At 31.0% G+C, this 57,671-nt stretch carries 56 protein-coding genes and 3 tRNA genes (2 of these 59 running past the window's edge); 46 read left to right on the plus strand and 13 right to left on the minus strand.

The features are described from left to right. Window positions 1-260, plus strand: partial view of a nicotinate phosphoribosyltransferase gene (locus MSU_RS04740; protein WP_237696905.1) — the 3' portion only. Its footprint begins 214 nt before the window's first position; 260 of the gene's 474 nt are visible here — the last part of the coding sequence; its start codon lies beyond the left edge, outside the window; its stop codon occupies window positions 258-260. A gap of 6 nt (window positions 261-266) precedes the next feature. On the opposite strand, the gene MSU_RS01710 is transcribed toward MSU_RS04740, so the two are convergent. Beyond that, window positions 267-1,250: a CPBP family intramembrane glutamic endopeptidase gene (locus MSU_RS01710; protein WP_013609797.1), complete on the minus strand. Its 984-nt coding sequence runs from the start codon at window positions 1,248-1,250 to the stop codon at window positions 267-269. 391 nt (window positions 1,251-1,641) lie between these two features. On the opposite strand from MSU_RS01710, the gene MSU_RS01715 reads away from it, so the two are divergent. Then, window positions 1,642-3,042 (plus strand): MFS transporter, encoded by a 1,401-nt coding sequence (locus MSU_RS01715; RefSeq protein ID WP_043885151.1) that lies wholly within the window; start codon window positions 1,642-1,644, stop codon window positions 3,040-3,042. Here the strand turns inward: MSU_RS01715 and nadD are convergent. Both nadD and MSU_RS01725 read right to left on the minus strand, forming a co-directional pair. After that, window positions 3,017-3,616, minus strand: a complete 600-nt coding sequence (nadD, locus tag MSU_RS01720) for a nicotinate (nicotinamide) nucleotide adenylyltransferase (RefSeq protein ID WP_013609799.1) — start codon at window positions 3,614-3,616, stop codon at window positions 3,017-3,019. The genes MSU_RS01715 and nadD overlap by 26 nt on opposite strands. A 6-nt stretch (window positions 3,617-3,622) precedes the next feature. Beyond that, the gene (locus MSU_RS01725; protein ID WP_013609800.1) at window positions 3,623-5,140 is read right to left on the minus strand and encodes a hypothetical protein; all 1,518 of its coding nucleotides are present in this window, start codon (window positions 5,138-5,140) and stop codon (window positions 3,623-3,625) included. A 184-nt stretch (window positions 5,141-5,324) separates the two neighbouring features. On the opposite strand from MSU_RS01725, the gene rpsB reads away from it, so the two are divergent. The 18 genes from rpsB (at window position 5,325) to MSU_RS01810 (ending at window position 22,960) form a co-directional block, all read left to right on the plus strand. Next, window positions 5,325-6,113 carry a 30S ribosomal protein S2 gene (gene rpsB / locus MSU_RS01730; protein WP_013609801.1) on the plus strand — a complete coding sequence of 263 codons (789 nt, stop codon included), beginning with the start codon at window positions 5,325-5,327 and terminating at the stop codon, window positions 6,111-6,113. A 5-nt stretch (window positions 6,114-6,118) separates the two neighbouring features. Then, complete coding sequence (locus tag MSU_RS01735) at window positions 6,119-6,556, plus strand: transcription antitermination factor NusB (RefSeq protein WP_013609002.1); 438 nt, start codon at window positions 6,119-6,121, stop codon at window positions 6,554-6,556. Between the two features lie 74 nt (window positions 6,557-6,630). Then, a complete protein-coding gene (locus MSU_RS01740; RefSeq protein ID WP_013609802.1) occupies window positions 6,631-7,092 on the plus strand; it encodes a hypothetical protein in 462 nt (153 codons plus the stop codon). 13 nt (window positions 7,093-7,105) lie between these two features. Continuing rightward, the gene (locus MSU_RS01745; RefSeq protein WP_013609004.1) at window positions 7,106-8,371 is read left to right on the plus strand and encodes a NusA N-terminal domain-containing protein; all 1,266 of its coding nucleotides are present in this window, start codon (window positions 7,106-7,108) and stop codon (window positions 8,369-8,371) included. Between the two features lie 61 nt (window positions 8,372-8,432). Continuing rightward, window positions 8,433-10,157, plus strand: a complete 1,725-nt coding sequence (gene infB / locus MSU_RS01750) for a translation initiation factor IF-2 (protein WP_013609803.1) — start codon at window positions 8,433-8,435, stop codon at window positions 10,155-10,157. A 4-nt stretch (window positions 10,158-10,161) separates the two neighbouring features. After that, window positions 10,162-10,506 carry a ribosome-binding factor A gene (locus MSU_RS01755; protein WP_013609006.1) on the plus strand — a complete coding sequence of 115 codons (345 nt, stop codon included), beginning with the start codon at window positions 10,162-10,164 and terminating at the stop codon, window positions 10,504-10,506. Window positions 10,507-10,519: 13 nt separating this feature from the next. Next, entirely contained in the window at window positions 10,520-10,798 is a 279-nt protein-coding gene (locus tag MSU_RS04745) for a hypothetical protein (RefSeq protein WP_013609804.1), read from the plus strand. 38 nt (window positions 10,799-10,836) lie between these two features. Continuing rightward, a complete protein-coding gene (locus MSU_RS04750) occupies window positions 10,837-11,394 on the plus strand; it encodes a hypothetical protein (protein WP_013609805.1) in 558 nt (185 codons plus the stop codon). An 18-nt stretch (window positions 11,395-11,412) separates the two neighbouring features. Then, on the plus strand, window positions 11,413-12,585 hold the full coding sequence (gene cgtA, locus MSU_RS01765) for an Obg family GTPase CgtA (protein WP_013609806.1): 1,173 nt from the start codon (window positions 11,413-11,415) through the stop codon (window positions 12,583-12,585). A gap of 19 nt (window positions 12,586-12,604) precedes the next feature. Further along, on the plus strand, window positions 12,605-14,191 hold the full coding sequence (locus tag MSU_RS01770) for a CTP synthase (protein ID WP_013609807.1): 1,587 nt from the start codon (window positions 12,605-12,607) through the stop codon (window positions 14,189-14,191). Window positions 14,192-14,255: 64 nt separating this feature from the next. Continuing rightward, entirely contained in the window at window positions 14,256-15,533 is a 1,278-nt protein-coding gene (gene hisS, locus MSU_RS01775) for a histidine--tRNA ligase (RefSeq protein ID WP_013609010.1), read from the plus strand. A gap of 10 nt (window positions 15,534-15,543) precedes the next feature. Beyond that, window positions 15,544-17,175 carry an aspartate--tRNA ligase gene (gene aspS / locus MSU_RS01780; protein WP_013609808.1) on the plus strand — a complete coding sequence of 544 codons (1,632 nt, stop codon included), beginning with the start codon at window positions 15,544-15,546 and terminating at the stop codon, window positions 17,173-17,175. After that, complete coding sequence (locus MSU_RS01785) at window positions 17,176-19,407, plus strand: class I tRNA ligase family protein (protein ID WP_013609809.1); 2,232 nt, start codon at window positions 17,176-17,178, stop codon at window positions 19,405-19,407. Window positions 19,408-19,410: 3 nt separating this feature from the next. Continuing rightward, window positions 19,411-20,274, plus strand: a complete 864-nt coding sequence (locus tag MSU_RS01790) for an MPN551 family DNA-binding protein (RefSeq protein ID WP_013609810.1) — start codon at window positions 19,411-19,413, stop codon at window positions 20,272-20,274. Between the two features lie 6 nt (window positions 20,275-20,280). Continuing rightward, window positions 20,281-21,429: a DHH family phosphoesterase gene (locus tag MSU_RS01795; protein ID WP_013609811.1), complete on the plus strand. Its 1,149-nt coding sequence runs from the start codon at window positions 20,281-20,283 to the stop codon at window positions 21,427-21,429. 36 nt (window positions 21,430-21,465) lie between these two features. Further along, window positions 21,466-21,558 (plus strand) — tRNA-Ser (locus MSU_RS01800). 28 nt (window positions 21,559-21,586) lie between these two features. Further along, a tRNA-Trp gene (locus MSU_RS01805) sits at window positions 21,587-21,662 on the plus strand. Between the two features lie 131 nt (window positions 21,663-21,793). Next, entirely contained in the window at window positions 21,794-22,960 is a 1,167-nt protein-coding gene (locus MSU_RS01810; RefSeq protein WP_013609812.1) for a sodium/hydrogen exchanger, read from the plus strand. Here the strand turns inward: MSU_RS01810 and ileS are convergent. Beyond that, window positions 22,934-25,672 (minus strand): isoleucine--tRNA ligase, encoded by a 2,739-nt coding sequence (gene ileS / locus MSU_RS01815; protein ID WP_013609813.1) that lies wholly within the window; start codon window positions 25,670-25,672, stop codon window positions 22,934-22,936. The genes MSU_RS01810 and ileS overlap by 27 nt on opposite strands. Before the next feature lie 154 nt (window positions 25,673-25,826). On the opposite strand from ileS, the gene gmk reads away from it, so the two are divergent. The 10 genes from gmk to MSU_RS04545 all read left to right on the plus strand — a co-directional run bounded on the left by gmk (window position 25,827) and on the right by MSU_RS04545 (window position 35,163). Further along, window positions 25,827-26,381, plus strand: coding sequence for a guanylate kinase (gmk, locus tag MSU_RS01820; protein WP_272941040.1), 555 nt, complete (start codon window positions 25,827-25,829; stop codon window positions 26,379-26,381). Window positions 26,382-26,393: 12 nt separating this feature from the next. Next, window positions 26,394-27,278, plus strand: a complete 885-nt coding sequence (locus MSU_RS01825) for an HAD-IIB family hydrolase (protein ID WP_148221866.1) — start codon at window positions 26,394-26,396, stop codon at window positions 27,276-27,278. A 17-nt stretch (window positions 27,279-27,295) separates the two neighbouring features. Continuing rightward, complete coding sequence (locus MSU_RS01830) at window positions 27,296-27,775, plus strand: NAD(P)H-dependent oxidoreductase (protein ID WP_013609019.1); 480 nt, start codon at window positions 27,296-27,298, stop codon at window positions 27,773-27,775. Then, window positions 27,768-28,898 carry an iron chelate uptake ABC transporter family permease subunit gene (locus MSU_RS01835; protein WP_013609816.1) on the plus strand — a complete coding sequence of 377 codons (1,131 nt, stop codon included), beginning with the start codon at window positions 27,768-27,770 and terminating at the stop codon, window positions 28,896-28,898. The genes MSU_RS01830 and MSU_RS01835 overlap by 8 nt, the downstream gene beginning before the upstream one ends. Before the next feature lie 5 nt (window positions 28,899-28,903). Continuing rightward, window positions 28,904-29,944, plus strand: coding sequence for an iron ABC transporter permease (locus MSU_RS01840; protein ID WP_013609817.1), 1,041 nt, complete (start codon window positions 28,904-28,906; stop codon window positions 29,942-29,944). 28 nt (window positions 29,945-29,972) lie between these two features. Further along, window positions 29,973-30,809, plus strand: coding sequence for a hypothetical protein (locus MSU_RS01845; RefSeq protein ID WP_013609818.1), 837 nt, complete (start codon window positions 29,973-29,975; stop codon window positions 30,807-30,809). Window positions 30,810-30,853: 44 nt separating this feature from the next. Further along, window positions 30,854-31,561 (plus strand): ABC transporter ATP-binding protein, encoded by a 708-nt coding sequence (locus MSU_RS01850; RefSeq protein WP_272941041.1) that lies wholly within the window; start codon window positions 30,854-30,856, stop codon window positions 31,559-31,561. Between the two features lie 118 nt (window positions 31,562-31,679). Continuing rightward, window positions 31,680-32,783 (plus strand): ABC transporter ATP-binding protein, encoded by a 1,104-nt coding sequence (locus MSU_RS01855; protein ID WP_013609820.1) that lies wholly within the window; start codon window positions 31,680-31,682, stop codon window positions 32,781-32,783. A gap of 31 nt (window positions 32,784-32,814) precedes the next feature. Beyond that, a complete protein-coding gene (locus tag MSU_RS01860) occupies window positions 32,815-34,011 on the plus strand; it encodes a type 2 periplasmic-binding domain-containing protein (RefSeq protein WP_013609821.1) in 1,197 nt (398 codons plus the stop codon). Window positions 34,012-34,488: 477 nt separating this feature from the next. Then, a complete protein-coding gene (locus MSU_RS04545) occupies window positions 34,489-35,163 on the plus strand; it encodes a hypothetical protein (RefSeq protein ID WP_148221838.1) in 675 nt (224 codons plus the stop codon). 123 nt (window positions 35,164-35,286) lie between these two features. Here the strand turns inward: MSU_RS04545 and MSU_RS04755 are convergent, their stop codons facing one another. Genes MSU_RS04755 through MSU_RS01885 form a run of 4 tightly spaced genes read right to left on the minus strand, consistent with a single transcriptional unit; the run spans window position 35,287 to window position 36,666 of the window. Then, entirely contained in the window at window positions 35,287-35,469 is a 183-nt protein-coding gene (locus MSU_RS04755; protein ID WP_013609824.1) for an elongation factor Ts, read from the minus strand. Between the two features lie 11 nt (window positions 35,470-35,480). Further along, a complete protein-coding gene (locus MSU_RS01875; RefSeq protein WP_013609825.1) occupies window positions 35,481-36,161 on the minus strand; it encodes a translation elongation factor Ts in 681 nt (226 codons plus the stop codon). Window positions 36,162-36,196: 35 nt separating this feature from the next. Then, window positions 36,197-36,487 (minus strand): translation initiation factor IF-3, encoded by a 291-nt coding sequence (locus MSU_RS01880; protein ID WP_237696906.1) that lies wholly within the window; start codon window positions 36,485-36,487, stop codon window positions 36,197-36,199. Further along, on the minus strand, window positions 36,463-36,666 hold the full coding sequence (locus MSU_RS01885; RefSeq protein WP_043885156.1) for a translation initiation factor IF-3: 204 nt from the start codon (window positions 36,664-36,666) through the stop codon (window positions 36,463-36,465). The genes MSU_RS01880 and MSU_RS01885 overlap by 25 nt, the downstream gene beginning before the upstream one ends. Before the next feature lie 212 nt (window positions 36,667-36,878). Here MSU_RS01885 and MSU_RS01890 point away from each other — a divergent pair. Next, window positions 36,879-36,966, plus strand: a tRNA-Leu gene (locus MSU_RS01890). A gap of 31 nt (window positions 36,967-36,997) precedes the next feature. Here MSU_RS01890 and rpoE read toward each other — a convergent pair. The 4 genes from rpoE to gltX all read right to left on the minus strand — a co-directional run bounded on the left by rpoE (window position 36,998) and on the right by gltX (window position 40,348). Next, entirely contained in the window at window positions 36,998-37,501 is a 504-nt protein-coding gene (gene rpoE / locus MSU_RS01895) for a DNA-directed RNA polymerase subunit delta (RefSeq protein WP_013609827.1), read from the minus strand. 28 nt (window positions 37,502-37,529) lie between these two features. Next, on the minus strand, window positions 37,530-37,799 hold the full coding sequence (locus tag MSU_RS04760) for a hypothetical protein (protein WP_013609828.1): 270 nt from the start codon (window positions 37,797-37,799) through the stop codon (window positions 37,530-37,532). 5 nt (window positions 37,800-37,804) lie between these two features. Then, entirely contained in the window at window positions 37,805-38,707 is a 903-nt protein-coding gene (locus MSU_RS01900; protein WP_013609829.1) for an HD domain-containing protein, read from the minus strand. Window positions 38,708-38,896: 189 nt separating this feature from the next. Continuing rightward, on the minus strand, window positions 38,897-40,348 hold the full coding sequence (gltX, locus tag MSU_RS01905; protein ID WP_013609830.1) for a glutamate--tRNA ligase: 1,452 nt from the start codon (window positions 40,346-40,348) through the stop codon (window positions 38,897-38,899). Window positions 40,349-40,541: 193 nt separating this feature from the next. On the opposite strand from gltX, the gene MSU_RS01910 reads away from it, so the two are divergent. The 5 genes from MSU_RS01910 to MSU_RS04765 all read left to right on the plus strand — a co-directional run bounded on the left by MSU_RS01910 (window position 40,542) and on the right by MSU_RS04765 (window position 43,697). Next, complete coding sequence (locus MSU_RS01910) at window positions 40,542-41,024, plus strand: restriction endonuclease subunit S (RefSeq protein WP_013609831.1); 483 nt, start codon at window positions 40,542-40,544, stop codon at window positions 41,022-41,024. 441 nt (window positions 41,025-41,465) lie between these two features. Continuing rightward, window positions 41,466-41,729 carry a restriction endonuclease subunit S gene (locus MSU_RS01915; RefSeq protein WP_013609833.1) on the plus strand — a complete coding sequence of 88 codons (264 nt, stop codon included), beginning with the start codon at window positions 41,466-41,468 and terminating at the stop codon, window positions 41,727-41,729. 102 nt (window positions 41,730-41,831) lie between these two features. Continuing rightward, window positions 41,832-42,428 carry a hypothetical protein gene (locus MSU_RS01920; RefSeq protein WP_013609834.1) on the plus strand — a complete coding sequence of 199 codons (597 nt, stop codon included), beginning with the start codon at window positions 41,832-41,834 and terminating at the stop codon, window positions 42,426-42,428. A 92-nt stretch (window positions 42,429-42,520) separates the two neighbouring features. Beyond that, window positions 42,521-43,204: a restriction endonuclease subunit S gene (locus MSU_RS01925; protein ID WP_013609835.1), complete on the plus strand. Its 684-nt coding sequence runs from the start codon at window positions 42,521-42,523 to the stop codon at window positions 43,202-43,204. Further along, a complete protein-coding gene (locus MSU_RS04765; protein WP_013609836.1) occupies window positions 43,125-43,697 on the plus strand; it encodes a restriction endonuclease subunit S in 573 nt (190 codons plus the stop codon). The genes MSU_RS01925 and MSU_RS04765 overlap by 80 nt, the downstream gene beginning before the upstream one ends. Before the next feature lie 47 nt (window positions 43,698-43,744). On the opposite strand, the gene MSU_RS01940 is transcribed toward MSU_RS04765, so the two are convergent. Continuing rightward, window positions 43,745-44,725: a DNA cytosine methyltransferase gene (locus tag MSU_RS01940; protein ID WP_013609837.1), complete on the minus strand. Its 981-nt coding sequence runs from the start codon at window positions 44,723-44,725 to the stop codon at window positions 43,745-43,747. 280 nt (window positions 44,726-45,005) lie between these two features. On the opposite strand from MSU_RS01940, the gene MSU_RS01945 reads away from it, so the two are divergent. The 10 genes from MSU_RS01945 to MSU_RS01990 form a co-directional block, all read left to right on the plus strand. Next, on the plus strand, window positions 45,006-45,926 hold the full coding sequence (locus MSU_RS01945) for an energy-coupling factor ABC transporter ATP-binding protein (RefSeq protein ID WP_013609838.1): 921 nt from the start codon (window positions 45,006-45,008) through the stop codon (window positions 45,924-45,926). Beyond that, window positions 45,904-47,172 carry an energy-coupling factor transporter transmembrane component T family protein gene (locus MSU_RS01950; RefSeq protein WP_013609035.1) on the plus strand — a complete coding sequence of 423 codons (1,269 nt, stop codon included), beginning with the start codon at window positions 45,904-45,906 and terminating at the stop codon, window positions 47,170-47,172. Before MSU_RS01945 ends, MSU_RS01950 begins: the two co-directional genes overlap by 23 nt. Before the next feature lie 29 nt (window positions 47,173-47,201). Next, a complete protein-coding gene (locus MSU_RS01955) occupies window positions 47,202-47,480 on the plus strand; it encodes a hypothetical protein (protein WP_013609036.1) in 279 nt (92 codons plus the stop codon). A 3-nt stretch (window positions 47,481-47,483) separates the two neighbouring features. Continuing rightward, a complete protein-coding gene (locus tag MSU_RS01960; RefSeq protein WP_013609037.1) occupies window positions 47,484-48,368 on the plus strand; it encodes an ATP-binding cassette domain-containing protein in 885 nt (294 codons plus the stop codon). A 57-nt stretch (window positions 48,369-48,425) separates the two neighbouring features. After that, the gene (locus MSU_RS01965; RefSeq protein ID WP_013609038.1) at window positions 48,426-48,902 is read left to right on the plus strand and encodes a hypothetical protein; all 477 of its coding nucleotides are present in this window, start codon (window positions 48,426-48,428) and stop codon (window positions 48,900-48,902) included. Between the two features lie 78 nt (window positions 48,903-48,980). After that, entirely contained in the window at window positions 48,981-52,304 is a 3,324-nt protein-coding gene (locus MSU_RS01970) for a hypothetical protein (RefSeq protein ID WP_013609039.1), read from the plus strand. 6 nt (window positions 52,305-52,310) lie between these two features. Further along, window positions 52,311-52,514, plus strand: a complete 204-nt coding sequence (locus MSU_RS01975) for a large ribosomal subunit protein bL28 (protein WP_013609040.1) — start codon at window positions 52,311-52,313, stop codon at window positions 52,512-52,514. A gap of 2 nt (window positions 52,515-52,516) precedes the next feature. Beyond that, window positions 52,517-53,125, plus strand: a complete 609-nt coding sequence (gene rpsD / locus MSU_RS01980) for a 30S ribosomal protein S4 (protein WP_013609041.1) — start codon at window positions 52,517-52,519, stop codon at window positions 53,123-53,125. Between the two features lie 60 nt (window positions 53,126-53,185). Beyond that, window positions 53,186-53,866: a tRNA (adenine(22)-N(1))-methyltransferase TrmK gene (locus MSU_RS01985; RefSeq protein WP_202795045.1), complete on the plus strand. Its 681-nt coding sequence runs from the start codon at window positions 53,186-53,188 to the stop codon at window positions 53,864-53,866. 77 nt (window positions 53,867-53,943) lie between these two features. Further along, on the plus strand, window positions 53,944-57,671 hold the 5' portion of the coding sequence (locus tag MSU_RS01990; RefSeq protein ID WP_013609840.1) for a PolC-type DNA polymerase III. 589 nt of this gene lie beyond the right edge of the window; only the first 3,728 of its 4,317 coding nucleotides appear in the window; the start codon lies at window positions 53,944-53,946; the stop codon falls past the right edge of the window.

Below are 57,671 nucleotides of genomic sequence, written 5' to 3' on the forward strand. Positions count from 1 at the left end.
CTCTAGTTAATAGACTTAGATCAGCTTTAGATGCTTCCGGAGGGAAGCATGTAAAGATTTATATTTCTTCAGGATTAACTCCTGAAAGAATAAAGAAATTTATTAGAGAGAGAATAGAAGTTGATGGATTTGGAGTTGGACAATTCTTAACAAGTGTTAATGTATTCTTTACTGGCGACCTAGTTAAGTTAGGAGATAAAAAAATATCTAAATTTGGTAGAACTTGAAGAGAAAATAAGAGACTAATAGAAGCTCGCTAAAGAGAGCTAAATAATTAAGTGGGACTTTGCGGCGGCCCCTTTAGCACTAATTTTCACTAGAAAAATAATTAGTGTACATAAATTGTGGAGCGAATGCAATGTTATGCTAGTTCAAATATTTCTGAAATATTTATAAGTTAGAGCAAAAAACATTCCCCCAACAAAGTAAACAGTTAAGTGAAATATAGTTTCTTGAGTCACACTCATGTGTGATATAGCGAAAAGAAGAGAGCTTGTAACAACAGCTATATTTGAGAATTTAGCTGTTTTTAGAAGAGCTCTTCTATAAATTAATTCCTCCACAACTGGAGCAATCATAACAGTGTTAAAAGCTGCAAACAAAATGTTTTCAGTTTTTGACATTTTATTTTCTATTTCTTCTTGATTTCTAGTTCCCTCAACACTAGGAAAAATTAATTTCATTACGTGATAAATAGATATAGCAACAATTATTTCTATAAGTAGTAAACCAAAAATTCTTCCTAAAAAGTATCTAAGTCTAGAGGAGTCAAAATTACCATATTTATCCTTGTAAAGAGAAAAGAGTTGACCTTTTAGGGGAACTCAAGAAGATCTCATATACATAAATGTGTTGTAAAAAACTCCAACTGTTGTCATCAACATAAAAACACTCTTAATTTCTTCTCTATTCCCATTCTGAGCCCAACTTTGGGCTAAATGAGAGAAGATATCAATTCCAGGTCTAATTGTTGCGTGAAATAACCAGAATTTACATTCTGGTAGATATTTATCGCAAAACTGTTCTAGTTGGAAATTATCTTTTCTTTTTATGTATATGAAAAGGAAAATAGATCCAATGGCAACTAAATAGAACAGTTTTGTTCAATTTAGAAAAAGATTTCAAAAAGAGAATTCAAGGCCATTGGAGGCCTTCTTTCCATTTAAGAAGGAGTTATATAGAAAAGATGAAACAACTTGAGAAGTTGAAAGACTAGTTTGCGAACTTAATTGTTGCGAAGGAAGTATCATTCCATTCGCAAAAAAAGTAATAGTAGAGAGAAATAATAAAAGAAAATCTAAAAAAAAGGGTAGAAGGAAAAATAATTGAATTCAAAGGTCTAATCTAAGATTTTCTTTTTTTTATTCAATAAAAATTATTAATCTAAAATTAATTAGTTATTCAAAACACTAAAAAGTAAACCCTATAAAAATAGGTTAGTAATGTCTTTTTAGGATTTTGCTAGCTTCTTTTAGGTTTAGGGAGACTCTCCCGTTTTGGCCTCCAGAGAGAACAAATAATAAATATAAGCTAAATCTTAATTTAGATTTAAAGGCCTTCTATCCGAAGGCCTTTAATATGTGAATTTCACTATTTTTTGCCTACTGTATGTTCTGTACAAACTGGCTAATTTTCTCTAAGATGACTGGGGATTCTTCAAAATCCACTGGTTGGGCAGTAACTTTTCCTGAAATTTCGAAAGGAGTAGCTTCAGAAGCTGTTAATTACTCAATTACCATTGCTAGAGGGATTTTCACAATCCCAGCTTCTTATATATTGCTTAAGTTAGGATTCCGAAAAGCCTGTTTGATGGCTTGCGGATTAGTGACAGTTTCACTTCCTTTAATTTTTAGCCCTCATTGAACAGTTTTGATTTTGGGAAGACTAGTTATGGCGGCTGGAGGAACTCTAACAATTATTTACATATCTCCTCTTTTATCTAAATTAGTTCTTCCAGAAAAAAGGAAGAAATTAGCGGCTTGAAACGGATTTACTTTCGCCCTTTCAGGGCTATTAGTAAACCTTTTGTTCATGATTTCTCCAGTATCTACTTTCTTAACCAAACATTGACAGTGAACTTCTTCAATTACTGCTCTATTTTCTTTTATTCCCTTAATTGTTTTCTACCTAAACGGTAAGGATTTTGAAATAGTTTCTCTTAAGGAGAAACTGACTGTAAGTAAGCCAGAAAACTATTTCACTCTCCTGAGAGAAAAAGAAGCATGAATGTGAATTCTTGCTTATAGTTGTCTTCTGGTTGTTTCAGTTCTCTTTTCTTCTTTTGTTCCTGGAAAGTTGAAAGATATGATTTCCGCTTTAGGAAATGGAGGGACAGAAAAAAATTCTCAAACTTCATCAGTTGTTGATTGAAAATCATTATTCACTGTAGTTTTCTTTTCTGGAACATGTTTCGGCCTTTATTTCCTAGGAAAGTTGAACTTAACACAAATTCAGAGAACATCAATTGTAAAGTGTTCTCTGAATTTGATGTTGGTTACTTGAGTATTTATGGCAGGAGCAGCAACTCTTATGCACTTCTTCGGAGGAACTAGTGATTACATTTTTTGATTAACAAATGTAATTATTTTTGTTGGAGCTTTCTTCCTGTCCTTTTCAGGACTAGGAATTCAGTCAGTACTTCTATTTATTCCGCTGGAATATAAAAACTATAGTACTCAAAAGACAGCTATTTTCTTTAGCTGTCTGTGAGGAATAGGATATATTATCCTGACAGGATATTACATACTAGCATCTATTTTGGCCAGTTATACTGGCCCTCTTTCTTCTCTGTGCTTCCTTACAGCACTTATTACTTGCTTCTACTTAGCTGCTTGCAAGCTAAGAGAATCAAGACCAGAATATGTAGATCTAACTGAATACTTTAGATTAAGAAGAAATAGAAGCTTCGCTACTCAAGCTTCTATGAATGTTCAAGAATTAAGAGAAGTTAAAGGATTAGAAGAAAAATCCTTTAAGAGATTGATGTACCTATTGCTTCTTCACAATAAGACTCCAATTAAGTATGTAGGTACAACTTCTTAGACTTAATATATTTTTGCACATTTTTGTGCAAAAATTTCTTTTTGCCGAAAGTCCTAAATTGTGAAGAAGAAAAAGGAACATAACAGTTATTTAGTATTTGAACATTAGAGATTTCTAGCTTCTCGAAGTAAGATAGAGTTTTTTCAAGAGAAAAAGGTTTATTTCTCTTGAACATAACTGGAGAAGCTAAAGAAAACAATTCTCTAATGTTTTCTCAAGTATGTAGTGTTGGGCAATGATCTTCTCCGAAAAGAAAGTAAAGATCAGAGGAAGAAAAAAGATTTTTAAAGTGCTTCACTGTAATTATTGACTCTACAGCTTGTTGTAGATTCAATTCGAAAGAAGACACTATTGTCTTCTTTTTGGGGAAAGATAAGTTAATCATTTGCAATCTATCTGCTGCAGAAGCATAAATATTTTTGGGTTTTTCTACTGACTGATATGCAGGAATAAATATCAGTCAGTCTAATTTGAGCTTTTTAATTGCATATTTAGCTAGATAGTTGTGACCTAAATGTGGAGGGTTAAAAGACCCTCCAAATAAACCTATTCTTAAGGGTTTATAGGGATACAGGAATTGTTATCAGTAACAATAATCTTCATTGTCATTTCTAAGTGATTTTCATCTAATGAGTTCATTATTACTTTCCCCCCATACAACAAGTTTTCCTCCTGCTTTACCTTCCTTACACTTTTTAATTCATCTTTCTTTTTGACAAGTTTCACACTTACATCTCTTATCGTGCTGTATGGATGAAACTTTAACTCAATCTATTGCATTACACATTTGATTCTTAATAACTTTTAGATTTTCATCACCAACTTCTTTCTTAACAATTCATTGTCTCCATTCTTCACTTAATTTTCAAATTTTTCCTATTATTTCCTGAAGTTTTTCGAAATAGTCATTTTTAGAGTCATTTACTTTGTCCAAGTAAGACAATATTTGTCTATTTATATTTGGAATTCGTTCCTCAAATTGTCTCAATTTTCGAATATTAGTTAATAATTTGTGACTCACCATTTGAGAGAATAATCATCAAGAGTGGAATAAGTTCTTCAGGAAAATGTGAGAAAATTCATAACTTGTAAATACAAGAATAGGGTCTCCCTCTATTCTTCAATTCTCAAGGTTTGGGTTTTCATTTTGACCTATACCAATTCAAATGCATTCTTGAGAATGCAATAATTGTTGTCTAACTCTCTCCCCAACAATGAAGAGAGCGATATCAAATCTTTCAGTATTGTATCTAGTTTCTTCTAGTAATTTAGTTACTTGCTTCTCTAATTCTCTTATGCATTCAATACCGTTAAAAGACTTCTTAGAAATATTAGAAGTCTTTAACTCTATAAGTATTTTCATGCTCCCAATACCTTCATCTATATGACCTCTAGCTCCATAAAAACGAATTAGGAAGTCAGCTTTCTGACCTAATTGGTTTTTAGGTTGCTTACTTAAATCCACAAAATGTGGCATTCAAATAGAAAACACTTGCTTAAAAATGTTTTCTCATTCTTTTTCAAGTAGTTTTCCGCTCATAGGACCATCTTTCTTATTTTTGCTTGCATTTAGTTTTGACTGATCTATTAGTTCTTTATTATCTCTCCAATAAGTGATGAAATCTTTTAATGTTTCAGTATCACTAAGACCTCAACTTCTACAGGAATCATAGAAGTTGATGAAAAGAGAATAATTTTTTTGATTCTCTTTTAAGCTATTTATCATGTTGCTCATTCAATCTTTTTCTTTCACTAAGTCTCTTTTTTCTTCTTCCAGAATAGAGATTTTGCTATTCTTTCTGTTAATTTCGTCAATTAGTGAATTCTTTTCTCATTCGAATTCTTTCTTAATTTCTTCTCTTAAGTTATTTTCTTTCTCTTTTGCAAAAGCCGATTTAGCATCTTTTGCGAAATCAACAAGAAGATTAAGTTGACTGGAATCATGTTGATGAGCTATTTCAACTTTTTTGATTTCAGCTTCTTGTTTTTCTTTATTATTTTTTTCACTAATTTTTTGCTTATAAATTAGTTGAAAAACATAAGAAGAAGCTAAAACAAGAGCTGAAACTACAACAGATACAGGAATTTCTCATGACATACTTTCTACTTCTTTTTAATTAAGAATTAAGGAGTTTTGTGTTCTATACTATTAAATTTTCTATTTAGAAATTAAAAAGAAGTAGGTTTGTAAAAGTATTATCTTTATATATGTATGAGCAAATTAGAGGTTAGGAGATAATCTACAAACATTAAATTTAAATTTAGATAGTTAGGTATTTTTAATGAGTAATAAGAAGGAGTTAATTTCTCTTGAAAAAATGATTGAGTTTGATCTTCATTTAGGAGCTAAATCAAGATTATGAGAGCCAAAGATGGCTCCATATCTACTAAAAGAAGAATACAAGAAAAGACACATTATTAATCTTGAAAAGACAATGGAACACCTTCAAAGTGTTTATGACTATCTATATGACCTTTCAAGATCAGGTCTTGAAATTATGTTTGTTTCTTCAAAAAATAAAGTAATAGCTGATATTGTTAAGGAATCAGCTAAAAGAGTTAATGCTTTCTATATCACTCAAAGATGATTGGGTGGATTATTCACTAACTTCAAACAAGTTAACAAGACTTTAAATAAGTTAACTGAGCTTGATGATTTTCTTAGACAAGAAAATCTTCACCAACAGTTAACTAAGAAAGAAATTTCTCAATTAAGAAAAAAGAAGCAAAAAATTGAAAAGAACTACGATGGAATTAAGGGTCTTTCTAAATTACCAAACGTTTTGGTAATTTTCAATCCAGTAAATGACTTAATTCCTATTAAGGAAGCTAAAAAAATGGATATTCCAGTAGTAGGAGTAGTTAATAGTAACAATAATCCAGAAATTATTGACTTCTCAATTCCGGCCAATAATTTCTCTCCTAAGTCAATATATTTAATAGCTAACTTACTATGCGATGCTATTGCTGAAGCAGTAGGACAAGAAACTTTAATAGCTTATAAAGATGACAGTATGATAACTTTACCTGAACATCTAGAGTTGTTGTCAACTACTCACAATAAGAGATAAATGAATTGAATATTGAGAGTGAATCCTCTAATAGGTTTACAAGACTTCAAAAGAGGATTCACATCTGCGAAGCTATTTATTCAGATCTAATCTGAAGTGAGCTCAATGAATCTAGAAAAATTGGTGAAGTTGGAAAAAACTTTTGAAGTGATTTTGAATGACGTATTTTCAAGAAATACATCAAAAATAAAGACTCATTTATTGAGCAAATCAATAATCTCTTACGAGATGATTGAGATGTTGGGAGACTAAATCTCAGTATTCTTGCAATACTGTTGGAAGCATTTTCAGAATACTCAGTATATAAAACTACACCTGCAGTTTTAATTCAACAGTCAGTTCAAATAGCAAAGGATTACGGAGAAGATGAATACAAATTAGTTCATGCTGTAATAGATAACTATATAAAAAAATTACAAATACAGGAGAGGGAGGAAGATTAGTACTTAAATGGAAACACAAATATTGATATTATCTAGTTGTTAGTGTCTTTGGTCCTGCAATTGCCCTTGCTGTCATGGTTATTCTCAAAAGTAAAGGGACATTAACAAATGCTGGAGATACAGGTAGTTGAGCTACACTCAGTGCCAGCTCACCAATATTCTTAACTTTCTTTTTTCTTTATGTTCACAGATCTTTTAAAGAAAACTATGGATGTAAAGAACTTATCAAGCCTGAAAGAATGAAATACTTTCATTCTGGGCTTGTTTCATCTTTTTGTCTCTTTGGACTATATTTAATATTATGGATAGTTGCGTGAAAAACAAGTTCGGAAATAGCGTGGTATGTTGCTCTTCCTTTAGTAATGATTTTGGGAGTAGTTACTTTGGTTTACCTATCTCTTTATGAGTTCTGTATTGCTTTCGATGTTATGTACAGTCAAAACAAGAAAGAACTTGTTCATAACTTACTAGAAAGAGTTGCTGGTAAGAAAATAGAAATAGTAGAAGAGGAGGAAGGAGAAGAAATGGAAGAATAATAGTAAAGAAACTATGCATATAAATCACAAGCAATTTTTAGAAGCAATAACAAAAATTTCTAAGGAGTACTCTCTAGAAAAGAGTACTATTTCAGATTTCCTAAAGGAATCATTTAAGTATGTTTTTGAGAGAGAATATTCTGATAGTCTAGTTAAGTTGGAAATAGATCTTGAAAATTGCAAGATAGAACTTTGAAAAGAACTAAAAGTAGTTACTGAAGAATATTTTTATGGAGAAGGTATGGAAGATAGTGAATGCTTAATTCCAGTAAGTAAGTTGCCCCAAAGATATCAAAAGAAATTAAAGGTTGGACAATATTATTCAGAACCTGTTAATTTGGAAGATTTAAGTACAAAAATTGTTAAGAATATACTTTTCCACTTCCAAAAATTAACACTTGAAACTGTTAACCAAAAAATTCACGAAAAGTGAATTAGTAGAAAGGGAGAAGTTTTTGAGGGAATGGTAGAAAAAATCTTTGAAACTAAGGAAAAACTTCCTAAAGAAATTATTGTGAGCTTAATTGATCCTGAAAATGAAGCTCACACAACTAAAGGTATTGTTTATAGATCAGACTTAATTCAAGCTTTATCCAATGATGGATATAGACTGTATGAAAATTTAGTTCCAGGAAAGATTTACAACTTCGAAATTAAGGAAGTTCTAGAAAACTCAGCTGGATGTCCAATTATTCTTTCTAGAACTAGTCCAGCAATAGTTAAGTATCTTATGAAGAAGCACATTTCAGAAGTACATGATGGATTAGTAACCATTAATGCTATTGCGAGAATTTCAGGAATGAGAAGTAAAGTACTTGTAAGCACTAAGAACAACAATATTGACCCAGTAGGTTGCTGTATTGGTCCAAAAGGAAATAGACTAAAAGTTATTTCCTCTCAACTTCTAAATGAAAGAATTGATGTAATTCTTTGGAATTCAGACCCAATCAAGAATATTATTAACGCTTTCTCAGGAACAAGAATTTTGGGATACAAAATTTCTGAAGAAGAGGAAAATTCAATTACATTAATTACAACAATAGACAATCTTCTTCTTGCAATTGGCAAAAGAGGAACTAATGTTAAATTAGTTTCTCTATTGACTGGTTGAAAGATTTTCTTGAAAACTATTCAAGAAGCTAAAGCTGAAAGAATTAATTATCTTCCAATTGATAAAGACTGAGATGCAAAGACTTCTGACATCTCAGGAAGAATCTACAAACTACATAAGTCTAAACTTAAAAAGAGTTCAGACGAATTTAATATAGACGATAAATAATTTAAGTAGTTAAATCTTTTTCTCTAGGTTAAAAGCCTAGGGAATCTACTCAAAAATACAAATGGCGCACTTCCAATATAAAAATAAAGCTGTTTCAATTAAGTATTTCTCAGAAAAAACTGAGATTCCAATTGTTGAAATTATTAAATATTTCTTCCTTAGAGGAATTGAAATGAATTTGAATTCCTGACTTGATGAAAAGCTCTGCAGAGAGCTTTGTCTAGAGTTTGGTCTCAAATTCATTAAAGAAAGTGAAGAGAAGCCTAAAAATATTTATCTTGAATCCTTTGGAGAAGAAGATGAGTCCAAAATTGAGTGAGTAAAAAAAGATCCTGTAGTGGCCGTTATGGGCCACGTAAATCACGGAAAAACTACACTACTTGACAAGATAAGAAAAACTAATGTAGCCGCGAGAGAATATGCAAATATTACTCAACACATTTCTTCCTATCAAGTTAAGTTTCAAGATAATTTCATTACCTTCTTAGATACTCCAGGTCATGAAATTTTCTCAAAACTTAGAACAATTGGTGGAGTTATTGCAAACATAATTGTTCTTGTAATAGCTATAGATGATGGAGTCCAAGCACAAACTAAGGAAATAATTGAGTACTACAAAAGTCATAAATTAAAGTTAATTGTTTTTGTAAATAAGGTTGATAGGGGAGATACTTCCCTAGAAAACATAAAAAAACAATTAACTTCTGAAGAAGTAGAACTAGAAGAATATGGAGGAGATGTTATTCTCCTGAAGGGATCAGCTAAAACAGGTTTAGGAATTCCAGAACTTCTTGAAACCATTTGCTTAGTTTCAGAAGTTGAAGACTATAAAACTACTTTAGCTCCTCCAGTAATGGGAGTAATACTGGAATCAAAAGTAGAAAAAGGATTAGGAGCTATAGCAGAAATTATTACAGTTAGGGGAAATCTAAAGGCTGGCGATTACATAGCTGGGGAAGGAATATTTTGCAAAATAAAAACAATTACTGGAGAACAAAAAGAGAGAATTTCTCTCCTTCAACCATCAAAACCTGCCTCTATTTCAGGTTTTGATAAATTACCTCCTACTGGTCAAAAATTCTTTTCTTTTGCAACTAAAGAAGCTGCACTAGCGCACTATAAGGAATTAGAAAGTAATAGAGCAGAAGAATATAGTCACACAGAAGATAGTGCGCTAGCTAAGAAAGATGATCCAACTCACTTTTCATTCATTATTAAAAGTAGAGTTTCTGGATCATCAGAAGCTATCCAAGCTTTCATATTGAGATTCAATTATTCAGTTATTTCTATAGGAAGCGGAGAAATAACTGAAGCAGATATTAAATTGGCTTCCATTAAGAAAGCCATAATTGTTAACTTTGAACAAAAAATTCAAAAGAGAGTGGAAGAACAACTAAATTTCCTAAATGTGAGTTTCTGAAACATTAACTCCATTTATGAGCTAGAAGAAAAAATACTAGAACATAAAGAAAAACATAGAAGAATTGAAAAAATTGAAAAAATTCTCGGAAGATGTAAGGTTATTAGATTGTGATCTCACTCCAGAATTGGGACAATTGCTGGTTGTTCAGTGACATTTGGAAAAATCCAAATGTCAGACAAAGTAAGACTTATAAGAGAAGGTAATCAATTAACAAAGACAACAATTAAGTCTTTTAAGATTGAGACCTTCGAAGTTAAGGAAGCTTCTGAAGGTCAAGAGTGTGGTATTGTTCTAAATAACTGAAATAATGTAGAGCTAGATGATGTAATAGAAAGTTATGAAATAATAGAAAGAAAGATTTAGGCTTTTGAAAGCCAAACAAGAAAAACTCTCTAAGGAGATCTACATTGTTATGAAGAGAATTTGACTTACAGAACTAGATGAAAAGCTTTATACATTCATAGGTATAAATCACGTAAAATTAGCTCCCAACTTAAGTACTATCGTAATTTATGTAGATTTAGAGTTATTGAAAGACAAGCACTCTTCTAAAGAAATACTAGATAAATTACGAAAGTTAACTCCTTTCTTGAAGCACAGACTAATTGAGAAATTAAGTCTTCCGACTTATTTCAAATTAGTCTTTGAAGAAGATCATTTCATAAAACAAGCCAGAAAAGTAGAAACACTCATTAATCAGGAATTTAATTAGAGTTCTATTAAAAATGAGTGACGGAGTTAAGAGAACTCTAGAGCAAATAGAAGATAATGAGTTAGCAAAACTATTTTTATATAAAAACTATGAGTCAATTAATAGTCAGGAAGCTGATATATCTGACTTATTTGTTCATGCTAGAGAAGAATTTTTTGAAGAGAATCCAGCTCCCAGTGAGGAGCTGTATTCAAAAATTCAAGAAGAGATTGCAAATCACTCTCCCTTAACTAGCAAGATTGAAAAAACAATTCAGAATTACAAAAAAAGGAGGGAATTAATTAAAAAATAAATTCAGCTTTAAGCCTAAAGCTGAAAAAACAAGAAGAATTGTCTAGTTTTAATATTCCCTTCTTGGGAGCTGACTATAGATACTTTTATACTTATTTATCTCAATTCAAGAAGGAATTAAAAAATTCTTGAATTGAGTTCAATGGATTTGTAGAAGTAACTCTAAAAGCTCCTGGTAATTTCACAAAACTAAAGAAATATGAGTTGGGAGGGGCAGCCATACTCCTATTTCTTTTAGTTCTTTTATTTATTGGAAAGGGATTCCTTTCCAATTGGGATAAATTAAAAAGTCTTAGTGAACATGTTTCTTTTTTCTCTGGTTGATTACAATCTATAGCAATTATTTCTTCTATAGCTTGTATAGCTATAGTTTTTCCCTATATAGTATTGGGGATCTTTTACTTTATCAATATAAATTACCTCTATAAATCCAAGTATTATCACTACTTCATAATACTTTGTGGATTTATAGGGGCAGTATTATTCCTTACTGCTTTTTGTAATTTCTTACTTTATCAATATATAACCTACTTTGGTGGTTGAGGAATAATTGATATTAATTATTTGTCTTCTTCTAATGGAGTTGCTAAGAAATAATTAAGTAGGTTATATATTATGTCTTCATATGTGAAGATAAAGTTGCAAGCTGGAAGGGGAGGGGATGGAATCATCTCCTGAGCAAGAAATAGATATAACTCTAGAATGGGACCTAATGGTGGAAATGGTGGAAATGGTGGCTCTATTTACCTAGTAGTTAATAAAAAAATAAATGATTTTTCTTCCATCAATAGATATCTTTGGAAAGCCGAAAATGGCTTTCCAGGACAAAGAGATTCTAAGTTTGGACTAAAAGGAAGAGATATCTCTATAGATATTCCCGAAAATACTGAAGTTTATGATTTTGGAGAAAAAATAAAAAGAACTACAGTTACTAGTGATTCCCCTACCTATTTAGTATGTAGGGGAGGAAGAGGGGGTAGGGGAAATAAATCATTTAAAAGTGCTAGATACCAATCTCCCCAACTTTATGAGTTGGGAGAAAAAGGAGAGCAAAAAGAAATTTTACTAATATTATCCAAATTTAAGAGAATTGGAATAATTAATTTGTTAGACTCTGAAAATAAAGCCCAAAATAATTGAGAAAATTTAAGGGAAGAACTTTGCTCTCAATTAAGTGGAATAGAATTCTTTGACTTTCCGTCAGAGATATTTAGTAAAAACATAAATGATTTTTACTCTGCACATCTAGAGCTGTGCAGACTTTTTATATGTGTCATTCACTTTGATTTTTTGAAGGGACTTCAAAATCTTTTACTTTCAATAGAAAATAAATTAAAAGAAAGAGGTTTTAGTAAGTTATTAAAAATTATTTATTTCGATAATGAAGAATCACTGGAGTTAAGTGATGATTGCATTTATATAAATAATTTAGGTGACAGTGATTTTTCTAAAGTATCTTCAAAACTAAATTGAGAATTATCTCAATTTCAAGGATTACCTTGTTTTAAGTCCTCTCAAGTTATTGATGAGGAGGGATTTATTGAGTACTCTGACGAGATACTCCCTGAAAAAGAGGAATTAAAAATATTAAAGAATGAAAATGTTTGAGAAATTCAGTCCAGTAGATTAAACTACTGGACTTCTAGAATACCTCAAACAACTTGACACAATTTAGAACGATTAAGAGAAAAATTAAAAATAGAGGAAATAATGAAAATTCTAAAGAAACAGGGAGGTATTGAGGGAGAAATTATAAGAATTTATAACTTCGAAACAACAATTTACTAATTATCTTTATTAGTTAAAAATGAAAATTATTTTCCTTACTGGTGGGGTTTATTCGTCTTTGGGTAAGGGAGTAACTCTTTCCTCAATAGGGAAAGTTCTTCAATTTGAAGGTTTTAAGTGCAGTGTTCTTAAATTTGATCCCTATTTGAATTACAATTCAAAATTTTTATCACCTAACCAACATGGTGAGGTGTTTGTAACTAAAGATGGAGAAGAAACAGACTTAGACTTAGGACATTACGAAAGATTCCTAGGTATTGAATTAAGTGCACACTCGTGTTGCACTTCAGGAAAAATATTTCACAGTCTTATGAAAAAAGAAATGAATGGAGAATACAATGGAGAAACTGTTCAAATAGTTCCCCATTTAATTCAAGAAATAGTTTCTAGATTTGAATATTTTGAAAATACTGATACAGAAATACTCCTAGTTGAGCTAGGAGGAACTGTATCAGATCTTGAGCAAAAGCCTTTCTTATTGGCTGCAGAATATCTAAAAAATAAGAAAAAAGATGACATGATTTTCATTCATCTTGCTCCTGTTTTGTCACTAAATTACAATGGTGACAAAAAAACTAAACCAATTCAACATTCCCTCTCAATACTTAAGAAAGTCGGGATTACTCCCGATATTCTAATTCTTAAGGGAGATAGTTGCTTAACAGAAGCAGAAATTTCAAAAATAAGTTTTAATTTCCCTCAAATTCCGAGGGAAAATATTTTTTCTTCCTGTTACAAACTAGATATTTTTGAAATTCCTATTCACCTCTATGAAAAGGAAAAATTATGTGATAAATTACTTTCGCTTCTTAAATTAGAGAAGAAAAATAACTCTTCAGAAAGAGAATTAAATGACTGGAAGAAATTTAATTCTCTAATAAAGGGGAAGAAAAAACATGTAATTAATGTAGCAATTGTTGGCAAATATTCTTCTTGTCCGGAATCATATTATTCCATTATCCAGTCACTGAAGTTTGCTGGATATGGACTTTCAGCTGAATTAAATATTTCTGTTTTGAAATCAGAAAATTTACATTCAGAAAGTCAATTAGAAGGATTCCATTTAATTTGTATTCCTCCAGGATTTGGAGAAAAATCCCTAAATGGAATATTCCTAGCCATTAAGTATGCTAGGGAAAACAAGATACCTTTCCTAGGTATCTGTTTCGGAATGCAATTATCAGTAATTGAATTCTTTAGAAATCAATTAGGAATCTCAGATGCTAATAGCTTAGAGATAGATCCTGAAACTAGTTTCCCAATACTAGTTCCTTGATCTGACAGTAAAGATATGAGAGTCGGAGAAATAGAAGTTAATTTCTCCGAAAATACCAAGTTACATAATATTTATGGAAGTATTAAGAGAGATGCAAGACATAGAAATAGATATGTTTTCAATGCTAAGCTTGCATCTCAACTTCCAGAATTTAAAAATTCTTCTCTAAAAATATCTGCATGATCTGGAGATATTGTTGAGGGAGTCGAACTAGAAGATCATCCTTTTTTTGTAGGAGTTCAATATCACCCAGAATTTAACTCCAGACCTTTGTCTCCTGAACCTTTGTTTATTGAAGCTATTTCTTCAGCAATAAAACAAATTAATTAGTTAACTAATCTTTTCTTTAGTTAAAAAATAAATCTTACTTAAAGAAAAGATAGACTTCTAAAGGATGTTTGCGCAAGCGAGAGGAACTAGAAGCATTAGAGGAGAAGAATTACGTCAGAGAAATTACATTAAAAAACTTCTAGTTCAGTGAGCTAGAAATAATAATTTCTCTGAAATAGAACTTCCAACATTTGAATACAGCGATCTTTTTGTTGGAAGTTCCGAACAAGAAGAAAATATTTTAGAAAAGGAAATATTTTTCCTTGAGGGAAAAAAATATGCTCTTAAGCCTGAGGGAACCATCTCTATAGCTAGAGAGATAGTTAATCAAAAAATGATAGCTAGAGAGGTCTCTCCGCTAAAGTTTTGCTATCTCACTCAGTGTTATAGATATGAGAGACCTCAAAAAGGAAGATATAGAGAGTTCACTCAATTTGGAGTTGAAATAGTAAATGCTAACTCAGTATTTTTTGAAATAGAACTTATTCTTTCTCTGAATAAGTTCTTAAATAGTGTGTTAGGACTTACTCCTCATTTGAGAATTAATTACTTAGCTTCTTCTGAAATAAAGAAGAAATGGGCAGAAGAACTTAGAACTTATTTTTCTGACCCAGAAAATTCTGCGAAACTTAGCAAAATTTCTAGAGACAGAATAAGGGAGAATCCTATAAGAATACTAGATGATAAGAATGATTCACACCTTCAAGTTGTTAAGGATTCTCCCAAAATACATAACTATTTTTCAGAAGAAGATAAGAAAAATGTAGAAACAATTAAGAAATATCTAAATTGTTTGGGAGTTAAATATCAGTGAGATAATAATCTAGTCCGAGGGCTAGATTATTACACTGGAATAGTATTCGAGTGAGAAATAAATAACTTAACAATAGCTGGAGGAGGTAGATATAACGAACTATTTAATAAGTTCCAGACTGGAACTACTCCAAAAAATACTATTCCCTCTTTAGGGCTAGCTGTAGGAATAGATAGACTACATCTAGCCCTAAATGAAAATAACTATAAGTGACCTAGAAAGATAAGTTACAAATTGTATTTGTGTAACTTAATGGTCAATATTGAACCAAAAGTTATTCTTTTGGTTCAAAAACTTAAAGAAGAAGGTATTCAAGTAGAAACTAATTGAGAATTTAAGGACTTAAATTCTCACTTTAAATATTCTGATAAGTTAGGTTTTAGATGACTTCTTATATATGGAGAAAAAGAACATAATAATAGAGAGATAATTCTTAAAGAACAAAATAAGAATTATCAAATATACTTCTCCCTAGATAATTTAGAAGTCCTAATAGAAGAAGTTAAAAGAACTCTTGAATTCGAATAATAACTAAATAATGAGTAGTTTTCTAGATAGAAGAGTTCTTATTTCTGATTTGGGAATAATCCCAAATCAGAAAGTAGTTATAGGTGGTTTTATAGAAACAGTTCGAAAACTAAAAGACATTGTCTTTTTAGTTATTAGAGATGGTAGCGGAAAAATACAAGTAGTTTTCCCCAAGAAAGAAGTAGAACTTCCTCCTAGAGAAAGTACTGTTCTTATTGAGGGAACTACTTCCCAAAAAAAGAATTCAGAAGAATTAGAAATTCTTGGAGAAAGGATGGAAGTGTTTTCAACTTCTAAACCTTCTTTTCCTATTGATCTCAATGAGGAAAAGATGAGTGAAGAAAAATACAGAATGAAATATAGATATCTTGATTTAAGAAGATCAGCTCTTCACAATAATATAGAATTTTGCTCTAAAGCAAAATTCATAGCTTCATCTTATTTACATATTCTTAACTTTAGGGAAATAACTACTCCTATTCTCTCTTTCCCTTCGAGGGAAGGAGCAGAAACTTTTAAGACTGAGGAGAATGTGAATGTAAATAGAAGTTTCACATTAGCACAATCTCCTCAGATCTATAAGCAATTACTAATGATTGCTGGTTTTGAAAAGTATTTTCAATTTGCAACTAGTTTTAGAGCAGAAAAAATGAGAGAAGATAGACAATATGAATTCTCTCAATTAGATATTGAGATGTCTTTCTCCACTCAAGAAAAGCTATTCGCAATAATAGAGAAATTAATAATTTCTCTAATTAAAAAACTAGTCAAGTCTGATTTTCCTGACTTACCTTTTAGAAGAATAAGCTTCCAAGAAGCTTTTGAAAAATATGGAACTGATAAACCAGACTTAAGATTTTCTCCTTATATAGTTGATTTGTTTTCATCTTTTGATAAAAAACAAGTACTTCCAACCCAATATTGTTTATCTCTCCTTGTTGAGAGAAAAACAATAAATATAGAAGAACTATATAGTGAAGTTGGAAGAGACTTCAAATATATTAAGAAGTCTCATTCCAAAATAATTGAAGGTCAATATGATGATTGAATGATTAGTTTTTCAGAAAAACTAAATAATCATTCAGAAGAGTTCTACTTATTCTATATTTGTTGCAATAGTGGAGATAAAAGAGAATCCCTTCTTAGAATGGGAAGAATAAGAACAGCCATTATTAAGCAAATTAAGAATAGAGAGTGAGAAAACAATTTCTCACTCGTGTGAATAACAGATTGACCTTATTTTGAAGAAAGTTTGGAAGGTAAATTAGTTACTTCTCACCATCCATTCACACTCCCAACTAAAGATAGTCTTTCCAAAGACAATCTCTTAGATTGGAAGTCTCATGGATATGATTTAGTACTTAATGGAGTAGAAATAGCTTCTGGAGGTCAGAGAATATATAACTCTGACCTTCAGGCAAAAATATTTAGTATTTTGGGATACTCTTCAGAAGAAATCAACCAAGAATTTGGTTGATTCTTAGAGGCACTAAATTATGGAGTTCCTCCTCATCTTGGAATAGCTATAGGTTGAGATAGATTAATGTCAGAACTCCTTAATTTGAAAAGCATTAGGGAAGTTATAGCCTTCCCTAAAAATACTCATGGAAATTGTTCAATGAGTTCTTCTAAAACAACTTAAATGAGTAAGAAAGACAACTCCCTTAACTGGGAAAATGATTTTCCCAGATGAGTAGAGAAGAAGTGAGTAAATATTTGGGAAAAAGAACAAACATATAAGTTTGAAGATGACTTAAGTAAACCTAAGTTCTATGTTTTGGATATGTTCCCATATCCATCAGGAGCTGGACTCCACATAGGACATGTTAAGGGATATCTTGCTTCTGACATAGTAGCAAGATATAAAAAAATGAAGGGATTTTCTGTATTGCACCCTATGGGTTGGGACTCTTTTGGATTGCCAGCCGAGCAGTATGCAATCCAAAATAAAGCAGATCCAAGTACATTTACAGAAAAGAACATTTCTAGATTCAGAGAAGAACTAAAGTCACTTTTCTTTAGTTATGACTTTCAAAATAAAGAAATTAATAGCTCGGACTCGAGCTATTATGCAATAACACAGTGATTATTTCTTCAACTCTATAGAAGGGGACTTGCAACTCTAGAGAATAAGCAAGTTAATTGAGTTGAAGAATTACACACTGTTTTAGCTAATGAAGAAATATATGAAGGAGAAGATGGAAAATTCTACTCCGAAAGAGGGAATTTCCCAGTAACTACTAGAAAGCTAAAACAGTGAGTTCTAAAAATAACTAAGTATGCTCAAGCTTTAAAGGAAGACCTTTATAAGCTTGAGTGAACAGACAGAATAAAGAAGATTCAAGAAGAATGGATTGGAGAAAAAGAAGCTTTTAAGTTTGAATTAAAAATCAAAGGTAAAAGCTTCGAATATTTAGAAGAGAATATAGATGATGTTAGAGCTATTTCTGGTTTTTATATATATAAAGACTCAGAAATCTTTAGATTACTAGAGTTAGATTATGAACCAAAGGATGGAGATATTCTCTTCTACTATAACGATGATCAAACATTAGATAGAGTACCTATAAAGTTCAGAGAAGGAGAGAATATCTCTGAACAAAACTTACATCCTATATATAGTGATTTCATAGAAAAGAAGAGAATACCTTCTTTTCTAAATTGAAAGGTTTTGCCTAAAGTAAAAACTTATAAGTTACAAGACTGAGTATTCTCTAGACAAAGATACTGGGGAGAACCTTTCCCAGTATATTACGACAAAGAGGGGCATATTTTCTTAGAGGAAAATTTGCCCCTAAAACTTCCACCCTTTAAATTCATTGAAAATACTAAAAAGTATGATACCCCACTCGCATACTATGAAGACTGAGTGAATTTCAAGGAAGGATTCAGAAGAGATATCAATACTATGCCAAATTGAGCGGCATCTTCTTGATATTTCTTAGCCTATTTAATAAAAAAGGGAGATGGATATCTCCCTCTAGACAGTAAGGAAGCCATTGACTTAATAGAAAGATGAATGCCTGTTGACCTCTATATTGGAGGTCAAGAGCATGCAACAATGCACTTAATTTATGCAAGGTTCTGATACAAAGTTATTCACTCAGTTTTGAACCTTAAAACTGTATCAGAACCTTTTAAGAAATTAGTTAATCAGGGAATGATATTGGGATCTGACGGAAAGAAAATGTCTAAATCTAAAAATAACTATCTCTCAGTAGAGTCTCTACTTGAGAGTTTTGGGGGAGATGTTATTAGACTTTCAGTAGCCTTTCTAGGACCTCTAGAATTGACTCAATACTGAGACGATAGACAACTATCAACTTTTGAATCTTGAATTAAAAAAATTTATTCATATTATCATCAAAATTCTTCTTATTTTGCTGATAATATTCCAGAGAAAGATAATTCAAGTGTTCTTGAATTCATCAAGAAAGTTGAATTCAGCATTCAATCATTTAAGTTCAATGTATTAGTTTCAGAATTAATGATTTTCTTCAACTATCTGAAACAACAAAACCCTAAAAGTAAAGTTGAACATTCAATCTTTATTCAATTCCTCAGCTATTTAGCTCCTTCAATAGCTGAGGAAATATGAAGAGAATTGCTGGGAAATAAAGAATCTGTTTATCTTTCTTCTTGACCTAATATTGAGGAAGGAGAAAAATCTTTCTTCTTCAGTTATTCAATTCAATTGAATAACAAATTTAAGGGAACAATTGATATTCCAAAAGATTTAAGAAATGAAGAAGAAATAATAAACTACCTGAAGTCAAGTGAAGAAGGTAGTTTATTTCTGAAAGATAAACAACTAAATAAATACATAGTTGTTTATGGAAAAATGATTAATTTGATAACTAGTTTTCCTTCTTAATTCTTGAGATTCAAGAATTATTCTTATCCTGAAGATTTTTACTTTACTAATGATCAAATCTCCCTAACCAAGTTAGGGAGAATGAAATCAATTAAGTTCAGAAAAAAAATTACAGGATCAAGAATTGCGGCTGTTCTGGGAAGAAACAAGTATAAGACACCATTTCAAATATGGTGTGAAATACTTGGTTTCGTAGAAAGTGATATAGAACCTTATTTTGCAAATGCAGGAGTGATTATTGAAAAATCACTCCTGACATATGCAAAAAGAGAATTAAGAAAACACTTTAGAACATATAATCCTCAGGAAGTTAAATATGATATCTTTCCAGATAATGAAATATTTGGAGGAATTCCTGATGGAGAGGAATTTGAAGGAGACAATATTAAGTCAATACTTGAAATAAAAACTACTCCACTAGATAGTTATTTATGAACTTTTAAAAATAATGAATTTCAATTAGTTAAGGATTCCAAGGGAATCCCAATAATAAAGGAATATAAGGGAAATATTCATAAGTGATTCGCTTTCTCAGAAAGCGAAATTAGAATACCTGAAGAATATCAATATCAATTAGCCCTATACCTCTATTTGAGAGGTATAGATAAGGGATATTTTTGTGTTGGTTTCTTAAATCAGTCTCACTATTTAAGACCTGAAAACTATAGTCCAATTCCCAAAAGGGAATTAGGAAAAGAAAATCCTCAAGTAGTAGTCATTCAGGAAATGAATATAGATTTAAAGGAATTTGAAAAAGTAATTAAGTATGCCGAAGAGTGATATAAAAAATATGTCATGAGGGGAATAAGTCCCCCTCTGACACCTAAAGATCTAAATTGAATTAGATTTGGTTTTCCCTCTCTTTAGGCTTTTGTGCCAATAGAAACAAATCTTGTAAATAGAAGAACAATACAGGAATTTGGAGACAAATTCCTTTACAAAATAAATCAATATAAGTACATATCTATTTTTCTACATATAAAGCCAGACTTTGATGCTTATGCATCAATGTTCTCGCTTTATTACTGAATAAAGTTAAATTTCCCAAATAAAGAAATAGCTCTTTGAATATATCCAGAAGAAATGAGTCAAAATGAAAAATTTCTTTTTGACTGAAATAAAGATATATTAGTTGAATTCCCAGACAGGGAATTAAAAGAAAGTCTGGGAATAATAGTTGATACTCCAAATCAAAGTAGAGTATTAACTCAGAAACATTATTTCTGTAGTGAAATAGTCATTATTGATCATCATCCGAGAATGGATTCATTTGCTCAGTTAGAGTTCATAAATCATACTTATTCCTCTACATCAGAAATACTTGGAGAATTATTTCTGATATTTGAAAGATCAGATAATAAGTATGTTTTTGAGCCTAAAATATCTAGATATTTGTATGCTGGAATAATTACTGATAGTAATTTTTTGAGGGGTAATTCAACCCCTCAAACTTTCTTCATTTTGTGAAAAATACTAGAAAAGGGAATAAATAGAAAGGAAATAAATAACTTAATTTCAGAGAAGACTCTAAACAAAAAGTTATTTGACCAAGAAGTAGTTAGAAATATTAGAGTTACTCCTAATGGACTGGCTTTTGCAATAGTAAGCCAGTCCCTATTAAAGAAGTATTTAATTCAAGATTATTTGTCAGCAATCACTAATCTAGAGGGAATAGGAGGAGTTCAAATATGAGTTATATTGATAGAGGATCCTACCCTATTAGAAGATCCTTCCACTTCAGATAAGAAGTGGAAGTCTTCTATTAGATCTAAGGAATTACCTATAGATGGAGTAGCTAAATATTTCGGGGGAGGGGGGCATAAGAATGTCTCTTCTGTTCTTTTTAAGAAAAGAAGAGACTTCTTTAAATTACTTCTCTTCCTAGATAAGTATTTAATTAAGTTTGGTTATTTTAATGCTTCCAATTATCAAAAATTTGGAAGATCTTGAAATTACATATTCTATAAGTTTTTATCTGATAGGATATTAAAGGTAGAAGTTCCACTCAATGAAATTGAGTAAGAACTTAAGATAAAAAGCAGAGGGTGCTCCATTTTTGGAATAGTACTCAAGTGATTTAAGAGGGCAGCTTGGAGAGCTGTTAGGTAGGGTATTCTCTATGCGGAGGTTTGAATCCTCTCTATTCCGCCATAATATTTAAATTAACTCCCTCATGGCTGGGGGTGTAGTTCAATTGGCAGAACATCAGTCTTCAAAACTGAGTGTTGCGGGTTCGAGTCCTGCCACCCCCGCCATATTATTAATTTCAAGAAGCAATTAAAAAGGAATAAATAAGAAAAAATTATTTCTGATTAACTAAAAAACTCACTTAAAAAAAGTAAGAATATTCTCTTTTAGAGGTATTCTTACTTATAACTACTTTTAGATGTCTTCTATTTCAACTTGATTAGAAGATCCTTTCATTCTAATTTTTTGCTTTGTATATGTAAGTGCAGGAATAACTGCACTTTCTTTTTTATTTACAGAGTCAATAAAAAATGTACTAGAAAGATTTAAGCTTTCTGAAAACTTTGTAGGCTCTAGCCTACTAGCAATGGGAACTTCTCTTTCAGAAACTATTAATGCTATTACTGCCGGAATATATGATAGAGGTTCTGGCAGTAATAATAGTCAGCAGAATGGAGAAATGTCTTTCTCCCTGAACTCTCTCTATAACTTAACGGGAGCTAATTTAGTTCAAATAGTATTCCTTGCTTGCGCAACAATATTTATTTGAAATAGGGCGAGAAAAATAAAGTTTCTTCGCCCTGAATGCAATAGATTTATTTATTCTGTTTTTCAGGGAAAATTATTACTCTGAACTATTTCCACAGTAGAGCTAGCTCTACTGGGAATATTTTTCTTATTTAAGGATTTTTCAAAACAGTTATCTATTGGGGGATATAGTGTTATCCCCTTTTTATTCTTTATTATTTGAGCTTCTTATCTAATATTTTCGAAGAAGACTACTTCTTCGGAAAAAAATTCTTCTACATCCATTCAAGAACAGCAATTAATTCCGAAATATAAGAATATATTCCAAAACTTATCAAGTTTTAGTTTTCTAATAGTATTTATTCTTATATTTTTTGCTTTCGCTATTCTTGCATTTTTGAATTTCAACTTAGTTTCAAGATTTGAGAAAACTCTAGGTATAGATAAGAATATAGGCTTAGGAACTATCCTAAGCCTAATGACTTCTCTACCTGAGTTTTCTTCTTTCTTCTTCTTGTATAAGTCTAAGTGTTATGATGCTGCATGTTCTGGTTTTCTAGGGTCAGCATTATTTAACTTAATGCTTCCAGCATTTACTCAGCTATTAAAAGGTGGTTGATTAATTGATAGCATTTCAGAAAATGATCAAAAATCTCTTGTTTTCTGAATATTCACAATTCTTATTGTGAATATTTGCTTTGCTATTGGTTACTTCACTAATAAAAGACGTACATTCCTATGAGGAATAAGGAATGTACGCTGAAATATTAGTTGAAGTGGGGCAATAATACTTCTATATATTGTTCTCTCGCTAGTTATTTCTCCTATGTTTTTCTAGTGTCTTGACACAGTCAAGACATAGAAGATAATCCTTATCTATATATTTATAGTTTTGAGTCTCTTTATGACAATAAAGAAGACATCTAGAACAAGGAGTATTTAGACTTTTTAGAACTTCTAGTTCGTTTGAACTAGAAAGTTCTAATTCAGCTACTCCTAGCATTCTTCTGAAATCCTCTTTACTGAAGTAATTGAACATACTTTCAGGAAGAAGTAATTTAACTTCCTTTATGGAATTAAATTCCTTCTTTGAGTATTTTTTTTCCATAATGGAAAATAGTTTTTCCTTTATGGAAAAGAAGTGATCTCAGTGGGATTGTTCTTTTACTTGAGTATTGTGAATATTCGTGACATCTCAATTTTCCAGTCAAATTGAGTCTTTTTTGTTTTCCATTTCTAAGTGACTGTATACTTCCTCAGCCGTCTGAGGAAGGAATATAGAGAGAATAAGGAGAGAATATTTAAGTACTCTTGAAATGACACTTATAACTTCTGATTTATAAGTGTCATCACTATCTCTAGAGTAGAGAATTGGTTTCACTATCTCTAGATATCAACTAGAGTAGAGATCAGTGAAATCCATTAATTTCTTAATGACCTTATAGAAATTAAAGAGATTTAATTCTCTTTCTGCGAAACTTATAGTTTCCAGAAATAGAGAGTAAATATATTTATTTTCTGGATAGTGGAAATTAAGTTCCACTAATTTAGTATTCTCTCAGTCAAATTTACCTAGTACTGAGAGAGAAAACTTAAATAAGATATTTCTTATTTTTCTGTATTGCAATTGAACAGAGTTCATTTGTGATTCACTAAATTTCATATCTTTTAGATAATTGGAATTTCCAATTCACAATCTGAAAATATCAGCTCCATATTTAGAAACCATTTCCAAGGGATCAATTACATTGCCCTTGGATTTGGACATTTTATGTCCTTTTTCATCTAGTACAAATCCATGGGCAACTAGAGATTTAAAAGGTAATTTACCCAAAGTAAGTAGAGAAAGAATAGAGGATGAATTGAATCATCCTCTAAGTTGATCTCCTCCCTCTATATAAACATCAGAAGGATAGACATTTCCTTCTTTATCTTTATTGAGGAAGAAAGCTGAACCGGAATCGAATCAAACATCTAGAGTATCTGTACATTTAGAAAACTTACTTTCTTCCTCTTTAGATATATTTCTCACAAAGTGAGAAATTGGCTTAGTATATCAACTACTAATACCTTCTTTAGTCAATATCTCTATATTTCTAGAGAGTTGTTCTAGTCCTCCAAATACCTTATTTTCTCGGAAGATAATAGGTATTGGAAGACCTCAAGCTCTTTGTCTAGAAATACATCACTCAGCTCTAGAGCTTAGTTGATCTTTTAATTTATTGAATAATCAAGATGGTTGAGTAAATATTTTTTCAGAAAATATTCCATCTAAATCTTTCTTCAAACCATCTAGATTTAGGAATCACTGCTTAGTAGATCTATATAAGATAGGCAAATTAGTTCTTCAGTCCTTACCTACTTTGTGCTTGATCTTGTGCACTTTTAATAGTTGTTCCTTTTCGGAAAGGAACTCTATTACTATTTTGGAAGCTGATTGATAAAAGGTTTTTGCTATAGGAGGGAACTTTACCTCCTCAAAGAAAAAACCTTTTTCATCAATAGCACAATAAGGTTGTATATTGTTTTCTTTGCAAACTAAGTAGTCTTCTTCACCTAGCCCTGGAGCCATATGAACAAATCCACTTCCTTTTCCTTCTACAAGGAAATTACCAAGGAATATAGAATTTATATCCCCTGTTAGACTATTTAGATACTTTAGTTTTGGAAGTAGTTCAGATTCCACTGAACTAAGTATTTCAATATCTGATTCTTCTCATCCTAGTATTTCTTTAGCAGTAGAAATAAAAGTATGAGAAGATAAATAGATATTGTTTTGATATTTAAAGAATGAATACTTTAAACTTGGGTGAAAAGCTATGGCTAGATTGGCTTCCAAGCTGTAAGGAGTAGTTGTTCAAAGTATTATTTTTGCTCCCTCCAATTCTGGAGGGAGATCTGATACTATTTCTCAGACAAAGTAAATACTGTCACAGTCTACATCTTCATAGTTAAGTTCTGAATCAGCTAAAGCTGTTAAAGAAGAATATGATCATGCAACAGGTTTATATTCTTGGAAGATTAGATTTTTAGAGAAAAGTTCTCTAAAAATAGAATATTCATTCTCAGTGAAATTAGGGTTAGAAGTTAAATAGTATGGAACACAGGGAAAGGATAGATTTAGACTTGAAAGTTGCTTTGCCTGTGTTTCAACTTGAGAAAGAGCATAATTTAAAGATCTCTTAAGTTTTTCTGGAACCTCCATTTGCTTGAAATTTGGAACTTCTTTCTCAAGTTTGGATTCAATTGGAAGTCCGTGCATGTCTCAGCCTAGCCCAAGCTCAGTAGAAAATCCTGAAATATTTTTTCACCTAACTATTAGATCCTTTAGGACTTTGTTAAGTGCGTGTCCCATATGAATAGAACCATTAGCATATGGAGGCCCATCCATTACAACAAAACTAGGTTTATCCTTGTTTTGTTCTAGTCTCTTTGAGTAAATTTGATTTTGCAATCAAAACTCAAAGAAAGATTTCTGTTTTTGAACTAAATTAGCCTTCATAGAGAAGGCTGTTTTGGGTAAAAATAGAGTGTCTTTTAAAGAAGACATACTACTTATTTTCTATAAATTTTGAAAAAAATTTATGAAAATGTATTTATGTGAGAGTAAAGAGTATTTTTCCAGTCTAAAAATTTAATAAAAATTTTTATACAAAATACCTAATATTACCGAGAATATAGAAAAAATTCCTAAGAAAGGAAAGTTATTTGTTATCTGCGGCCCTAGTGGCGTAGGAAAAAGAACTTTACTTTCTGAATTAATAAAAAAAGAAGAACTTAATTTAACGATTAATGTGTCCTTTACATCTAGATCTCCCAGAGTGGGAGAAATAGATTCAAAGGACTACTACTTTATTTCCAAAGAAAAATTTGAGAAATTAATCCAAGAAGATAGATTCTTGGAGCATGCTTATTTCTTTGGAGAATATTATGGTACTTCTAGAGATACTGTTCAAGAACTTCTTGAACAGGGAAAAAATGTAATTCTAGAAATAGAAGTTATAGGTTTCTGACAAATTAAGAGAAAAATAGAAGACTTTGTTTCTATATTTATCTATCCTCCGTCTTTAGAACATTTAAGAGAAAGATTAGTCAAAAGACAGACGGAGGATAAAGAAAATATAGATAGAAGATTAAAGAAAGCAGAAGAAGAGCTTAAAGAGATAGTTCACTTTAAGCACACAGTATTAAATGACAATATAGAACAAGCTCTTCTTTCTCTTACTCAGATAATCACTTCCGAGGTAGGAAGTGATTAAAAAATAAAAGTGGTGGAAAAAGGAGCTAGTAGATTGTTAAAGACAAAAATAAAAGTATTATTTTCTGACTTGGATGGTACTTTACTTTCCCCAAGAAGTTGACTTTGGGGAAAAGTAAGAACACATACACTTTCTACATTAGGTACTTTCTTAGATGATGGAGAACATCATCTAATACTAGCTACAGGAAGAAATATAACTAGAGCTAAAGTAATTTCTGACTGATTAGAAGAAAGATTAGGTGGGTATAAGATACCCTACCTAATCTGCTTAAATGGAGGAACTCTAGTTAATAATGAAACAGGAGAAGTAATTTATTCTAAGTGTTTTAAGGTCTCAAAACTTTGAGAACTTATTAAATTCGTTAGAAGAAATTTTCTAGCAGTTTTTATGATCTTTACTTCAGATAATCAGTTATTTACAGAGAATAACTGAATATCTAAGTGCTTTGCTAGAAAATTTTCTAAAAAATATGGAGCTGAAGTTAAGTTTGTAGAACTTTTTGATTTAGAAGGTAATTGAGAGAATATTCAAAAAGTAATGTTTATTAGTTTGCACAGAAATTCAGAAAAACTTAGAGCTATGCTAGAAGCTAAGTTTTCTGAATTTTATGTATCCACTCACGGAGGTTGATTGCTAGAAGTTATTGATAAAAAAATCAATAAGTTCTATGCAATAGAAGAAATTCTAAAAATAGAAAAAAATTGAAACTTAAGGGAATGCTGCGGAGCAGGAAATGAGGGAAATGATCTTATGATGATTCAGGAATGTGGCTTTGGAGTGGCAGTAGACTTCCACTCCAAAAAGAGCTTTAAGTACAATCCTGAATTAATTAATTTCCACACAACAAATAAAGATGGAAAAGCTATTGCTAGAGCTCTTCTAGAGAACTTTTAGTAGTTTTCTAACTAACTTTGACTAGAGTTCTAATTATCTGTGGAAGCAATAGTAGAGACTCCAAAAGTGTTACATTAACACAACAAATATCTAAACAGCTCTCTTTATGAGCTGTTTATCTAAATTCCTATGAATTTATTCCACTATTAACTAACGAAATAATAAATAAGAGGGAGTTTCCTCCCTCTATTAAGTATTTATCTGAAAAAATACTAGAGCACGATATTCTTGTTTTGGTATTTCCGCAATATAACTACAACTTTTCAGGTTTCTTTAAGAATGTATTAGACTGGTGCAGTCTACATACTAAAAAAATTTTCTTAAAGAAACGAATAGTATTAGTTGGAGTTAGCAGTTCTAGAGTGGGAGAAGAAGAGTTCGAGAAAATAACTTCTTGAACTTGCTACTCCCTAGGTGCTGAAGAAATTGTTTTCTTCAACAAAACTCCTAATGAAAATCTGGAAGATTTTATTAGTCAAATAGGTAAATATGTATAGGAATATATATGCTTATTATTCTTTTCCTACAAAAATACTTGAAAAGAATAATAAGACTGAGAAGTGAAATGTATTCAAATATCTTTTCAATAGAAAATGACTTATTGGCTTTGGCCTAGTATTAGTTACACTAGGCCTTTTAGTATTTAATCTATCTCAACAATTCCAAAATAGCTGAGATACTGAAGAAGTCTTAGCTCCATTTTTTGGAGTTAGGCCTAAATTTCAGGAACAATCTCAGCAATTAGAAAGTGCTGGTTCCTGAGCTGGCTACCAAAAAGTAGTTTGAATTTGCTTAGCTTCTATTCTTGCAGCTATTCTTCTGTCTTTATCAGGGAATGTTTCACAATCCCTGCTACAAAACCCACTAGCTGATTGTTCAACTTTAGGAATGATTGATGCAGCGGGATTTGGGCTTATGATTCTCAAAACAATTTTGGGAGCCTCTACAGGAAATTATTATTGAGCATATTTTGCTTCTGCATTCTTTTGCGCATTTCTTGTGTTCGCTCTCATATTATTTCTCTTTAATAGAGAGACTGCATGAGAGAGAACAAATACATGCACAATGATTATTCTCTTCGGTCTTGTTCTGAATATATTCTTCAGAACATCTGTCCACTTAATAAAAGAGCATAGTGCAACTTCAGTTAATGTTGCATATGCTCTTGCAATGGGAGGTGCTGAAAACATTTATGAAATGTTTCCATCTCAATACACACTACTAAGATGAGCAATTCCTATAGTAGTTGTTTTATTTATAGTCACTCGACTATTATCCAAGAATTGAAACCTAACTGAGTTAGGTTTTGATCAAGCACATTCTCTTGGAGTGAATATAAAACTTCTGCAGTTTATTGGTTACTCAATAATACTGTGTTGCAACACACTAACAATTAACTTAGTAGGGAATATTTCTTTCATAGGACTTATTAGTACGCATTTAGCTAGAAAGCTATATCGTACTAGAAAGTATGAAACAATAATTCCAGTATCTGCAATTATTGCAGTTACTCTAATAATGGTTGCAGTTACTGTAAATCAATTAGTTCCAGCTATTTCTAGCTCTAACTTAATACTTGCTTTAGGAGCTCTTTCCCTTCTTCTTTTAACTAAGGAATAAGACTTATGTCTGTATTCCACCCTATTAGGGCAGAGAGAGCTCTCCAAATGAGGGCTCTTAGTGAGCCCTCAAAATGAATAAGTCTCCTAATAGTTTTCATTTCAGCTACATTCTTCACACTATTTACCTTTGATGGACGATATGACTTTTCATATCGGATATCTAATCCTAGACTTTGACAATATTTTCTCGCTATGTTCAGTGGAGGAGCACTAGGAGTAGCTGGACTACTCCTTCAAAAATTAACTAAGAATCCACTAGCTGATATATCACTTTTAGGGATTGGATCCCTAAATATTATTGCTATATCTTTATATATCTTTTTCCAATTTGATGGAGAAAAAGCTTCAGTACCATCTCTAAAAGTAATACTCCCTTTTATTTCTTTGGCAGCGTCCCTAATAGGGACGTGCCTTATTTACTTTTTATCTAAGAATAAAAAGAATACTCAATCCTTTGTTATTTCTGGAATATCATTTCAATTTTTCTGTGAAGCTATTAGCGTAGCTATTCTTAGCTTCGTCAATAGTGACAGAGATCAAGCTTCACAGATTTCAAGAGAAATAGCTAACTATAGCTATGGAAGAATTCCAGATCTTCAAGATATATCAGCTTTTCCTCACTGAAGAATTGTCACAATTATTTCTTTCATACTAATCACCATTACAGTGGGATTAGTATGACTATTTAGAAGAGAACTAGAAATAATTGAATTGGGAGATGATTATGCTATCTCCCAGGGAATCCAAATAGAAAAACTAAAGAAAATGTTTTTTGTTGTTATTGCAGTTCTAGCTGGATTAGAAAGTGCCCTAATAGGGACAATATCCCTATTGGGAATAATTGCTCCACATATTGCCAAATTTATATTTGGCAATAAAGCTTCTTCTAATGTACTTGTAAGTTTTATTTGTGGAGCACTCCTAGTTGTATTAGCTACTTTCTTGTCCGTTAATTACGGACAAAACATTCCTATTGGAGTGCTCTCTACAGCAATTATTACTCCTATATTTTTATTCCTAATACTGAAACAAAGAGGAATTTAACTTTCCTCTTGAATTCGGAAATATAGAAATGAAATTCAAATTTCTTTCTATATTTGCTTCAGTATTTACTGGATTTGTCCCTTTAACTGCTTATAGTTTTGGGAAATTGAATAGTAAATTTTCAGCTTTAAAAAGTAGAGATCAGTTTTTAAATCCTTCCCCTAGTGTGAGTGGAAGAGAAAGGGTTTCTAGTAGTCAGTCTTTCGAAATGCCCGACTATAGTTCTTGATCTTTGATATTTAATTCAGGTAGTTTTTCTTTCATTAAAAAAATTCTGAATCAATTAGATATTCAAGCTCACAATAAACAATTAAAGCCTAAAAACACCCAAACATTACCAAAAGGTCTTTTCAATACTAGCAATGAACTCTATACAGAAAGCTTTCAAAAACTTATGAAAAAGTTTTTTAAAGATTTAAGTTGAGTTCATTTAGTAACTCCTATTGAGGGAGCTGGAGAACCTCAACAACAAGCTTTAGTTCAAGCTTCTTCATCAAGTAGTTCTTCCAGCTCATCTTCAAGTTCCTCGACTGATACAGATCTTTCAACTTATTTTGAACCATTTAGGCAAAAATTTTTTGCCATAAATGATTGAATTGAAACATCTATTATGTTTTTGGTATTGTTAACTTGTTCATCTTTGTTATTAGCTGGATGAGTAATATTTGTGGTATTAGACCCAAATATTGAGAGGTCTAAAAAAATTAGAAAAATAGGTTTTCACCTGGTAACACAGTTTCCAGGATGATTAATAGTTGATTTCTTAGAAAAGAAAGATAAATCTAAGAAATTAGAGAATCTTTTATCTTCTTTCGAGAGAAAAGAAAAAATAGAAGTAAGTGTGATATATCTACCTTTAAGTTAGACAACGTTAACTTCAAGGTAGATAATTACAACATTCTGAAAAACATTAGTTGTAATTTAGAAAAGAATGAATTCTACTCTATAATAGGCCCCAACGGGGCCGGTAAGACTACATTCCTAAAACATTTGGGAGGTATTCTTAAGCCTACATCTGGAAAACTCTATGTAGGTGATAAAGAATTAAAGAATATAAGTAGTAAAACATTCTGAGAGAAAACTGCTTATATTCCTCAAGAACTAAATATACAGGGAGATACCCCTGTATATGATTTCTTACTTTACTCTAGATATTCTTCTATCTCAAGAATAGATAGAGTAAGTAATGAAGATCATGTTAGAACTTTAGAGGTTATTAAGTTAGCAGGTATAGAACACTTGCGCTGAAATAGAATGGGAGAACTTTCTGGCGGTCAAAGACAGAAAGTTATATTAGCAAGTATTTTGATGAAAGATGTAGAACTCATCTTGATGGATGAGCCTACAACTTTCCTAGATGTTCATAATAGAAATTTCTTTATTTCTTTCCTGAAGAGATTGCATCTCTCAGGTAAAACAATAATTGCTAACTTGCATAACTTTACAGAAATTTCTAATTTATCTACAAAGATTATTGCCCTAAAAGATGGAGAAATCTTCAAGATGGGAGATAAATCAGAAATTTTGCAAGCAGATGTTCTAAACGAACTATATGATTTAGAACTTCCTTCTGACAACTGACAATCTTTATTGTCAGTAACATCTTCTAACTATTAAGTTCTTAAGAACTTTAATTTGGTTTGCGTGGAAGAACTGACTTCCTCTCAAGACAGCTGTAAAGTGAATTTCTATAAATCACTGAACAGCTGTCTTTTGTCTTCTAACTTCATGACTATTGAATTTTTTAGAAAATCAAAGCTTTAAGTCTTTAACTTTCTTTGATGAGCTAAAGTGACTTTTTATAGCTATATCAATATTTCTTATTGTTTTTAAATTTTTGCTATCAACAAAAATTTATAACTCAATAGTCAATATTGATAGTTTTTTAAAGACATGTTTCTTTTTAGAAAGTGTCTTTAATCCTTTCGGAATTATATTTACGAAATATTTACTTTTAGCTTGTCCTATTGAATCTTGAGAAGAAAAACCTTCTTCACCTGATTTAGTTTCGAAACTAAATCAGTATTATTCAAAAACTATTTTTCCAACAATAATTCCTTCACAGAAGAAATTATTGGTAATTTCTAATCTTTCTTTCTCTTATAGACACTTTCCTAAAGTTATTGCCAATCTATATAAGTATTTATCTAGATTGGAGTTCATGAGACTTAAATGAAAAAAATATTTAAGTAATAGAGAGAATGAGAAACTCATTCGAGAACTTAATTTAAGTCTCAATTCAGGAAAGTTTATTGTAGTTGTAGGTAGCAATGGTTCTGGTAAAAGTACCATTGCTAAGATAATAGTTCACCTTCTTTCCAACTATGAAGGTAAAGTATTGTGAGCTGGAAAGGAATTAAAGGACATTTCTATTAAATCTTTTGCTAGAAATGTCTCTTATATTCCTCAGCAATCAATAATCTATCACGATATTTCTCTTTTTGAATTCATCTCAATAGGATTCTCTCCTTGAGAAGGATTCACAAAGAAAATATCTAAATCTAAAAAGGAAGAAAAAGTATTAGAAATACTTAAGGAAATGAAATTAGAGAAAGAAATGTCTAAGTCTTTGCATTCCCTCTCTGGAGGGAATAGACAGAAAGCTATTATTGCTAGATCAATAGTTCAGGGTTCAAAAATTATAGTTTTAGATGAACCTCTAAATTTCTTAGATATTAAAAATAAGATAGTCGTTCTGGACTATCTTAAGTCCCTACAAAATAAATATGGTGTGACTATTATCATGATTCATCATGATATAGCACAAGTACAACCTTACTTGGATGAACTAGTAGTTATAGATAATGGTTTCCTGGAAAAACACATAAGAGTTAGATAAAAATTTTTATCTAACTCTTTTTAAATTTTTCTTGGTAACTAAAGTAAAGTGAATTTGAGGTTTTACAGGAACTTTCGGCTCTCAAAGTGTTTTGATTCCAGTATTAATTTCTCAAGATTCTGGAATCAAAACAATTACAGTAGCTGGAAGTAGCTCTTTATTCGAGCCAGTTGAATCACTGAGTGATTCAATTAATTTAAGTTCAAATAAAAATGTTGTTTTAAGTGCCCTCCCTACTGGTTCTACTTGAGGGAGAGAGGCACTAAAAAATAAACAAATAGATCTTTCTCTGTTATCGACAGAGAAAGAGAATTCGCTAGGTATTGGATTTATTTTGGAAAATTTTTTGAAAACCGTAACAATATCTGAACATAAATTAGTTAGAGATCCAGTAGTTCTTCTTTATTCTTCTAGTGGTTGTGTAGCCCAAGGAATTAAGGAATTGGGAGAATATTATCGACAAAAATATGCAAAAGATATTTTTGCAGGGAAGGAAATAAAAAATGTAGATAAAGACCAACTAAAAGTTTGTTTACAAAATTTAGTTGGTTTTTCAAGAGAAGGAAATAATAAAAGATCAAGTATTAATAGAGCTTTAATTGGAAAGCAAGAAAAAGAATTTGATCACTTAAAGATTAGAGAAGTTCCGGAAAATAGTCACTTAGCTATAGATTTTTTAATAAGAGAATCATCAAATGATTCTCTAGTGTTAGTTCCAAATTCTTTTTATGAAGTGAATAAAGATTATTTAAAGAGTTTGGGGTTTGAAGCTATAGTATTTGAACATTATTCTCTGGAAAGAAAAATGAATTTCGGAATAGAAAAAGATGAAATTAAGAATAATCCTGAAAAACTATTGTGAGTTAATGATTTTTTAACTCACTATAAAAAATTAGAAAGTGATTTTCAGTTGGACACTACAGCAGCTTATTATGACCAAAATAGACAATGCATTAAGTATTATGGTCTCTTAGATTCTCCTGTAGAAGTTAATACCATCACTGGGGGGGGCACTCTCCCTCTAATGCCCAAAAAAATAATATTGATGCCAAAAGTCAAGAATCAAGAAATAATTCCCCAACTTTGGGCAAAAATCACTATATTAAGAGCTTTATATCTTCAATTCTTGCTTTCTCAGAATCGCAAGAATGAGGAAGATACTTGCCACTCAAAACTATTCTTAATTCCCTCAAGAAAGATAAATCCATTATCTCATCAGAATGCTTAATAGAACAAAGTGAATCATAGGATTCACTTCTGTTTTTGGTTCTCAAGCTATTTTGATTCCAGTATTAAGCTCTAAAGACTCAGGGCTCTCAACAGTAACGCTAGCTGGAAGTAGCTCACTATTTGATCCCTTTGAGTCTTTAGTAGATGTAATTAAAGATCCTAAAGTATCAGTAAGTATATTGCCTACTGGTACAGCTTGAAGTAGAGAAGCATTAGATAAGAAACATATAGATATGTCTCTTACTTCTACTAGAAGAAAGGAAAGTGAAGCTAATGTTCAAATTGGGAGAGGATCATCTGGTTTGTTCGGAATCTTTAATGATATAGGAAATCTTTTTTCAGGAAGAAATCCAATAATTAAAAATTTTTGACAGCAAACTGGACCAATAAAAGAATGGAATTTAGTCACTGATCCAGTTGGATTTTTATATACAGATTATTTAGGTTGTCCTAAAAATGGAGAAAGTTTAAAGAAATGAGAAGGAACTTATGAAGATGATGTTTTGTCCATTCTTTTTGGACTAAAAGAAAAAATAATGTTAGAACTAGATTTCCTTGTCAAGGTAAATGAGAGGGATTTTCTAGGGAAGGAAGAGATTCCAGATCCAGCGTTAATAAAACATTATTAACAAAAGTAAGTTCAGGGCAAGATAAAAGCTCCGATCACCTTAAATTCAGGGAAATCCCTGAAAGTAATTATGCAGCTATTGAATTTTTAGTGAGAGAAGCTCACTCAAATTCTTTAATTCCTATTCCTGAATCCTTTTATAAAGCTAATGAAGAATATTTAAAAGGATTAGGATTCCATTATCTTTCTTCAAGTGTTTCAACTTTTAGTCTTTTTTCTTCTTCGGGACCTACAACTTCCTATAACAGACAATTGAAGTTTGAGGTGAATAAACAAGAGCTAGAAAAAGAAGAAAGCATTAATAAAAGAAAATGAATCAACGAAGCTTTAACTCAATATGAGAAATTTAATAAAGACTTCAAGTTAAATGTTGCAGCCTCTTTTTATGACGGAAATAAAGAATGTGATGTAAATAGAGGTAATTTATTGCTAGAATACAAAGGACGACCTCATGAAGTTCACGAAGTCACAGGAAAACCTGAAGAAGTTAAAAACTGTAATCAATCAAACAAAAAGAATTAATTTTTAATATCTCCTCCCCCCCCCGAGAGGGGAGAAGGATATACAAAAAAACTAAACCATTAAAAAATCCAAGAAGATTCTTTTAAACCCCCCTGAAGAAGGGGAAAAAGTTTTTCTACTAAATTAAGGTAGAACTATTTTGTGAGCTCACTTAGGGAAAAGGTCATTGTGAGTCAATATTTGGGAAATTTGAAGACTTGAATCTAATACAAACTCTTGATTTGTGAATGTAACTTTAGAAATTATTTGCTTAATTTGCTTTTCAATTACTTTGTCAATATTAGGGATATTTGGATTTTTAGCCAATAGGCTTTCTCTTAATTTATTTTTTCTTGTTCTAGTCAGTTAGGGCAAACTTCTTCTTCGGTCAAGAACAAACAATTAGATGCTGCATAATGCAGCACTAATTTTTTAATTTCAAAAATATTTTCTATATCAGTTTTTTCTCCTGTTTTTAGAGAAAGAATAGCTCCTAATTTGTTATTGTGGTGAACATAAGAAAGGTTTAGGCACTTCTCTTCTGAAACAGGAGAAACTATTAATTCAGTTATCTTAATAGTTTCTTTAGTAATAGAGGAAAGGGAGGAAATTTTTTGTTCTACTGTAAGTTCATCTTTAGTTGACTGTAGTTTTAGGAATTCTTCCAAACTTAATGTTTTGTTTTCTCCTTTTTGTAGATAATTTAGAAGAATATCAGCAATTTCAGAGGCAGTAGATTTAAAGTCAGCAGAGTTAGTTACGAAGTCTGTCTCAGCTCTCATGCAGAATAGAGCTGCAATTGAATAATCTTCTGTATGTACTTGAAAAATCTTTCCTTCCGGAAGTTCAGAATCTCCTGAAGAAGTTGAACTAGAATGTTTAATACTTTTCTTGAAAAGTAATCCTTTAGCTTTGTCATAGTCATACTTAGCTTCTTCTAAAGCTTTTAGGCATTCATTGAAAGGAGCCAAAGTCTCCTTTCTAAGTCTTACTAAAAACTTCTTTTTATCTCCTACCATAAAAAACTACTTACTAATTAGAGTTTACTCTCTAATTAAGAAGAGATTGGATCTTTTGATTCACTTTTAGTTGCTGCTGCTTTCTTGGAGAGAGGAACAAAAACACAAGAATATTGTGTTTTGTTAACTCCTTTTAGAGGTTCCATTGTCTTTCCGGCATCTTGTATTATTTCTTTAATTCTGCCGAGAAGGCTCTCAGCAATAGGAGATTTAAAGTTAGCAGTTTCAAAAGGAGTCTTAATAATTAATTGAACTCTATCTCCAGCTTCCAATCATTCTTTCATTTTTTTAATTTTTCATTCTAAATCATGAGAGTCAATCTTCAATTTAAGGGCAATAGATTTCATCTTATTGCCCTTATTTTTTCTTTTTTAGAAGATTGATATTCTTGTTTCTTTTTTTCTTGTATGAAAGATTCGTAATTTACAAGCTTTACTACATGAGGACTAAGTGAACTATTAACTAGCATAAGATCTAGTCCTTTTTCCTCTGCTTTAGTAAACATCTCCTCTCAGGAGACGATACTAGAAGAGCCGTCTTCTTCTATTAATCTATATGTCTCTTCGTTAGTGTTTTCCCGTGTAAGTTGTTTTGGAAATTTTTTTCCTAGTTTCAGTATTGAAGTAACTAAAAGATGAAGTTAAATAAAATCTTTTTTAGAAAGTTAAATTCTTTAGTTTGCTTACTAAAGAATTTAACTCTTCCTTTAATCGTTACGCTCTTGTGGTGGAATTGGTAGACACGGTAGTCTCAAAAGCTACTGATACAGAATATCGTCTCAGTTCGAGTCTGAGCAAGAGCACCAGTTTATTAACTAACCCTTTTATTTAAGAAGACTATTCGTAGTCTTCATCTTCGTCATCGTTAGATTTTCTACCACTACTGTATCCTTCTCCTTCGGAGTCAATTTCATCATTAATTGAATCTTCTTCACTTTCAGGAGAAACATTGTTGCTTTCAAGTTCTTCATCTTCAACAATTTCATCTTCAGATTCATCTTCTTTCGGAGATGATTCTTCTACTGGATCTTCACCTTCTAGTTCCTTCTCGGAGAAGGAAATCTTTTGAGCTCTCTTACCCATAATCTTTAGATATTCTGAATATTCCATATATTCTCTAAGTTTTCACATATTTTTTCCAACATATACAAATCTCGGGTCACTTAATAATTCCATATAAAAAGGACCAATTCAGTTTTCAATACTGTCTTTTTTAAAATCTTTAGCTTTCATTCATGTCTTATTTCAAAGAGCTTGAAAATTAAAACTTTGTTGACCAAAATTTTCTATAGCTACTTCATTAGCTATATTGATTAAATCTCTTAGATTTAATTTAGTCATTTTTTCTTACCTTTTCTTTTATTTTAACTTAATTTTTCAAGTTTAATCAATTATTATGGTGTTTTTTAGTCATTAAAACAAAGTGTATTTCTCTCTCTTCTTGGAATGGGAAACTTAATTCAAGATCTTTAAAAGTTTTTGAACTTAAGTCAAAATAACTTAATTTTTGAATTTTTTGAACTGCCTTATGACTTATTAGAGAAGAAATTCTTTTTGTTTGTAGAATCTCTTCTTCTTTAATAATGTCAGGACATTCAAGTGAAAATTTACTGAATTTTTCAAATTCTTCTTGCTGCATTCTTACTAGAACATGATTACTTTCTTCAGAGTTACCTCTGAAGAGTAATAAAAGAGAATATAGTGAATTAGAAATAGAAGATGGATTAGATTTTTTATCTCTCAAAACAATTCATCTAATTTTGAGAGAATAGTATAGTCTTTCAAATTAATAAATTCTTCTACTTTTATTTCCTCTAGTGTTTTTTCAAAAAGAGGTAATAAGAGTTCATAATTCGCATTATTCACAAATTCAGAGTTAAAAATCTTTTTTCATTCTTGAAATATCGCAAACAATATTACTTGATAAGAACAAGCAGAGGGATTTGAATAAACTTCCCTCTGCATATATTCTCTAGCTAATAGAAGAGAATATCTCTGATAATTAGTTTTTTGCAAAAAAGCTAACTTTCTTTGACCATTTAATTTAAGTAGTCTAGTTCACTTAATTATTAGACTAGGATCTATTGAGAGAGTGAAACTTCCGCAGAAGTATCTATCTCTCAATAGATAATCTAGTCTATCTACATCTATATCTGAAGAAATTAATTCTTCTATTCATTTTCTCTCACTCTTTCTAGATAAAATATTTACTATTTCTTCAGCAAAGAAGGAGTCTTCTTTGCCATGAACTCTAGATCTTTCAACTAAGAGAAGATTTAACTTAGAGTTTTTATTAAGAATTATTCTTTTTGTCATTTCTTCATGAGAGAAATTAGGGAAGAGTCACTCGAAAAAATGTGAAAAAGGACCATGCCCTAAGTCATGCAGGAGGGCACTAGCGAGAGCTAAGTCAATTTCTAATTGATCATCTTTCAGATTTAGATCTCCCAGAGAAAGAAAGTGGGAGATAAATTTAGAAGTTAAAGCATAAACACCCAGAGAATGAGAAAGTCTAGAGTGAGTAGCTCCTGGAAAGTTTTCATGCAAAAAACCTAATTGACTTATTGAAGATAGTCTTTGAAACTCCTGAGTATTTAAAAGTCCGTATAGTCAAAAGGAGTAGCCTTCAAAAATGATCTCACCATGTATGGGATCTTTTATGAACGGTCAACCCCCAGAAACTGGGAGTTCTAGGTGGGGTTTAGAAAAGAAAAGAATACCTAATTATCTAAGTATCTACTTTAGTTTTTTCGAAACATCTCTTAATCTAGAGCAGATATTGTCTTGCCCCAACAAAAGAATAGTTGAATACATTGGAAGTCCTTCTGGATCGCCAGTTAAAAGGAATCTTAATTTATGACAAATATCAGGTTTTGGAGTTCCCAATTCATTAAATAATTTTTTCAGCAATAGTCTTGCTTCCGCCTCAGTTCAAGACTCTACTTGATTAGAAGTGAAAAAACTCAAAGTTTTTTCAATAAATTCTTCAATATTTTCATATTCTTTTAGTTTTTCGAAGAATTCCTCATTTAAGTATTTCTCACTATAGAATTCTTCGGAAATTTCAACTAGAGAATAAGCATACTTAACTCTAGATCTGAATCTAATTGCAAATTCTTTTTTCATTTCTTCGGATAATTGAAATCCCTCTATATTGCCCTTGAAGAAGGGCAATACAAAATTCAAATATTGAAAAACGTCCATCTTACTTAGGTAAGAAAAGCTCATTCATTCCAACTTCTTGAAATCACAAATAGAAGGAGATCCACTTAAACCCGATATTGAAAAGTTAGAAATACTTTCTTTTAGGTTGAAGAATTCTCTTTCACCACAAGTTCAACCTAAAAGAAGTAAATAGTTTAGAAGAGCTTCTGGATGATATCCCTTTTCTAGGAAGTAACTTACTAGATATTTTTGTGCATTGACATCTCTCTTAGAGATTTTTTTTCCTGTCTCTGCCGACATTATTAGGGAGAGATGTCCAAAATTAGGAATAAACTCTTCTCATCCAAAAGCTTCATATAAAGCTATTTGGTAAGGAGTATTTGAGAGATGTTCTTCTCCCCTGAAAATATCTGATATTTTCATTTCATAATCATCTACAACTACTGCAAAGTTGTAGGTCGGAAGTCCATTACTTCTCATAAGTATTATTTCCCCCATAGAAGAAGCTGGAAAAGTCATTTTTCCTCTAACATAGTCTTCTCATACATATTCTTTAGACTGATCCAGCTTAAGTCTATAGCAATATGGAATACCATTAGCTAGTTTTTCATCTATCTCTTCTTTAGAAAGATGTTTACATTTCCCAGAGTAAAGATAGGGATTTTCTTCCCTTTCTTTTTCTAACTCTTCTTCTGTACAAAAACATCTGTAAACTCTATCTTTTTCAAATAACTCTTGTATTCTCTTTTTATAAATCTCAATTTTTTGAGTTTGTAAGTAAGGACCATAAAGTCCCGGACAAACAAAAGATTCATCCGGAATAAGAAGTAAAGATTCTAGGTAATCTAGAATCTTTTGAACTTGTTCTTGTTGATTTCTAGTTTGATCAGTATCTTCTATTCTTAAGACAAAATCTCCGTGATTTTGCTTAGCATATAAGAAATTAACAAGTGCAGTTCTAAGACCACCTATATGAAATTCCCCTGTAGGGGAGGGAGCAAATCTTGTTCTTACTCTTCTAATAGTCTTTTAGTTAATTAATAAATAAATGATCTATTTAATTTTCTTATTTATTAATTAGCTTTAAAGACAATAAAAGACTAATTAAAAGAAAAAACCTAATAAACAATATATAGAAATATATAGATTTATTAGGTTAAAAAAGAGAAAATATTTTTTAAAAATATTTAATTGTTTTTGGTAATTAATTAACTATATGTCCAAGTGAGAGTGAGTTACTTTGGATAAATTAGGGAAATTCGAAACTGGAAGTCCATGAAAAGAAAAATATAGCATTCTTAATTTTCCAAATGAGCATAAAGGCATTCCTTTTGTGGATGGCGGAACAATTAGTCAAAGCAAATTTCACATTTCTGGAGATAAGTTCTACTCACAAAAATATCTTCCCCCTAATATAAAAATTTTTCCCGAAGATACTGTTTGTTTTGTATGTGTCGGATCTTATCCCGGAGAATCAAGAATTTCAAAAACGAATGTTTGCGTTTCTAACAATATTTATGCTTTCAATTCCTTCAAAAATATTTCTGATCCTAAATTTTTTAAGTATTCTTTAGATTTTTCTGATATAAAGAAAAAAATTTTTATTTTTTCCGCAACCACAACTCCTCGAAGAGCTTTAACTAAACATAAATTATTAACAATTAAATTTCCTTCGCCCCCCCCAGGACACAAAAGTTAATAGGAGATATTCTTTCAGCTTATGATGAGCTTTTTGAGAATAACAAGAGACAAATTGAAATTCTTGAAAGAGTTAGAACACTAATTTATAAGAAGTGATTCGGAGAATTTTATAGAGATAATGTCCCTCTTCCAGAGGGATGAAGATTTGAGAAACTTGAAAATTTAGTAACTATAAAAAGAGGGGAAGTTGCTGCGGGAGAGGAGATATCTTTAGTTGAAGCTAAAAACAAAATCACTTATCCATTTTTCACTTCTTCAAAAGATTCTCCAAAAATAATTGATAGATATTCTTACGATCAAACAGCAATATTGTTGACTACTGCAAGATATTTTGTAGTAAATATATACAGGGGTAAATTTGAAGCCAGTGATGGTTGTTTAATTCTCTCTCTCTCTCTCTCTCTCTCTCAATTCTTGAGAGAAAGATTCTCTTATATATTTGATATCAGAAACAATCAAAAATTTTCTTCCTCTTTTGGGGGAGAAAGCTACAGGAACTAACTATAAGACATTAAAAAAAGAAAATATATACGGCCTAAGAGCTTTAATCCCAGATCAAAAAACTCTAGAAAAATTCAATTTAATTTGTGAAGATATTCAATTAAAGATTGAAAAACTAACTAAGAAAATTGAAAATTCAGAAAAGATAAGGGAGAAGTTATTAGATAAGTTGTTTAGTCAAAAAGTAAAGATTTCTTTATAAAAGTAGATAAAAGAAAAGAATTTTGTTAATAATTTTTTGAAAATTAAAAATTAATAAAATTTTTCTTTTCAAAAAAGCAATAAGAATTTAGTTATTCATTAAATGACTTCTTTAACAGCATTTTTAGGTGTTATGTTTCCTTGAACATTAAGTAATGGTGATATTACTATGTTTGCTTCTAATAAAGAAAAAACAACAGTAGAGTGCGAAGTTACAGATGATAAAACTTCTTTATCATCAACTAAAAAAATTTCCTCAAATAATTGCATTTCAGTTGAGGAATTTTTTAAAAAAGTAATAGAAATATTGGAAGATGAAAAACCAATTAAAAGGCGCAATATTGTTAGATTTCCCAGAATTTATAAAACACTTTGAGAATCTTTTGAATTTTCTAAAGGTAAAAAAGAATGTGCTCGAGCATCATGGGGTTTTCATGAGCAATTAAGAATAATAGAGAAGGGTTGTGCAGGATGAACAAAAAATATTTCTGTTGATGGAATTAAAAAAGATCCTAATAAAGTTGTTCACTGAATAAGAGGAGAAAAGGTAGCAGTAACAAGGTATTTAAATAGATGAGGATTTTTAATGGGCAATTTAGAAGAAAAAGATGGAAAAATGGATTGAAGAATGTATAAGACTCATTGTCATGGGAACTTTTTTAGACAGAGGGATCAAGTAGAAATAACTTGCGAAACCTAATTAATTATTAAATAAAAAATTAATTAAATTCCCCCTTTCTTGGGGGCTTAATTTTTTCTTTAAAAGTTAACTAAATATTTAATTAATAATTGATGAGTGAAAAGTGAGAATGAGTTACTTTGGATAAGTTGGGGAATATAGAGGCTGGCAGGCAAGCCTCTAAATTAGATAATTCACTTTTTGAAGGAGGAAACATCCCTTTAATAGGGGGAGAAGAAGTGTCAAAAAGTAGGTTTAGTGTTAACCCTGAAGTTAAAAAATTTTATAACTTGAAAGGATTGCGACAAAGTAAATTGTTTTCTAAAGGCAAAATTTTATTCATTCGCTCCGGAAATTCAGCTGGAGATTCCTCTTTTCTAAATTTTGATTCCTGTTTAACTCAAAATCTTTATTCCTTTTCTTCCTTTAAGGAAATATCTGATCCTAAATTTGTCAAATATTGTTTCAATTTCCAAAATTTAAAAACCAAATTAATCGTTTTATCTAAGTTACAAACAGCTCAACCAAATTTAACGCTTACAAAATTATTCCAAGTTAAGTTTCCTAAGCCCCCTCTAGATATTCAGCAAAAAATAGGAGAAATTCTTTCTAGATACGATTTAATTCTTGACAATAATGAAAAACAAATTCAATTATTGAAGAATTTGAAAATATCTCTTTTTAAGGAATGATTTGTTAAGTTAAGGTTTCCTGATTATGAAAGTTACTCTATTCGGGGGGGAGTTACCTGAAGGCTGAAAGAGAGTCAAAATAGGAGAAATTTCAAAAATTCTTAAAGGAACTAAACCGGCAAATCACGCAAATTTATTGGGTGGAGGTGGAAAATATCCATTTTTTACCTCTTCTTTTACAACTAAAAGGTCTTACACCTTTTCATATGATTCATTTTCTTTGTTAGTTTCTGAAGGAGGAAGTACTTTTCATGCAAAAATTTACAAAGGTAAATTTGAAGCTAGCAATCACACCTATGTAATTGATTTGGAAGAAAAAGAAAACACTTATTTAGTTTTGGAATTCTTAAATAATATTCATTTACCCAAATTAAATTGATTTACCTGCGCCACAACCTTCCTCAAGAATCTTTCTCCCCAGAAACTCAAAGAAATAGAAATCCTAATTCCAGATCAAAAAATTCTCGAAAAATTCAATAATTTTTGGAAAAATATTCATTCCAAAATTGAGAAGTTGGAACTAAAAATGCAAAAATATGAAGAAATTAAAAAGAAACTTTTGAATTCTCTTTTCTCTCAAGAAATTCAAGTCTATTAGTTAATAAATAAGGAAGAGCCTTTATGGCTCTTTTATTTTTTATCCTTTTAACTATTCAATACCTTTAGTATTTCTTTGGCAATTGCGAAAATAACAGGAACAGTTACTGAATTCCCAAATTGCTTGTAAGCTTGATTATCGCTAACAGGTATTAAAAAGTTATCTGGAAATCCCTGAAGTCTTGCCGCCTCACGAGGAGTTAATTTCCTAGGATTTTTATTTTTTTGTTCTATGAGGATTTCACTACCATCCTTATAGTATCTAGCTGAAATAGTATTTGTGTAACTACTATTTTCACTAAAAAGGGAGAAACCAAATCCTCTCCCTTTTAGTTTGTGCTCTTCTTTTCTTCTTTTATGACCTTCTCATAAAAGATCAGAGATAGTATATTTATTATTTACTTCCTTTTCTAGTATGTCTCCCACACATGTAGCTTTTAGTGTGGGAGAAGGCATACTAAAGTTTTCGTAGGATTCAACTAAATCTTTATTGAATCCTACTATGTATATTCTTTCTCGATTTTGGGGTATTCCAAAATCTCTAGATTTAAGAACTTTATAAGTTATGTGATAATTCAAATCTTTTAAATGTTGTTCAATAACTTTTAAAGTTTCTCCTTTATTGTGAGTTCTTAAATTTTTTACATTTTCCAATAAAAAAGTCTTAGGCTTTTTATCCTTTAATATTCTTATTATTTCAAAGAAAAGAGCTCCTCTCTCATCTTCAAAACCTTTCTTTTTTCCTGCCTGACTAAAAGCTTGGCAGGGAAAACCAGCTACTAGAATATCATGATTCGGAATATCTTCTGAATTTATTTCTCTGATATCCCCTAAAGGTTCATCAGAGAAATTAGATTTGTAAGTTTTCTTAGCAAACTTGTCTATTTCACTACTAAATACTACCTTAACTTCTCCAGTTAGGTGGAATCCTAATCTTGTCCCACCTATTCCTGCGAATAGGTCAATCATCCTGTATTTAGAATTTTCATTATTGGGGAATGGAGCTTCATTCCCTTCCTTATATCCCATCTAATTATTTATATATAAGGGAAAATATATAAATAATTTAGATTTTTTGAACTAAAATTTAAATCAAGTCTTTTTGGAAATAAAATTCTGAAAGATTAATTAAAAGTTATTTTTAAAAGAGTTTTTATTAGCTTTTTCTGAGGAAAAGCTTAAATAAAAAATAGATATAGGAATGATCATGAAAAAGTTAATAAAATCAGAATCAACAGGTATATTTAGGTAAAAAGTCTTTTTTAGTTTTTGAAGAGACTTCAAAAACTTAAGTTGTGATTAGATTCTGATGCTAGAGAAGAATATCTCTTTAAAAAAAAATGCTCTTGAGCATAATATAAGTCCTGAGAATGCAATTGAGATCTTTAACTTAAGCTGCTCCTTTAAAGATAAAAGAGTTTTACACTCTTTATCTTGTCAGCTTAAGAAAGGAAAAGTTTATGGAGTAGTAGGTCCCTCTGGGGCTGGTAAAAGTGTTTTTTGCGAACACCTTAATGGTCTTCAAAGATCAGAGACAGCCAATATCTATTATTCTTGCGGAGAAAAAGTTCTATTTTTTCAGAACAAGTTAAAAAACTATAAAAAGATTAGAAGGGAAGTTGGAATGGTATTCCAACTACCCGACTATCAACTATTTAAGGAAACTGTTCTTCAAGATATCACTTTTGGACCAAAAATATTATTTAATATTCCTCCTTCTGAAATGCCAGAATGGGAGAGAAAAGCTAGAGAAATTCTAGAAGAATTATCTTTTCCTCTAGAATTAATCAATTCTTCTCCCTTTAAGTTATCTGGAGGTCAAAAGAGAAAAGTTACTCTTGCAGGAATACTAATTCTAGAACCTAAGGTAATAGTATTTGATGAACCAATCTTGGGATTGGATCCTCAATCTGTTAATCAGGTTATAGAATTAGTAAATCAATTAAATAAGAAGGGCGTAACTATTGTTATTTCCTCTAACAATATGGATTTCATCCTCGAGACAACAGATAATATTCTCTTCCTCGAGGATGAAAAACTAAAGAGAAATGAACCTACTTTTAATTTCTTTAAAGATTGCCCAGATTCACTGATAAAACCAAAAGTTATTCAATTTATAGAAAATTTAGTTAGAGAGAATAAGAAGTTTGAGGGCTTATGAAGTTATAAGCCCAGAAATATTCCTGAATTAGCTCTTTCAATATCTAATGTCGTTCAACGATCTAGTTAGAGGAGGACTAGATAGTCAAGGAGGAGCAAGGCTCCTCGGACTGAAACCAGCTCATAAGGCCCATCCTCTCCTAAAATTAATCGTTTTTGTTCTTTCTGTATTCCTAGTTTTCTCCAAACTAGGAATATTTCTACATATATTATTAATACTTTTCACAGCATTAATTCTTTTTCTTTCAGGATGCCTGAAAGACTTATATAAGAAATTAATATTTCTGTTTTTAGGTATTTACCTCTTTCTGTTCTGTGTTAACTGGATTTTCAATAAAAATCCAGGTTTCTGAGACCAGAATTATCTAACTAATTCTTATTCTGATTTTGCAGATAAATTAAAAAATATGTTTACTAGACCTTTGTTTAGTTTGACTTCTTCGCAAGGAGGTTCTAATGGAAGTACATCTAATTTGCAATCAGGTTGATTTGCTGGAGGTGAAATTCTGGAATGATGTTGTTCAAATTGCGAAAAACAACCAAATTGCAAGTGCAGTCAACAATTGAATGGAACAAGCAAAATAGCTAATGCTTCTTCCATTGATGAGCTGAAGAAGCTTTGTGAATGCGTAAAAGATAATGCACAGTGTTGTCAAGGTGGCAAATGCATCAAAGAAATACTTGAAAAACAAAGCTTTAAGTCTTTCTTTGTGCAAACAGCACAAGGGAAGAAAGTTGTAGTATTTCTTCCTAAGTGATATACAATAACTGCTCTTCAATTTATATTGGCCTTCAACATGGCCAATAAGTTAACTATGATTATTGCTCTGTCAAGAGCATTAAGTCATACTACTGACTTAACTTCCTTTACATTTGCAGTAGGGGAATTAATAAGACCTTTAGCGGCTTTAAAAATGCCAGTAAAGGAAATAACTCTTATTATTTCCCTAGCTATTAGATTTATTCCTTCCCTATTATTGGAAGCTATTCGAATAATAAAAGCTCAATCCAGTAGAGGAATTGACTTCAAGAATGGAAGATTTAGAGATAAGGTAACAGCCTTCTTATCCCTATTTATTCCTCTATTTATTATTTCGATGATTAAATCGAAAGAATTGGCAAATGCTATGACTTCAAGAGCATATTTGCCAAAAGAAGATAGAACTAAATTTAGAAATTATTCAGTTGATAGATCTCAACTGTTTGTATTTGGAGGAATAATATCCTTTATTATTCTTTGCTATTACTTTGTATTTGGAGCTTTTTATTTCTCCCCTACAGGGATGGTAGATCCAATACTATTACTTTCTATTTAGAAATCTTTTAAAAAACCTAAAAGATTTCTTTGGGAGGTGAAGAATCTAGAAGTAAAAATAGTAAGTTTGATTGGTGAATCATACCTAGATTCTTCTATGAATTGACTAAGGGGGCAATTAAAAAGATTCTTCTTATACTTTTCTGGATCATATATGGGATCATATTTATAGCTTTATGAGTTGGAAGCAGTTTCTGGAGTGCCTTCCCCTTAGTCATCCTTGTAGTTATCTTTTACATTGTTAAATATCTAAGGGAAAAGATAAAAGAAGAAAAGGAGAAAAATAACAATAGAAGTAAATATAGGTAAGAGATGTCAGCTTTAGAGAAAGAAAAAACAAAGCTTAAAGCTATTGATATTAAAAAGCTTTGTTTTTCTTACTCTAAAGACACTTCCTTCATTAAAAACTTGTCTATTTGTTTAGATGCAGAAAAGTATTACTGCATCGTGGGTCACAATGGATCAGGTAAGTCTACTTTCTCAAAACTTTTGACAGGACTTTTAAAGCCTAAGTCTGGAACTATTCATATTTTTGACAAGTCCATCACAAAAATTAACTATCAGAAAATCTTCTCCTTTTTGGGAGTAGTTTTTCAAAATCCTGATAGTCAATTTATTACCTCTTCAATTGAAGAGGAATTAGCTTTTGGACTTGAAAATAAGAAAGTTCCCTCCAAACTTATGTCCAAAGTGGTAGAGGAACTTATTGAAGCTTTAAATTTGGAAAGCTTAAAAAATAAGTCTCCAGCCATATTATCTGGAGGACAAAAACAGAAGATAGCAATAGCTTCTGTTTTGGCATTTAATCCAGCGCTCTTCTTATTTGATGAATCTAGTTCGTTGCTTTCTCCTGCGGAAAAGCAACAAATAGTTAAGTTAATGAAGCAACTAGTAGTTGATTACAAAAAAACAGTAGTTTCAATAACTCACGATATGGAGGAGTTATTACAAGCAGATGAGATAATCATCTTTTCTAAGGGAAAGATAGTATCTCATCTAAAAAGTAGTGCAGAATTATTTAGACTACCTCTCTCTTTCTTTAAGGAGTTAGCTTTAACTCCCCCTTTCTCAGTTCAGTTAGGGAATTCCCTAACTGAGAAACACTCGTTAGATATTCCTCCTTTTTCTTCTGAGGAAGAATTAATTAGCAATATAGCTCAGCTAAAAAAGAGAACTTTTGACTGAGAAAAAGAGTAATTTTCTTTGGTCAGTTTTTAAAATCTTGAATTGTAGTAGTTCAAATAAGTAATTAGAGTGGCAAAAATTAGAAAAAGAGAACTTCTCCCAAAGAAGGTGAGACCTTCTGGTGGATGATGAGAATCTCAAAATATTTTTAAAAAAATTGGATTAGTATGTGGTTACTTTTTAGTTTTCGTATTAGGTCTTTTTGCTCTTAATGTAGTAGCTTTTTTTGCCCTTCCAATTCTTATAGCTTCTTTAATTGGTGTTTGAACATTATTTGGAGCTATAAAAGTTTTTGATAATTGAAGGTGGGGAAATTTCTTTAGATTCTCAGTGGAAAGAGATGGCGATTCTTTTGACGATGAAGAATTAGATTTAGCTCTTAGAGGATCTAAAACTGAAGAAAAAGTAAATTCTCCTGAACAAGAACAAAAAGCAGAAGAACAAGTTGAAAGTTCTGAAAATGTTGAAACTGTAGTTGAAGAACTTCAAACTCAAGAAGAAGCTTCCGAAGCTCAACCAGTTGAATTTTCAGAAGAAGTTAAATAATTTTTTAATTGCTTCTTGTCTTTTAAAAATTTTTATTAAGCTAAATTAAGGCGAGTTTTCGCCTTCAAATAAAAAATAATGAGTAAGCCTGCAACAAAGAGCATGACAATAAGAGAGAGAATTCAACGATTCTTAAATTCTCACAGGTCTCCCTATGCTTTCATTTCTTCTCCAGAAATTCTTGATATATTAAGTCAATCTGAACAACTTCCTCTAGCTAGTGAATTAGATCCAAAGCTAGGCCCAATATTTGAACTTACTTTAGGTAAGAAACAATATTATGTAAGGGAAATATTAGATAAAAAATTCCTTCTCGTTAGAAAGGAATTTTTTAATGAAAGTCTTGTAGAAGTTAGAGTTCCTTCTGACATTAAGTCAGAATTTGGACTTGTTTACTTAGTTACTCAATTTCCTCTTGACGAATTAAGAAGGGGGAGTGAAGAGCAACTAGAAGTTTCCACTGAAGAACCTCCATTAACAACCATTGGTGAACCAGAATCTGGTTCTTACATTAAGTTATCTGACTCTGAAGAACAATCAATTTACTTATCAAGAAAATTCAAGGAGCAGCAAATTCAAAAATATAAGAGATTTACTTGAAGACCTTGCTTTGCTTCTCCCGGAGAATTATTTTCTAATTTCTTACTTTTAGGAAAAAATAATTTAACTGAAAAATTATCTCCCGCAGGAGATAACAAGGTAATTAAAACTCCAGTTAAAAATTGACTTTACAAGAATTATCAATCTTCATTTGACTTCCTTCTTGAAGACTTTAAGGACTTCAAGACATCACTCATTGAAGTAGTTCCTACTCCGGAAGAAAAGTACAAGAAATCACTTGAAAAGACTTGCAAATATTCGCAAAAGTCTAAATACTTTAATGCTCATTTCCCATTTCCTGTAGTAAGGGAATTAAATAATTCCCATCACTTCTGACTTTCATTATCAAGTCAATATAAGAAAGTTGATGATTTTGCAATCCAATTAAAGAACTATTACAGTTCTTTGAGTTTTAGACAACTAGATCAATTAGTTGAACAAAGAAATAATGAAGAAGTATCTACACGAATTTGATCTAAGTTACAGCAAAGAGCAACTGGACTTCATAAATACGAAAGTCAAAATAATTCCTTCAAGAAATTACTTGACGAAAAAATTAATCAACTTCAAGCAAAGAATGATGAATTAACTTCCTATCTAACAGATCTTCAGCAGAAGTTATCTGAGGAAGGAAAATCCCCAGATACTGATGTTGTTTACCTTCAAACTCTGAAGGAAAAGAAAGCGATACTAGAAGATATTGAGAAAACTCTTAGAGTTTTAGAAGAGTATTCTTTGAGAATTCAAAGATTCTCTTCTCCAGAAAGTAGTAACTTCGAGGCTCATTTCTATCTAACAATATTTGGTTCTAATGCCATTCTTTCCCAATATGACTGACTTGTTGGTAATACACTATTTGAACTAAATGATCAAATAAATGAAATAGTTTATTACCAACAAGAAATTGAAAAGACTTTCTTTGAAAAATTAAGCATTCTTCACAAAGCTAGAAAAGCTGAATTAAAGCTTGAATTTATTTCTCAAGATAGAGAGCTTTCTAAGCTCATCTATCAACAAAAAGAAAAAGAAAAGAGACTTCTTAGATCTGATCAATTAAAAGAACTAGAGATTCAAGGATCTCTACAAGTATCTAAATCTAATGTTCAAAAGAAAATTAATGAAGAAAAAGCTAAGTTATCTAGATACCTAGATAGACTTAATAGACTGGATTCATATCCAGACTATGAAGATAGATCTAGAAGTCTTAGAGAAAGAAAAGAACTATTTAAGCAAAAAGTTGGTCAATATAGAGAAGAAATATATGCCCTAAAGCTTAAGGTTGAGAGAATTGAAGCTCAATATTCTTCTTTCCTTTCTTCCCTTAGGGAAGAAATATTGGACTTCCAAAAGAATATAAGTAATTCTTATTCTCTTCACCTTTCTCTTTTAAATAGTTCAACTAGTCAAGTTTGATCTGACTGAGCAAAACAAGGAATAGGTTACATTGAGAGAATTCTCTCAAGAAAAGACAAATTAATGAGAGAATTCTCTGAAATTATTGTTCTAAATCTGAAGAAAATGTATCTCTCTCAAGAAGAACTTCTTGAAGAATCTAAGAAGAGAGAAAAAGAATGAGAAAGAGTTTACTCTGAAATGGTTGAAGAATTTAAAACACTTGGATATTTCCTGTCCAAGCCTAAACCATCTGAACATTACTATAGATTCTTACCTAAAATGGAAAGATCTCATCTTTCTCTATCACCTGAGATAGAGAAATTAATTTATTTCAAACCTATGTTGAAATATTCAGCACCTAAGGTTAATGAATTAATAGGTCTTTCTCCTAAGTTATTGAATGATGAAGAATTCTTGGTTATAGACCAAGTTTGAACTAAATTAACTCCTATGCAAGAACACTATTTAAGACAAAAAGTTGCTAGAGAAAATCAAGAAAAAGATAAAGAGAGAATAGAAGAACTTTTGAAAAAACAAAAAGAAGAAATGCATAAAAAATTGCAATCTAAGAATTACTGTTTTAGAAAAATGACTTTTGAGGAAGATTTTCCTCAAGAAGCAGATGAAGAAGAAAGAATGAGAAGATTGAAATCATTTGAGAAAGCTCAATTCCACAATTGGAAGGAAACTAACTTCACTTCTTCAGAAGTTAGATATAAATTCAAGGATATGTTGTCTAACTTAACTAAGAGAGTGATAACTCTAAAGGGTGTAGAAGTTTGAGGAAATAACTTAAACATTAGTGACAAGGGAGAATTAGAAGATCCTAGTCTAGTAGAAAGACTAGGAGAATGAGATTACTTTATTAAGTCCAAAGATAAATTGAGTTTTATAGAGTCTTGTGGACTATCTTCATTTAAGTTAGATGAATCAGAAACTTTCGATCTAGAAGGTGAAAGTTATCTATCTATTTTGGAAACTCTAGAAGATAGAGATTCAGAAATTAAGAATAGTAAAGTAGTTGGAAAACCTAATAAGCCAACTATTGATGATTGATTGAATCTAAATCTAAAGAGATATAGAGAAGAAAAGAAGAAGATAGATATAGTTGAAGTTAAAGAAGGACTTCTATCTCTAGAGAGAGAGATAGAAGTCCTAAAGAAAACTTCAGGTAATTACAAAGAGGCTTGTGAATTAGAAAGATCTAAGAGAGAAATATTGTGTGCTGAAATGAAGAAAGAATTAGAAGATATTCAACAATATCTTGAACAAGAATCTAAGGAACTGGAAGAGATATTTATTCAATCTCAAGATATGTTGAATCTAAGCTTTGAAGAAATAGATAAGAAGCTAGCAGAAAGAAGAAAGAATATTTTAGAACTTAAAATGGAAAAGAAACCTTTTTAAGTTCTTATGGGAAATAGATTAGATAGAGTTACTGGAAGAAGTTCCAAAACTGGGAACAATAGATCCAAGGCCATGAACGCCACTAAGAGAGCTTGGAATTTAAATATTCAAAGCTTTCAATTAATAGATGCAGTTACTGGAAAGAAATTTAGAGTTAAAACTTCAGTAAAAACTGTTAGAACTTGAAAGAAAAATGGGAAAATTAAATAATTATGTCTAGATATTTAGGACCTCTATATAAGAAATCCAGACAACATGGATTTTCTTTCTATGAAGATGGAAGAGAATTTTCTAAGGGAAAGCAAAGAGAATATGGTCCAGGTCAACACGGACCAACTAAATTTAAAAAATTAAGTCTTCACGGGGAACAACTTAGAGAAAAGCAAAAACTTGCTATTCTCTATGGACTTAGAGAAAAGCAAATGAGAAGATTCTTTAAGATGGCTCAAAAGATGCCAGGATCTCTAGCACTTAATTTCCTAATTCTTTTGGAAAGTAAATTAGACAATTTAGTATTTAGAGCTGGTATGGCTAATACTAGAAGAGCTGCTAGACAATTAATAGTTCACGGACACATAAGACTAAATGGAAAAAAAGTAGATATTCCTTCTTATGTTGTTCCTCCTTCTTCAGTAATTGAAGTTGCAGAAAAAAGTAGAGATATTCCAGTTGTTAACTATTTCAAACACTTTACACCTCTACCATTCATTCAATTGGATCACAAATACAGAGCAGTGTATTTGAGATATCCTGAAAGATCTGAAATGAATTTGGAACTAAATGAAGTTTTCGCAACTGAATGATATAAACAATATACTTAATACCTCTCCTTACTGGAGAATTAATTTTTTAGTTCTAAAAGTTATATAAGACTACAGCGAATTGTAGAAGTATTAAAGCAGGATTTATCCTGCTTTAGTAATTCCCTTTTAGTTGATATAGGGGCAGATTTAGGCCTTTTAGGCCTGAATTTGCTTTCTCAAAAACTAGTTAATAAAGTCTGAAATGTTGAAGTAAGTAAAAAAGCTTTGGAAGACTCTAAAGAAATATATAGTAGAAGAGGAGTTGCAAACTCCTCTGAATTTATTTATTCTGATGGTTTTACTGGACTCCCAAAAAAACTTAGTCAAAGTTTTTTAAATTCAGAATCACAATTACTTGTAATTGTTTTTGCAGGGCTTGGCTCTACAAAAATTCTCAATATACTCGAGAAATTTCCTAAAGAATGACTTAAAGCTAAAAATGTTTTACTTTTAATTGTTTCTCACACTCATCCTCTAAAAATATTGGATTGATCTTCAGAGAATGAGTGAAAACTCAGAAAAGAAGAATATTTCACATATAATGACAAGATTTATCCAATATTATTGTTCTCTAAGGGATTTTCAGATATAGATCTTTTCCCTGAAAGAAGAAAAAATAATTATCTTGTAGATAATTTGTATTACCGAAAATACTGAGATAATTATTATGAGTGACAGGCAAAATATATAGAAAACAAGAAGGATAAAGTCATTCAAGAGTGAATGAAGTGATATTCTACTATTAGACTCAAAAAGTAAATTAACTTTTTAGTCTACGTAAATAATAAAGTAGTTAACTAGCTGAATTTTCAGCTAGTTATATAAGTTAGATAAAGATGGCAGTTAAGTCTAAAAAAACATTGACTTCTAAATTTAAATCCCTTTTCGTTAAGAAGTTATTACTTCTTACAGAGGAGGAATTTAAAAAATTACTCGAAAGAGCTGAGATAAGTGGATCTTTTTCTTCCTCTAAAGATCGATTTGATGTAAATGTAACTTATTTTGATGAACCTCTATTTAGTGAATTAATAAAGTTCTTCAATTTCTCTTCCTCTGTTTGCTTTATTCACGTGAAATTGCACTATCTCTACAATACTAGTGCAATTTACAGACTAGTATCTGAATGATTTAAATATTTTTCTTTTAACTCGGAAGAACGAGAAAAGTTCTTCCTAAAAGAAAATCACATAGTTTTTGAATTCCCTCAGTTGATTCTCAAAGCTGAGAATCTTATGCAAGAAAAATATTTTTCTTTTCACTTAGATCATCTAAAAAGTTTTCTTGAATATGTCTTTGAGTATCACAAAATTTGAATCTCCTTTGTAAAAGTAGATTCAGTTCCAACAACCCCAACAATATCTATTCCGGAAAATAGATTTTCTTTTAGAGAGAACGAAGGAGAGTTTATTCCTCCGGGACAAGATAGAAATATAAGAAAAGGCCTTTATAAGCTTTACTTCTTCGAAGAAATAGAGAATTATTCTTATAGAAAGAAAAAAGCCTACCAAGTAGGCTTTACTAACCTAAAAGAACATTATTTCCTAATTCTAGGAAGACTAGTAGATGACAAGAAGAGAGATTTAATTCTCGAAAAGCTAAAAATTGGGAAATGATTCCAAATTGAGTTCAAGTTAGACTTAGAGAATCTCTCTAAGACTAAAACACTTGCCAATTATGACGGATGACTAATTAATTGTTTAGAGGCTGAGTCTCCAGATGAGACTCAGTTCACAGACAATTCAGAAAAGAAAGCTTTTCCTCTGAATGTATATACTAAGTACTCAAGTTTTGATGGTTTATTTACATCAGCTGAGTGAGCTAAATTATCCGCAGAATGCGGATATGATGTACTAGCTCTCACAGACTTTAATAATGTTCACTCTTTCCCAGAATCTGAAAAGAGTGTAAAGAAAAATAAATTAAAGGCTCTTTATGGAGCTGAGTTTGAAGTTGTTTCTTCAGACTTACAAATAATTAAGAATGTCGAAAATTTAAAACCAGAAGACGATATCGTCTTCTCAATTTTTGACCTAGAAACAACAGGTCTAAATCCTATATTTGATGAAATAATAGAAATATTTGTTCTCAAATACAGTTCTGGAACTGTAATAGATCACTATTACAGCCTTATTAGATGTAATAAGAAGTTAAGAAAAGAAATTATTAACTTAACTCACATTACTGAAGAAAAACTAAATATGTCCGGAAGAGATAAGTTAACAGTTCTTCAGGAAGTAAGAGATTTTGTTTCTGGAACTGTATTAATAGCTCACAATGGAATAGACTTTGACTTTCCATTTCTGAACTCAGAATTGAGAAAGTCAGGACTTGAGCCACTAGATAACCCTATATTAGATACTCTAAGGCTCTGCAAAGCATTAGAAGAAGGAAAGAAGTCTAAGTCTTATTCTCTTTTTGCTATTGCAAAAAAGATGTCAATTAATGTTGTGGAGCAGGAGCTCCACAACTCAGAATATGACACTAGATGTTTAGCAAAAATGTGAGAGTTCTGATCTCAACAACTTATTGATCTTTCACTAGACCCATATACATATGATGGTCTAGTGAACCTTAATTCTTCATTTGACAAAGATAAATTACTTAGAAATTATTTTGGAAATAATGTAATTATTTTTGCAAAAAATCAAAAGGGATTGAAATCTCTTTATGAATTAGTTTCTATAGCCCATACTGAACACTTTGTGGATAAACCAAGACTTAAGTGAGATGCTATAGAAACTAGAAGAGAAAACTTAATAGTCTTATCTTCTCCTACAAATAGTGCATTAGTAAATGCAGTATTAAATGATGAATTTGACACCTTCAAAAAAGAAGGCGAGAAATTTGACTATATAAGCTTGCCCCCTCCTTCTAATTTCTCTCACGAAATAAGTAGGGGGTTTTTTGAAGATGGGGAAGTAGAGACTCTTCTAAAAACCTTTTATGAGTGAGCAGATAATTGTCAATTTAAATTAATTGCCAATTACTGCCTAAAATATCAAGACTTTAAAGAAGTTGAACAATACAAAGTACTTGTTCATGCTAAGAGTATAGGTGGCAAGAGACACTACCTATACTCAAGTAAACATGGTAATGATGTATTACCAGATTACTCTTGGAGAACTACAGAAAGACTTATTTCAGAATATGACTTCCTATCTCTTTCCGAGAAAGAGAAGGAAGATCTATTCTTCACTTATAGATATGAATTAGCTAATAGTGTTAGTCCAGATATTTTTGTTAATAAGAGTGAATTAGCTATTCCAAAAATACCTGGAGCTCTCGAGAATATAAAAGAATATATTCACAGAAAATTAACAGCTAAATATGGAAAGAAGTTGGATAAGCAAATACAAGCGACAATAAATAGAGAGCTTACAGGTATTGTTGAAAACGGATATGAGTCAGTTTATTGGTGTGCACACCTTTTAGTTCAAAGGTCTAAGTCTGAAGGATTTTTAGTAGGATCAAGAGGATCTGTTGGATCCTCTTTCCTAGCACATGCACTAGAAATTAGTGATGTTAATCCACTACCACCTCATTACTACTGTAGTCAGTGTTCTTATTTCTTGATGTGCACTAATTTCAGAGAGTCAGGATTTGATCTAGAAACTAGAAGATGTCCTCAATGTGCTTCTGAATTATCCTCTGATGGCCAGAATATTCCATTCGAAACATTCTTAGGGCTAGAACGAAATAAGATTCCAGATATTGACCTTAACTTTTCTGGTCAATATCAACAAAAAGCCCATAACTTCTTGAGAGAGTTATTTGGAAAAGAACATACTTTCCGAGCCGGAACTATTTCTGCTATTGCAGAAAAAACATCTTTCGCACTAGCTAAAAATTTCTTACAAGATAATCAAATAGATTTCAATAAGGGACACCTTCACTGATTGTCCTATAGATTAACTGATGTAAAAAGAACTACAGGACAACATCCTGGAGGAATAATAGTTATTCCTCGCGGAGAATCTATTTACAACTACACGCCAGTTAATTTTCCAGCAAACGATATAGAAAGTGAGTGGTTAACCACTCACTTTGATAAGGACACATTTAAAGACTCACTCTTTAAGTTCGATATTCTAGGACAAGATGATCCAACTATTTTGGCTCTCTTGTCCAACTTTACTGGAGTAGATTTGGAAAAAATTCCTTTCAAGAATGAAAGACTTCTAAAAATGTTTAGTGATATTTCTGTTCTGGAAATACCACAAAACAAATTAGAACTACTTGGAGAAGTTGTTGGAACTCTGGGACTTCCAGAGTTCGGGACAGAAAAAACTAGAGAAATAATGAAAGCTTGCAGAAGTAAGATAAAACATTTCTCAGACTTAATAAGAATTTCTGGTATTAGCCATGGTAAAAATGTTTGAAAAAACAATATAGAAAAATTAATTTCTAGCCAAAAATTAAGTCTAAATGAGGTAATTACATGTCGGGACGACATCATGAATTACCTACTAGAGAAAAAAATAGATATTCAAAATGCTTTTAAAATAACCGAAAGTGTGAGAAGAGGAGGAGGAATCCCTCCTGAAAATCTACCTTTACTTAGAAA

The organism is Mycoplasma suis str. Illinois, from assembly GCF_000179035.2.
Lineage (GTDB): Bacteria > Bacillota_I > Bacilli_A > Mycoplasmatales > Mycoplasmoidaceae > Eperythrozoon_A > Eperythrozoon_A suis.